This is a genomic window from Streptomyces sp. NPDC042638 (genome assembly GCF_040647235.1).
Lineage (GTDB): Bacteria > Actinomycetota > Actinomycetes > Streptomycetales > Streptomycetaceae > Streptomyces > Streptomyces rameus.
On record NZ_JBEZBT010000013.1, the window covers coordinates 95529 to 150579 of the forward strand.

Annotated in this window: 52 protein-coding genes and 2 pseudogenes (1 of these 54 running past the window's edge); 20 read left to right on the forward strand and 34 right to left on the reverse strand. The window is 74.0% G+C overall.

Features of this window, described 5'->3' with window-relative positions; genetic code table 11:
- From AB0B40_RS13860 to AB0B40_RS13905, 10 genes and pseudogenes are all read right to left on the reverse strand, one after another.
- Window positions 1-961 (reverse strand): glycosyltransferase family 9 protein (locus AB0B40_RS13860; RefSeq protein ID WP_362263979.1); only part of this gene is annotated, 961 nt, incomplete at its 3' end.
- A gap of 335 nt (window positions 962-1296) precedes the next feature.
- Window positions 1297-2718, reverse strand: a complete 1422-nt coding sequence (locus tag AB0B40_RS13865; protein WP_362263980.1) for a PfkB family carbohydrate kinase — start codon at window positions 2716-2718, stop codon at window positions 1297-1299.
- Window positions 2719-3011: 293 nt separating this feature from the next.
- Window positions 3012-3536 (reverse strand): annotated as a pseudogene (locus AB0B40_RS13870) (SIS domain-containing protein); the annotation flags it as partial.
- A gap of 119 nt (window positions 3537-3655) precedes the next feature.
- Complete coding sequence (locus tag AB0B40_RS13875) at window positions 3656-4888, reverse strand: glycosyltransferase (protein ID WP_345048755.1); 1233 nt, start codon at window positions 4886-4888, stop codon at window positions 3656-3658.
- Window positions 4885-5847 (reverse strand): glycosyltransferase, encoded by a 963-nt coding sequence (locus AB0B40_RS13880; protein ID WP_345048756.1) that lies wholly within the window; start codon window positions 5845-5847, stop codon window positions 4885-4887. The genes AB0B40_RS13875 and AB0B40_RS13880 overlap by 4 nt, the downstream gene beginning before the upstream one ends.
- Complete coding sequence (locus AB0B40_RS13885) at window positions 5844-6854, reverse strand: glycosyltransferase family 9 protein (protein WP_345048758.1); 1011 nt, start codon at window positions 6852-6854, stop codon at window positions 5844-5846. The genes AB0B40_RS13880 and AB0B40_RS13885 overlap by 4 nt, the downstream gene beginning before the upstream one ends.
- Window positions 6851-7393, reverse strand: a complete 543-nt coding sequence (locus AB0B40_RS13890; RefSeq protein WP_345048760.1) for an HAD-IIIA family hydrolase — start codon at window positions 7391-7393, stop codon at window positions 6851-6853. Before AB0B40_RS13890 ends, AB0B40_RS13885 begins: the two co-directional genes overlap by 4 nt.
- Window positions 7390-8385, reverse strand: coding sequence for a glycosyltransferase (locus tag AB0B40_RS13895; protein WP_345048762.1), 996 nt, complete (start codon window positions 8383-8385; stop codon window positions 7390-7392). Before AB0B40_RS13895 ends, AB0B40_RS13890 begins: the two co-directional genes overlap by 4 nt.
- Window positions 8382-10016, reverse strand: a complete 1635-nt coding sequence (locus AB0B40_RS13900; RefSeq protein WP_345048764.1) for a carbamoyltransferase C-terminal domain-containing protein — start codon at window positions 10014-10016, stop codon at window positions 8382-8384. Before AB0B40_RS13900 ends, AB0B40_RS13895 begins: the two co-directional genes overlap by 4 nt.
- A 33-nt stretch (window positions 10017-10049) precedes the next feature.
- A complete protein-coding gene (locus AB0B40_RS13905) occupies window positions 10050-11057 on the reverse strand; it encodes an NAD-dependent epimerase/dehydratase family protein (RefSeq protein ID WP_362263981.1) in 1008 nt (335 codons plus the stop codon).
- 472 nt (window positions 11058-11529) lie between these two features.
- Here AB0B40_RS13905 and AB0B40_RS13910 point away from each other — a divergent pair, with 472 nt between their 5' ends.
- On the forward strand, window positions 11530-12093 hold the full coding sequence (locus tag AB0B40_RS13910; protein ID WP_362263982.1) for a hemerythrin domain-containing protein: 564 nt from the start codon (window positions 11530-11532) through the stop codon (window positions 12091-12093).
- 80 nt (window positions 12094-12173) lie between these two features.
- Here the strand turns inward: AB0B40_RS13910 and AB0B40_RS13915 are convergent, their stop codons facing one another.
- Window positions 12174-12518 carry a DUF3040 domain-containing protein gene (locus AB0B40_RS13915; protein ID WP_362263983.1) on the reverse strand — a complete coding sequence of 115 codons (345 nt, stop codon included), beginning with the start codon at window positions 12516-12518 and terminating at the stop codon, window positions 12174-12176.
- Between the two features lie 344 nt (window positions 12519-12862).
- Here AB0B40_RS13915 and AB0B40_RS13920 point away from each other — a divergent pair, with 344 nt between their 5' ends.
- Entirely contained in the window at window positions 12863-13012 is a 150-nt protein-coding gene (locus AB0B40_RS13920; protein ID WP_345048771.1) for a hypothetical protein, read from the forward strand.
- 132 nt (window positions 13013-13144) lie between these two features.
- Here AB0B40_RS13920 and AB0B40_RS13925 read toward each other — a convergent pair whose 3' ends face one another.
- Window positions 13145-13990, reverse strand: a complete 846-nt coding sequence (locus AB0B40_RS13925; RefSeq protein WP_362263984.1) for a helix-turn-helix transcriptional regulator — start codon at window positions 13988-13990, stop codon at window positions 13145-13147.
- 422 nt (window positions 13991-14412) lie between these two features.
- On the opposite strand from AB0B40_RS13925, the gene AB0B40_RS13930 reads away from it, so the two are divergent.
- Entirely contained in the window at window positions 14413-14736 is a 324-nt protein-coding gene (locus AB0B40_RS13930) for a DUF2795 domain-containing protein (RefSeq protein WP_345048775.1), read from the forward strand.
- A 121-nt stretch (window positions 14737-14857) separates the two neighbouring features.
- Here the strand turns inward: AB0B40_RS13930 and AB0B40_RS13935 are convergent, their stop codons facing one another.
- The gene (locus tag AB0B40_RS13935; protein WP_345048776.1) at window positions 14858-15586 is read right to left on the reverse strand and encodes a TetR/AcrR family transcriptional regulator; all 729 of its coding nucleotides are present in this window, start codon (window positions 15584-15586) and stop codon (window positions 14858-14860) included.
- 90 nt (window positions 15587-15676) lie between these two features.
- Between AB0B40_RS13935 and AB0B40_RS13940 the strand changes: the two genes are divergently transcribed.
- The 5 genes from AB0B40_RS13940 (at window position 15677) to AB0B40_RS13960 (ending at window position 20336) form a co-directional block, all read left to right on the forward strand.
- Complete coding sequence (locus AB0B40_RS13940; RefSeq protein ID WP_362263985.1) at window positions 15677-16537, forward strand: SDR family oxidoreductase; 861 nt, start codon at window positions 15677-15679, stop codon at window positions 16535-16537.
- 465 nt (window positions 16538-17002) lie between these two features.
- Entirely contained in the window at window positions 17003-17845 is an 843-nt protein-coding gene (locus AB0B40_RS13945; protein ID WP_345048780.1) for an SDR family NAD(P)-dependent oxidoreductase, read from the forward strand.
- 420 nt (window positions 17846-18265) lie between these two features.
- Window positions 18266-19258, forward strand: coding sequence for a dihydroxyacetone kinase subunit DhaK (gene dhaK, locus AB0B40_RS13950; protein ID WP_345048782.1), 993 nt, complete (start codon window positions 18266-18268; stop codon window positions 19256-19258).
- Between the two features lie 66 nt (window positions 19259-19324).
- A complete protein-coding gene (dhaL, locus tag AB0B40_RS13955; protein ID WP_345048783.1) occupies window positions 19325-19933 on the forward strand; it encodes a dihydroxyacetone kinase subunit DhaL in 609 nt (202 codons plus the stop codon).
- The gene (locus tag AB0B40_RS13960) at window positions 19926-20336 is read left to right on the forward strand and encodes a PTS fructose transporter subunit IIA (RefSeq protein WP_345048785.1); all 411 of its coding nucleotides are present in this window, start codon (window positions 19926-19928) and stop codon (window positions 20334-20336) included. The genes dhaL and AB0B40_RS13960 overlap by 8 nt, the downstream gene beginning before the upstream one ends.
- Before the next feature lie 49 nt (window positions 20337-20385).
- Here AB0B40_RS13960 and AB0B40_RS13965 read toward each other — a convergent pair whose 3' ends face one another.
- Window positions 20386-21219 (reverse strand): glycoside hydrolase family 75 protein, encoded by an 834-nt coding sequence (locus AB0B40_RS13965; protein WP_362264002.1) that lies wholly within the window; start codon window positions 21217-21219, stop codon window positions 20386-20388.
- A gap of 446 nt (window positions 21220-21665) precedes the next feature.
- On the opposite strand from AB0B40_RS13965, the gene AB0B40_RS13970 reads away from it, so the two are divergent.
- Complete coding sequence (locus tag AB0B40_RS13970; protein ID WP_362263986.1) at window positions 21666-22637, forward strand: fibronectin type III domain-containing protein; 972 nt, start codon at window positions 21666-21668, stop codon at window positions 22635-22637.
- 260 nt (window positions 22638-22897) lie between these two features.
- Entirely contained in the window at window positions 22898-23446 is a 549-nt protein-coding gene (locus AB0B40_RS13975) for a hypothetical protein (RefSeq protein ID WP_345048789.1), read from the forward strand.
- Window positions 23447-23745: 299 nt separating this feature from the next.
- Here AB0B40_RS13975 and AB0B40_RS13980 read toward each other — a convergent pair whose 3' ends face one another.
- Both AB0B40_RS13980 and AB0B40_RS13985 read right to left on the reverse strand, forming a co-directional pair.
- Window positions 23746-24303: a PadR family transcriptional regulator gene (locus tag AB0B40_RS13980; protein ID WP_345048790.1), complete on the reverse strand. Its 558-nt coding sequence runs from the start codon at window positions 24301-24303 to the stop codon at window positions 23746-23748.
- Window positions 24304-24365: 62 nt separating this feature from the next.
- Window positions 24366-26381 carry an NADPH-dependent 2,4-dienoyl-CoA reductase gene (locus AB0B40_RS13985; protein ID WP_362263987.1) on the reverse strand — a complete coding sequence of 672 codons (2016 nt, stop codon included), beginning with the start codon at window positions 26379-26381 and terminating at the stop codon, window positions 24366-24368.
- A gap of 161 nt (window positions 26382-26542) precedes the next feature.
- Between AB0B40_RS13985 and AB0B40_RS13990 the strand changes: the two genes are divergently transcribed.
- On the forward strand, window positions 26543-26935 hold the full coding sequence (locus AB0B40_RS13990; protein ID WP_345048793.1) for a tautomerase family protein: 393 nt from the start codon (window positions 26543-26545) through the stop codon (window positions 26933-26935).
- Window positions 26936-26961: 26 nt separating this feature from the next.
- Here AB0B40_RS13990 and AB0B40_RS13995 read toward each other — a convergent pair whose 3' ends face one another.
- Together AB0B40_RS13995 and AB0B40_RS14000 are read right to left on the reverse strand one after the other, a co-directional pair.
- Window positions 26962-27333, reverse strand: a complete 372-nt coding sequence (locus AB0B40_RS13995; RefSeq protein WP_345048794.1) for a hypothetical protein — start codon at window positions 27331-27333, stop codon at window positions 26962-26964.
- A gap of 94 nt (window positions 27334-27427) precedes the next feature.
- The gene (locus AB0B40_RS14000; protein WP_345048795.1) at window positions 27428-28312 is read right to left on the reverse strand and encodes a hypothetical protein; all 885 of its coding nucleotides are present in this window, start codon (window positions 28310-28312) and stop codon (window positions 27428-27430) included.
- Window positions 28313-28628: 316 nt separating this feature from the next.
- Between AB0B40_RS14000 and AB0B40_RS14005 the strand changes: the two genes are divergently transcribed.
- On the forward strand, window positions 28629-30707 hold the full coding sequence (locus AB0B40_RS14005) for a SpoIIE family protein phosphatase (RefSeq protein WP_345048796.1): 2079 nt from the start codon (window positions 28629-28631) through the stop codon (window positions 30705-30707).
- Between the two features lie 3 nt (window positions 30708-30710).
- Entirely contained in the window at window positions 30711-30872 is a 162-nt protein-coding gene (locus AB0B40_RS14010; RefSeq protein ID WP_345048797.1) for a hypothetical protein, read from the forward strand.
- Window positions 30873-31023: 151 nt separating this feature from the next.
- Here AB0B40_RS14010 and AB0B40_RS14015 read toward each other — a convergent pair whose 3' ends face one another.
- Complete coding sequence (locus AB0B40_RS14015) at window positions 31024-31809, reverse strand: putative protein N(5)-glutamine methyltransferase (RefSeq protein ID WP_345048799.1); 786 nt, start codon at window positions 31807-31809, stop codon at window positions 31024-31026.
- A 266-nt stretch (window positions 31810-32075) separates the two neighbouring features.
- A complete protein-coding gene (locus AB0B40_RS14020; protein WP_345048800.1) occupies window positions 32076-33146 on the reverse strand; it encodes a hypothetical protein in 1071 nt (356 codons plus the stop codon).
- 85 nt (window positions 33147-33231) lie between these two features.
- Between AB0B40_RS14020 and AB0B40_RS14025 the strand changes: the two genes are divergently transcribed.
- Window positions 33232-33672 (forward strand): MarR family winged helix-turn-helix transcriptional regulator, encoded by a 441-nt coding sequence (locus AB0B40_RS14025; RefSeq protein ID WP_345048801.1) that lies wholly within the window; start codon window positions 33232-33234, stop codon window positions 33670-33672.
- 19 nt (window positions 33673-33691) lie between these two features.
- On the opposite strand, the gene AB0B40_RS14030 is transcribed toward AB0B40_RS14025, so the two are convergent.
- Window positions 33692-34462, reverse strand: coding sequence for a GNAT family N-acetyltransferase (locus AB0B40_RS14030; RefSeq protein ID WP_345048803.1), 771 nt, complete (start codon window positions 34460-34462; stop codon window positions 33692-33694).
- A gap of 763 nt (window positions 34463-35225) precedes the next feature.
- Here AB0B40_RS14030 and AB0B40_RS14035 point away from each other — a divergent pair.
- Together AB0B40_RS14035 and AB0B40_RS14040 are read left to right on the forward strand one after the other, a co-directional pair.
- Window positions 35226-35810: a hypothetical protein gene (locus tag AB0B40_RS14035; protein ID WP_345048824.1), complete on the forward strand. Its 585-nt coding sequence runs from the start codon at window positions 35226-35228 to the stop codon at window positions 35808-35810.
- Between the two features lie 139 nt (window positions 35811-35949).
- The gene (locus AB0B40_RS14040) at window positions 35950-36930 is read left to right on the forward strand and encodes an acetylxylan esterase (RefSeq protein WP_345048804.1); all 981 of its coding nucleotides are present in this window, start codon (window positions 35950-35952) and stop codon (window positions 36928-36930) included.
- Between the two features lie 20 nt (window positions 36931-36950).
- On the opposite strand, the gene AB0B40_RS14045 is transcribed toward AB0B40_RS14040, so the two are convergent.
- From AB0B40_RS14045 to AB0B40_RS14055, 3 genes are all read right to left on the reverse strand, one after another.
- On the reverse strand, window positions 36951-37154 hold the full coding sequence (locus AB0B40_RS14045; RefSeq protein WP_345048805.1) for a hypothetical protein: 204 nt from the start codon (window positions 37152-37154) through the stop codon (window positions 36951-36953).
- Between the two features lie 385 nt (window positions 37155-37539).
- The gene (locus tag AB0B40_RS14050) at window positions 37540-38967 is read right to left on the reverse strand and encodes an MFS transporter (protein ID WP_362263988.1); all 1428 of its coding nucleotides are present in this window, start codon (window positions 38965-38967) and stop codon (window positions 37540-37542) included.
- A complete protein-coding gene (locus AB0B40_RS14055; protein WP_345048808.1) occupies window positions 38964-39620 on the reverse strand; it encodes a TetR/AcrR family transcriptional regulator in 657 nt (218 codons plus the stop codon). Before AB0B40_RS14055 ends, AB0B40_RS14050 begins: the two co-directional genes overlap by 4 nt.
- Before the next feature lie 460 nt (window positions 39621-40080).
- Here AB0B40_RS14055 and AB0B40_RS14060 point away from each other — a divergent pair, with 460 nt between their 5' ends.
- Window positions 40081-40824, forward strand: a complete 744-nt coding sequence (locus tag AB0B40_RS14060) for a winged helix-turn-helix domain-containing protein (RefSeq protein ID WP_345048810.1) — start codon at window positions 40081-40083, stop codon at window positions 40822-40824.
- Here AB0B40_RS14060 and AB0B40_RS14065 read toward each other — a convergent pair.
- Window positions 40802-41566, reverse strand: coding sequence for a class I SAM-dependent methyltransferase (locus tag AB0B40_RS14065; protein ID WP_345048811.1), 765 nt, complete (start codon window positions 41564-41566; stop codon window positions 40802-40804). The two genes, AB0B40_RS14060 and AB0B40_RS14065, sit on opposite strands and share 23 nt — an antisense overlap.
- Window positions 41567-41677: 111 nt before the next feature.
- Complete coding sequence (locus AB0B40_RS14070) at window positions 41678-42142, reverse strand: hypothetical protein (RefSeq protein WP_362263989.1); 465 nt, start codon at window positions 42140-42142, stop codon at window positions 41678-41680.
- Window positions 42143-42381: 239 nt separating this feature from the next.
- Here AB0B40_RS14070 and AB0B40_RS14075 point away from each other — a divergent pair, with 239 nt between their 5' ends.
- A complete protein-coding gene (locus AB0B40_RS14075; protein WP_362263990.1) occupies window positions 42382-42780 on the forward strand; it encodes a nuclear transport factor 2 family protein in 399 nt (132 codons plus the stop codon).
- A gap of 138 nt (window positions 42781-42918) precedes the next feature.
- Here the strand turns inward: AB0B40_RS14075 and AB0B40_RS14080 are convergent, their stop codons facing one another.
- Window positions 42919-44175, reverse strand: a complete 1257-nt coding sequence (locus tag AB0B40_RS14080) for a cytochrome P450 (protein ID WP_345048022.1) — start codon at window positions 44173-44175, stop codon at window positions 42919-42921.
- A gap of 391 nt (window positions 44176-44566) precedes the next feature.
- On the opposite strand from AB0B40_RS14080, the gene rho reads away from it, so the two are divergent.
- Window positions 44567-45715 (forward strand): transcription termination factor Rho, encoded by a 1149-nt coding sequence (gene rho, locus AB0B40_RS14085; protein ID WP_362263991.1) that lies wholly within the window; start codon window positions 44567-44569, stop codon window positions 45713-45715.
- A 238-nt stretch (window positions 45716-45953) separates the two neighbouring features.
- Window positions 45954-46697, forward strand: a pseudogene (locus AB0B40_RS14090) (serine hydrolase); the annotation flags it as partial.
- Window positions 46698-46708: 11 nt separating this feature from the next.
- Here the strand turns inward: AB0B40_RS14090 and AB0B40_RS14095 are convergent.
- The 7 genes from AB0B40_RS14095 to AB0B40_RS14125 form a co-directional block, all read right to left on the reverse strand.
- Window positions 46709-48148: a glycosyltransferase 87 family protein gene (locus AB0B40_RS14095; protein ID WP_362263992.1), complete on the reverse strand. Its 1440-nt coding sequence runs from the start codon at window positions 48146-48148 to the stop codon at window positions 46709-46711.
- Window positions 48145-49536, reverse strand: coding sequence for a polyprenol phosphomannose-dependent alpha 1,6 mannosyltransferase MptB (mptB, locus tag AB0B40_RS14100; protein ID WP_345048019.1), 1392 nt, complete (start codon window positions 49534-49536; stop codon window positions 48145-48147). The genes AB0B40_RS14095 and mptB overlap by 4 nt, the downstream gene beginning before the upstream one ends.
- 154 nt (window positions 49537-49690) lie before the next feature.
- The gene (locus AB0B40_RS14105; RefSeq protein ID WP_345048018.1) at window positions 49691-50629 is read right to left on the reverse strand and encodes a glutaminase; all 939 of its coding nucleotides are present in this window, start codon (window positions 50627-50629) and stop codon (window positions 49691-49693) included.
- A gap of 50 nt (window positions 50630-50679) precedes the next feature.
- Window positions 50680-52089 (reverse strand): aspartate ammonia-lyase, encoded by a 1410-nt coding sequence (gene aspA / locus AB0B40_RS14110; RefSeq protein WP_345048017.1) that lies wholly within the window; start codon window positions 52087-52089, stop codon window positions 50680-50682.
- A gap of 286 nt (window positions 52090-52375) precedes the next feature.
- Window positions 52376-53392 carry an asparaginase gene (locus AB0B40_RS14115; RefSeq protein ID WP_362264003.1) on the reverse strand — a complete coding sequence of 339 codons (1017 nt, stop codon included), beginning with the start codon at window positions 53390-53392 and terminating at the stop codon, window positions 52376-52378.
- Window positions 53393-53583: 191 nt separating this feature from the next.
- A complete protein-coding gene (locus tag AB0B40_RS14120) occupies window positions 53584-54261 on the reverse strand; it encodes a FadR/GntR family transcriptional regulator (RefSeq protein ID WP_362264004.1) in 678 nt (225 codons plus the stop codon).
- 171 nt (window positions 54262-54432) lie between these two features.
- Window positions 54433-55051 carry the 3' portion of an undecaprenyl-diphosphate phosphatase gene (locus AB0B40_RS14125; protein WP_345048016.1) on the reverse strand. It continues 218 nt past the right edge of the window, so the window shows 619 of its 837 coding nt (coding positions 219-837); its start codon lies beyond the right edge, outside the window; its stop codon occupies window positions 54433-54435.

The following is a 55051-nucleotide window of genomic DNA, read 5'->3' on the forward strand; positions in this document are numbered from 1 at the left end:
GACGACCACGGGCACCCCGCAGCAGCGACAGACACACCGCGGCGACCTCACCTGTGCCGATGCGCAGCAGGCGGGCGTCGGGGGTGCGGCCGTGGGGGTCGCCGGGCGGGCCGGGTTTCCACAGGGCCAGGTGGTCCGGGCCCGGGGGCGGCCCCCACAGTCGCGGGGAGACGGGCCCGAACAGGGTGACGGAGCGGGTGCCGTGGGCCACCGCGAGATGGGCGAGGCCGGTGTCGCCGCTGAGCACCAGGGACGCCTCGGCGACCAGCGCGGACAGTTGCCCGAGCGGCAGGCCGCCGGTCAGTACGTCGTGGCCGGGCTGCCCGCTGCGTTCGGCGACCGAGCGGACCAGGGCGTCCTCACCGGGGCCGCCGGTGAGGACCACGTGGTGGCCGGCGGCGCGCAGGCACCGTACGACGGCGGCGAACCTTCCCCCCGGCCAGCGGCGGGAGCCCGAGGCCGCGCCGGGGTGCACCACCACCGCGCCGGGGGCCGGGGACGGCCCGGCCGGCCGGGGCAGCCGCAGGTCCCGGGGGTCGGCCGGGATGCCGTAGCCGCGCAGGAAGGCGCACCAGCGGTCCCGTTCGTTGGCGTGGCCGAGCCAGGGCGGCCCGTCCGGGCAGGCGTGGGCGAGGAGCCGGCGCGGCTGCAGCGCGGCCAGGACGTCGCGGCTCTCGGGGCCGTTGCCGTGCAGGTCGACGGCCACGTCGGGCGGCGGGCCGGGCCAGTGGCCGAGGTCCGGCACGGCGCGGCCCGGTGCCTCGGCCGCGAGGACGGCGTCGACCGCCCCGGTGGCCAGGGCGAGTTCGGTGAGCCCCGACGGCAGGGCGAGGACGATCTCGTGGCCGGGGAAGGCCCGGCGAATGCCGCGCAGCGCGGGCACGCCGGCCAGCAGGTCGCCGAGGCCCAGCGCGCGCAGGACCAGGACGCGCGGTGCGCTCGGGGGATGCTCGGTGGTCACCGACGGAGTCCTCCGGTGGTTGGGGGGCGTGGGGCGTGCCGGCGGCGGCCGGCGGGTGCCGACCGGATCGGGGCCGGTACCCGCTCGCCCGGCGGCCTGCGCGACGGGCACTCCCTGCTCCGGTCCGCTCACGCGCGGCCCGCGTGCGGAAGGCTCCGGGCCGGTACCCGCTCGCCCGAGGGCCTGCGCCAGGGGCGCCACCTGCGCCGATGCGCTCACACCCCGCCCCCGTGCGGAGGGTCCCGCGCCGGTACCCGCAAGCCCTGCGGCCTGCGCGACGGGCACTCCCTGCTCCGGTCCGCTCACGCGCGGCCCGCGTGCGAGGGGTGCGGCGGTCACCTCGTCCGTCCCGGAGCGGGTGCGGGGGCCGATGCCGCGCGGCGGGCGAGGCCGGTGGTGGAGCGGCCGTCGAGGTAGGGCAGCAGCAGGACCTGGCCGCCCCAGCTCTCCACCAGGGGTTGTTCGGGCAGCCGGGTCCGGGCGTAGTCGCCGCCCTTGGCCCAGATGTGCGGCCTCAGTTCGCCGAGGATGCGTTCGGGGGTGTCCTCGTCGAAGACGGCGACGGCGTCCACGCACTCCAGGGCGCGCAGCACCCGTACCCGGTCGACGGCCGGTACGAGGGGCCGGCCATCGCCCTTGCGGCGGCGCACTGAGTCGTCGGAGTTGACGCAGACGACGAGGCAGTCGCCGGCCCGGCGGGCGGCCTGGAGCAGGGCGACGTGCCCGGCGTGGAGCAGGTCGAAGCAGCCGCCGGCGGCGACGACGGTGCCGCCCGCGGCCCGGACCCGGGCGGCGGTGCGCACGGCGTCGGCGGTGGTGTCGCCGTCGGTGGAGGGCTCGGCGACCGTCTCGGGGTCGTCCGGGACGGCGACCGCGCGGGCGCCGCCCTCGGCGACGAAGCGGGTGGCGGCGTGCACGGCGCCTTGCACGGCGGCCTCGGTGAGGGCCCCGTCGGCGAGCAGACCGGCGGCGGCGGCGGCGAACCGGTCGCCGGCGCCGCACGGGTCGCCCGTGGCGGTGGCCGGGGTCGGCACGAGCAGCGGGGTCTCGCCGTCCGAGAGCAGGGCCCCGCGCTCGCCGAGGGTGACCGCGACGGCCCGGGCCTGCCAGGCACCGACGAGGGCTCGGGCGTCCCGGGCGGCGGTGCGCAGTCCGGGTGTGTCGCCGCTGTCCCCACCGTCCAGCCGCCGGGCGAAGGCGCGCGCCTCCTGGGCCGAGGGCGTGGCAAGGCGGACGCCGGGGACGGGGGGCCGGCCGCGTACGTGGGGGTCCCAGACGACGGGGGCCGCCGTGTGGGACAGCGCGTCGCGCAGGACGTCGGCGGTGCCGTGGCCGTAGTCGGCGACGAGGACTCCCGCGGCCGCCGCGATCGCGCAGACCGCTTGCGCGGTGGCCTCGCGGGCGCGGCCCTCGCCGTCGTCCAGGCGCAGCAGCGGGCGGTCCCCGGCCAGGACGCGGGTCTTGCTGCTCAGGGCTCCCTCCAGCGGGACCTCGATGAGGCCGACCCGGTCGGTCAGCAGCTCCCGGAGGGTGTCGCTGGCGGCGTCGCGGCCGAGGGCGGTGACCAGGGTGACCGGGCGTCCGTCGGCGGCGGCGAGGCAGGCGGCGAGGGCGGCGCCGCCGGGGCGGGAGCTGCGCCGGGCGCCGTGGACGACGGGCACGGGCGCGTCGGGGGCCAGCCGCTCGGCCCGGCCGCACAGGTCGTGGTCGAGCAGGGCGTCGCCCACGACCACCAGGGGTGTCTGGGAGGCGCTCATGCGGGTCCCTCCGTGGGCACGACCGGCCCACCGGGCCCACCGGGCCCACCGGATCGGCCGGGCCCACCGGATCGGCCGGAAGCACCGGACGTGCCGGATGCACCGGACGTGCCGGACGCACCCGACGTGCCGGGCGCGTTCCGGCCGACGCCGCGGGCGCGACCGACGAGGCGGCCCACGACACCGGGTCTGCCGTCGGTGACGGAGGTGCTGTCGGTGACGGAGGTGCCGTCGGCGTCCGCCGCGACGTGGGTCCCGGCGCGTGCGGCCCGGGGGTCGGCTTCGCCGCGCTCCACGGCCTGGTCGAAGGCCTCGCACAGCATGTGCACGGCGACCAGGTGCAGTTCCTGGACGGTGGCGGCGGCAGGGGCGTCGACGCACAGCGCCTCGTCCGCGCCGAGCTGCAAGGGGTTGGGGGAGCGCCCGGTCAGCGCCCACACGGACATGCCGATCCGGTGCGCGCGGTCGGCGGCGGCCAGCAGGTTGGCGCTGGCGCCGCTGGTGGACAGCAGCAGGAGCACGTCACCGGGGCGGCCGTGGGCGGCGGTCTGGCGGGCGAACACCTCCTGGACGCCGTAGTCGTTGGCGATCGCGGTGGTGGAGGAGGTGTCGGCGTGCAGGGCCACCGCGGAGAACGGGGGGCGGTCGTCGCGGTAGCGGCCGACGAGTTCGGCGGTGAGGTGCTGGGCCTGGGCCGCGCTGCCGCCGTTGCCCGCGACGAGCAGCCGGGCGCCCGAGCCCAGCCGCCGGGCGAGTTCGGTGCCCCAGCGCTCGATGAGCGGTCCGCGGTCGCGGAACGCCTCCAGGGCCTTCGCCAGGTCGTCGCAGTGCGTGGTGTCGGTGGCCGTGACGGTGTCGGTGACGGTGACGGCAGTTTCCTGATTCCCGTGACGGCCGCGCTTGCCGTGGTTCCCGTGGCTGGTGCCGGTGGCGGTCTTCATCGGACGACTCCCGAGAGCGAGCGGATCGAGGACACGGCGCCGTACACCCCGGTCACGCCGTCGGCCACCCGGTCCCAGGTGTAGTGGGCGAGGACCCGGCTGCGGCCGGCGGCTCCGTACCGGGCGAGCCGGCCGGGGTCGGCGAGGAGGGCCCGGAGGGCCGCGCTGAGGTCGTAGTCGTCGTCGGCCGGGACCAGCAGGCCCGTGGTGCCGTCCACGACCGTGTCGAGCTGGCCGCCGACCGCGGTGGCGACGACCGGCGTACCGCAGGCCATGGCCTCCAGCGGGACGATGCCGAAGGGCTCGTACAGCGGCAGCGACAGCACCAGGTCGGCGCTGGACATCAGCCGGGGCATCCGGGCCCGGCCGACCCCGCCGAGCAGGGTGACCCGGTCGGAGACCCCGTACTCACCGGCGAGGGCGTACAGGCGCGCGGCCTCGGGTTCGGTGCCGAGCAGATCGGTCTCCGGGCCGCCGGCGATGAGGAGTTCGGCGTCGGGGACGCCGGCCAGGGCGCGGATGGCGCGGTCGAAGCCCTTGCGGGGCACGAGCCGGCCGACCGCCAGCAGCCGTCTGCGGGCACCGGGCGGCCTGGTGCCGGCGACCGGCGCGAACTGGTCGGGGTCGACACCGCAGGGCACGACGCTGATCCGGTCCTCCGGCAGCCCCATGGCCTTCAGTTCGGCCGTCTCGTCGCTGCACGTGGCGATGATGCGGGCGCACTCGTGGCCGATGGCCTCCTCGACGGCGAGGCGCTGCGGCGGGCTGGTGTCGGCGGCGCCCTGGTAGCGCTTCTTCACCGTGCCGAGCGCGTGGTAGGTCTGCACGACGGGGAGGCCGAGGTCACGGGCGCCGGCCAGGGCGGCCAGGCCCGACATCCAGAAGTGGGCGTGCACCACGTCGGGGCGGCTCCTGGCCCACTGCCGGGCCAGGAAGTCCCCGAACTCGCCCATGTGCGGCAGGAGGTCGTCCTTGGGGACGGGCGCGGGCGGTCCGGCGGGTACGTGCACCACCTGCACGCCGTCGATGAGGGTCACCCGGTCCGGCAGGCCCGCCGAGTCCCGCCGGGTGTAGACCGTGACCCGGTACCCCTTTCTGGCGAGCTGCCGGGCGACCTGAGCGACGTACACGTTCTGGCCGCCGGCGTCCGGTCCGCCGAGCGCGGCCAGTGGGCTGGCGTGTTCGGAGACCATGGCGACGCGCCCGGCCGTGTGGGGAATGCGGCTCATCGGGTGACCTCCTTGATCAGGCGCTCCCAGTCGTCCAGGAAGCGCCGCTCTCCGTAGCGGGCCTGGGCCGCAACGCGGGCCGCCGCGCCGGTCGCGCGGGCCAGTTCGGGGTCGGCGAGGAAGGCCCGTACGGCGTCCTCGAGTACGTCCAGTCGGTTCGAGACGACGCCGGCGCCGTCGGGTACCGCCTCCCGGACCTCGGTGGTGTCCAGGGCGACCACGGGCATGCCCAGGAACATGGCCTCCAGCAGGGACAGGCCCAGCGAGGTCCAGCGCACGGGGTGCAGATAGAGGCGGCACCTGGCCATCTCCCGGTGCAGTTCGTGCTGGGGCAGGTCGCGGGCGCGGCAGCGCTCGGGCGGCAGGCCGAGGTGTGCGGCGAGCCCTTCCGTGCGCATGCCGAAGACGTCCAGGGGGGCGGACCGGGCGAACCGGGGCAGCAGGTCGGTACCGGTCGTACGCCCCCTGCGCACGGGATCGTTGACGACGACGGCCGCGCGCCGTTCGGTGCCGGTCCACAGCCGGCCGGGGTCGATGATGCCGTGCTCCACGACCTCGGTCGGGGCCCGGCCGTTGTCCCACATCAGCCGGTTGAAGTGGGTGACGTGGACGATCGGGATGCCGGGCTGGCCGGACAGCGGGTGGAGCTGGCGCTCGGGGGAGGCGTCGGGGCTGTTGTGCTCGACGTACACGACGGGCACGTCCACGCCGGGCCGGCGGCCGGTCCAGCGCAGGGCCAGGTCGAGTTCGTGCGGCCGTTGCAGCACGATCAGGTCGATGTCGCAGTCGCGCAGTTGCGCGGGGGTGCGCTCCTGTACGGAGGGCGGCCAGTCCCAGGTCACCGCCCGGCCGAGGCCGTCGGGTCCGCGGTCCCCGGTGACCGGGACCAGGTAGGTGTGCGGGCCCTGCACGAAGGCGGTGAGCCAGGATCCGTGCACGTGCCAGACGAGGATGTTCATGAGTGCCGCTCCTGGATGAGCTTGTGCACCGCGCGCACCACGTCCTGTCCGGTGACCTCGTCCAGGCAGGGGTGGCCGGGCACCGGGCAGGTGAGGGCCCGGGTGTCCGCGCACGGCGCCGACTGGTCGCCGAGCAGGATGACGGGGACGCCGTACGGCGCCCAGCGCTCCGCCGGGACCACGGGCGCGAACAGGGACACGACGGGTGTGCCGACGGCCGCGGCGAGGTGGGCGGGCCCGGTGTTGGCGCTGATCACGACGTCGGCCATGCGCAGGACTCCGGCGAGGGTGCGCGGGCCGGTCCGGCCGCCGAGGTCGACGGCGACGTCGCCGCTGACCTGCCGGGTGAGGGCCGTCTCGCCGGGGCCGCCGGTGACGACGACGCGGTGTCCGGCGTCGGCGAGCAGGCCGACCGCCTCGGCGCAGCGGTGGGGGCTCCAGGCGCGGGCGGGTGCGCTGGCGCCCGGGTGCAGGACGACGTACGGGCCGTGGCCGGTCAGGCCGCCGGTGTCCGGGGGCGGCAGGACGCGCAGGCGTCCGTCGTCGCCGGGGGGTGGCGCGAAGCCCATGGCCGCGGCGGTGTCGAGGGCCGCCTCCGCCTCGTGCCGGCCGGCCCGCCGCCGGTGGCGTACGTCGAGCAGCCGGCCGGGGTGGTCGACGCTGTCGGCGCCGATCCGGCCGACGCCGGCGAGCCGCAGCAGCAGGGCGACGGGCAGCGGGCTCTGGTGGAAGGAGGTCAGGACGAGGGCGTTGTCGTAGGCCTCGGCGCGCAGCCGCCCGACCAGGGCGTCGATGTCCGCCGGGGTGACCGGGGGCGGGTCGAAGCCCTCCCAGGGCGCCTCCCACACCGTGACCTCGTCCACGCCGGGCAGCAGCCGGGCGGCGTCCGCGCCGCGCGGTCCGCACAGCAGGGTGACGTGCGTGCTGTGGGCGGCGACGGCGCGTACGGCGGGGCCGGACAGCAGCACGTCACCGAAGCTGTCGAGCCGGACGACGAGGGTCCTCATGCCGACGCCCTCCCCGCGGTCACGCGGAGCGCGCTCCGCACGGCGGTGAGCACATCGGGGGCACTGTGACTGGAGAAACGTTTTGCCTCCGCCGGTGCCGTGGCCTCGTTCGGCACGAGCACGCCCCGGGCGCCCGCCGCGTGGGCGGCCAGCACGTCGGCGGCGATGTCACCCACCACCAGGCACTCGGCGGCCGGTACGCCCAGCCGGGCGGCGGCGGTGCGGATCAGGCCGGGCCGCGGCTTGCGGCAGGCGCAGCCGGCGTCGGGGGCGTGCGGGCAGAACACCCAGATGTCCAGCCCGCCGAGCAGTTCGTCGGCACGCGCGTTGACGTCGAGCACCTGCCCGACGGTGAGCAGGCCCCGCCCGATGCCGGACTGGTTGCTGACCACGCCGGTGGCCAGGCCCCGGGACCGGGCCAGCGCGACGGCCTCCGCGGCGCCCGGCAGCAGCCGGACCCGGTCCGGGTCGCCGTTGTACGGCACGTCCGCGACGAGAGTGCCGTCCCGGTCGAACAGGACCGCCGACACGGTGCTCATCCGGCACCTCCCAGCGGCCGGGCGTGCCGGTGCCGGAGGACCCCGCGCACCCAGTGCCGTACGGCGAGAGGGGGTATGAGCACGCTCGTGCCCAGCATCCCGGCGATCTCGCGGGCGGTGCGCGGGCCGGGCAGGATCCGGGCGAGGGCGAACTCGGCGGTGCCGAGCGTCCACAGGGCTGCGCAGGCGGTCGCTGCCCGGCGCCGCCCGGCCACGGCGCACGAGACGGCGGCGAGGGCCGCGCCGGTGACCGCCAGGTGGCGGGGCAGCCGGCCGCGGGGCGCCTGGGCGCGGTCCCACCAGTCGCGGCCGTGCAGCCGGTTCATCAGGGCGTCGTCGGCGTTGCCGCGCTGCGCGGGCATGGAGGCCCACCAGTGGGCCGGGCGTACCGGGTGCCGGGTGACCCGCGTGCCCCGGGTCAGGGACCAGCCCGCCCGCTGCACGCGCAGGGCGAGGTCGGCGTCCTCGCGGAAGGCCCGCGGGAAGCGTTCGTCGAAACCGCCGGTCCGCTTGAGCACCTGGGTGCGGTACGCCATGTCGGCGGTGGCCCAGGCGGCGTTCTCCAGGCCCTTGGTGGTGCGCTCCCAGTCGGTGGGCCGGCGGTCCGGAGGCAGGGGTACCCGCAGCTGTCCCTGGACGCCGCCGACCTCGGGCCCGGCCGCGCGCAGGTCCTCGGCGAGCCGCCGGGACCAGTCCGGCAGCACCTGGACGTCGTCGTCCAGGAACACCGTCCAGGGCGTACGGACGGTGCGCCAGCCGGCGTTCCGGGCGGCGGCCGGCCCCTTGCCGCCGGTGCCCAGGGTGCGCACGCGGTCGAGCAGCTGCCCGGCCGTCTCCAACGGCAGGCCGCCCTCCGGCGCGGGACGGTCGTCGACGACGATCACCTCGTGCGGCGGATGGCCCTCGGCCGCGGCGAGCGCGCGCAGGCACTCGGCGAGGCAGGGGCGGCCGATCGTCGGGACGACCACGGTGTAGGCGGGCGCGCCGGTCATACGAACGCCTTCCCGCGGCGGATCGCGAACGGGCCGAGCACCAGCAGGTCCACGGGTGCCGAGCCGAAGCACTCCAGGGCGTCGCGGGGGTCGTCCACCATGGGCCGCCCGGCGGTGTTCAGGCTGGTGTTCACCACCACCGGCAGTCCGGTGCGCCGTTCGAAGCCCTCGATCATGCGGGCCACCAGAGGCTCCTGGGCGCGGTCCACGGTCTGGATGCGGGCCGTGCCGTCGACGTGGACCACGGCCGGGATGCGCGCCTTCCAGTCGGCGGCCACCTCGTGCACGAACAGCATGTGCGGGCTGGGCAGCGGCCCGTCGAAGATCTCCCCCGCGCGCTCGGCGAGCACCATGGGCGCCACGGGCCGGAACTCCTCGCGCCCCTTGACCGCGTTGAGGCGCTCCAGGTTGGCGGCCCGGCCCGGGTGGGCGAGCAGCGAGCGGTGCCCGAGCGCGCGCGGCCCGTACTCGCTGCGCCCCTGGAACCAGGCCACGATCCCGTCGGCGGCCAGCGCCTCGGCGGCGGTCTCGGCGATGTCGGCGGGCTCCTCGTACGGTACGGCCGCCCGCTCCAGCCACGCGCGCAGCTCGGCGTCGCTCCAGCCGCGGCCGAGGGCGGCCGTCGGCATCGGCTCCAGGGTGTCCTTCTGGGCCGCGACGTGCGCCGCCGCGCCCAGGGCCGTTCCGGCGTCGCCGGCGGCCGGCTGCACCCAGATGTGCCGGAAGCCGCTCTCCCGCCACAACCGGGTGTTGGCGACACAGTTGAGGGCGACGCCGCCGGCCATGGTGAGCGCGTCCTCGCCGGTGCGCTCGCGCAGCCACCGGGCGAGGGCCAGCATGGCCTCCTCCAGGCAGAGTTGGGCGCTGGCGGCGAGGTCGGCGTGGTCCCTGCTCCAGGTCCCGCCGGCCGGCCGCGCCGGGACGAGGTCGGCCCAGGGCACCGGGCGGGCCCGGAAACCGCCCTCGGTGTCGGCCCGGACGTACTCCCGCAGCCGTTCGGCGAAGCGTGGGGTGCCGTAGGAGGCGAGCGCCATCACCTTGAACTCGTCGCTGCTGCGCAGGAACCCGAGGTGCTGGGTGAGGTCCTCGTAGAACAGGCCGAGGGAGTCGGGCAGCGACTGGGTGCCGAGGACGGTCAGTTCGCGGTTGGTGTAGCGGCCGGCCAGGTGGGAGCCGCACTCCCCGCGGCCGTCCAGGACGAGGACGGCGCAGTCGGGGTACGGCGAGACCGGTCCGGCGGAGGCCGCGTGCGCCACGTGGTGCGGCACGAACCTGACCTTGGCCGGGTCGAGTCCGGGCAGCGCCTCCGCGAGGAAGTCCGGCGCCTCGCGGGCGTACTGCTGGCGCAGGTGGTCCCAGGGGTCGTGCAGTCCCATCCGCTCGGCGGGAAGGGCCAGCGAAGGGTCGTAGGAGTAGGCGACGGCGTCCAGTTCGGACGGGGTCAGGCCGGCCTGCCGGAGGCACCAGCGGGCCGACTGCTCGGGCAGCTCCCAGGCGGCGAAGGGTACGGGCCGCTTGCCGTGCTTGCGGCGGGAGAACCGCTCCTCCTCCGCCGCCGCCACGACCCTGCCGTCGGTGATCAGGGCGGCGGCGGGGTCGTGGAAGAGTGCGTTGATACCGAGGACGTGCATGCGCTGTCTCCAGGGCCGGGGAAGGGCGGGGGGTCAGGACTGCGGGGCGGGGTCCTCCACGCCCGGGACCGGTTCCGGGGGCAGGGCCGCGAAGTAGGCGATGGTCTGCTTCAGGCCCTCCTCCCACGGGACCTGCGGCGACCAGCCGAGCAGCTCGCGCGCGAGGTTGGTGTCGGGGCGGCGCCGGCCGGGGTCGTCGACGGGCCGGTCTATGAACGCGATCGGAGAGCGGGAGCCGGTGAGGGCGACCACCCGGCGGGCCAGGTCGGCGACGGTGATCTCGTCGCTGCCGCCGATGTTCACCGGGCGCACGGACCTGCTGCGGGCCACCCGCAGGATGCCGTCGACGGTGTCGTCCACGTAGCACAGCGAGCGGGTCTGGCTGCCGTCACCGGTCACCGTGAGCGGCTCGCCGGCCAGGGCCTGGCAGATGAAGGTGGGCACGGCCCGGCCGTCCTGGGCCCGCATCCGCGGCCCGTAGGTGTTGAACAGCCGCACGATTCCGGCGTTCGTGCCCCTGGTGCCCATGTGCGCGGTGGCCAGGGCCTCGGCGAACCGCTTCGACTCGTCGTACACGCTGCGCGGCCCGATCGGGTTGACGTTGCCCCAGTAGCCCTCGTGCTGCGGGTGCACCTGCGGATCCCCGTACACCTCGGAGGTGGAGGCGAGCAGGAAGCGGGCGCCGTCGCGTTCGGCGATCGCCAGGGCGTTGCGGGTGCCGAGGCTGCCCACGTCGAGGGTCTCCAGGGGCATGCGCAGATAGTCGGCGGGCGAGGCCGGGCAGGCGAAGTGCAGGACCAGGTCGTACGGGCCTGCCAGCCGCTCCGGGCACTCGGCGGAGGAGACGTCGCAGTGCACGTACCGGAAGCCGGGCCGGTCCTCCAGGTGCGCGACGTTCTCGCGTCGCCCGCAGACCAGGTTGTCGGCGCAGTCGACTTCGACGCCTGAATCCAGCAGCCGCTCGCACAGATGGGAGCCGAGGAAGCCGGCGCCGCCGGTCACGAGGGCGCGCCGCCAGGGAAACGGTGTGTCACCAGTCATGGGGGCTATTCCCTTCGTCGTCCTTCGTCCGCGCCGTGCGCGCCCCGGAATGTGCCGCCCGCGCCCACCGGGAAGGTGTCGCGCGGGGGTTGGGGCGCGTGCCGCGTCACCGGGCCCGACATCGTCGGCCCGTTGGAGAGGAAGAGGGCAGGGCTCGGGTCCCACTCGTCCGGAGGACCACCCTGGGTCTGCCGCCACTGGCTGGACGGCACTGGCAGGAGAGTTCCCGTGCCAGTTGGTTTCATACGTTGGATTCTTATTGTCCGGAATGATGAGTACTCGCGCGACTCCAGCGATTCCCTATCACGGCGAAGTCCGTCGCGCACGACGACGTCTCGGCACCCGTGAGGCGCATGGGCCATACGGGCGAAGTGGGCACCGTCGGCCGTGTAGCGCGCCGTCCCCGGGGGCACTCTGCGCGGCGACGGCCGGCCGTCACGAGCCGCCGCGTGTCACGCAGGAGGTAACGACAATGGGTCACGGCGGAAACGTCATCCAGGAGCTGACCACCGACCACCGCGAGGTCGAGGAGATCTTCGGCCGCATCGAGGCGCTGCCGCCCGGCTCCAAGGAACGCAAGAACCTCTGCGACCAGGTCACCATCGAGCTGGTCCGCCACTCGGTCGCCGAGGAGGCCTATCTCTACCCGGCGGTGCGCGAGCACGTGACGGGCGGCGACGCCCTGGCCGACAAGGAGATCGAGGACCACGCCAAGGCCGAGCAGATCATGAAGGACCTGGAGGGCTGCCAGGCGGACGACCCGCGGTTCGACACGCTCATGACTCAGCTGATGAGCGAGATCCGGTCCCATGTCGCCGACGAGGAACAGAATCTCTTCCCGCAGCTGGAGGCGGTCTGTCCCCCGGACGCGCTGATGGACCTCGGCGACAAGGTCCGCCGTGCGAAGAGGATGGCCCCGACCCGTCCGCACCCGTCGGCACCGGACACTCCTCCGGCCAACAAGCTGCTGGCCCCCGGCGTCGGCCTGGTCGACCGGATGCGCGACGCGCTGTCGGGGCGGGGCAAGGAGAGCTGATCCGGCGGGACGCGCCACGGGCCCGGGCGTCGCCCCGGGCCCGTCCGTGTGTCAGCCGGAGCCGGGACCGGCAGCGGGGTTCACAGCCACGGGGTGACCTGGGCTCCGGTGCGGGGCCGGGAGCGCGGGCGGCCCGCGCGGCACAGCAGCCGGAACGCCTGGAAGAGGGTGAGCGGCCACAGCAGCGCGAAGCACCACAGCAGCGCGGGATCCGAGGTGCGGATGCCCATGACGGCGACGAACCCCGACGCGACCGCCAGCAGCAGCACCGCCGCCGGCAGCCAGACTCCGTGCCGTACCGCGCCCATGCGCCGCGCGAACCGCCGGTCCTGCCGGAGGTTCGCCTCGATCTGCAACAGCGCGAGCCGCTCGCGCGCCGACAGCCGTACCTCGTCGTGCATGTCCCACATCTCCCACTCGTCCACGGCGACGCCGCCGCCTCCTTGACGGGTCGGCGGCCCCCCGGTCCCGGCCCACCGAGTTCCCCGGACGGCCCGGCCGATGCGGTGCCGGCCACGGGACGCCGACCCGGGCCGGTTCGGGGACGTGCGGAGGACGTACGGAGGACGTATGGGAGGCCGTATCGGCGGACGTAAGGGAGGCCGTATCGGCGGACGTAAGGGAGGCCGTATCGGCGGACGTATCGGCGGACGTACCGGGTGGTGAGAACCCCACCCGAAGCCCGGTGGTCAGCGGCACTGACACACACCCGTGCGCCGTCCCACGATGGAGGTGGTCCAGCCCCGCCGTCCGCACGCGAGGAGTCATCGTGTCCGTCGTACGCCCGCGAGGAGCCATCGTGCCCAAGTCCACCGAGGTGCGGCCGCCCGAGGAACGCCCCTTGTGGCCCTGGGTGGTCACCGCCGCCGCCGCGGCCGGCGCCCTGATCCTCCTCGTCAACCTCCTTCCGACGGCCTGAGGGGCGGCGGACCGGGGAACGGACCCCGGGGCCGCGGGGAACCCGCGCGCCCGGCCTGACTCCCCCTCAGACTCAGCCGGACCGGCCCCCGTGCGGCCGACAGGCGCGGCCATGGCTCACGTGGGACGCGGCTCATGCGTCCGCCGCCGACGCACGGGGCGTCTCCATGGCCTCCGGCGAGGCGAGCGCGGCGAGCGCGCGGGCCGACTGCGAGCCCGGCTCGGCGTGATAGACGGCCAGGATCTGCCCGCCGGAGTCACTGAGCGGCAGTTTCTCCCGGCGCAGTTCGAGCAGACCGGCCCGGGGGTGACGCAGTCGCAGCGTCCCCCCGGCCAGCGCGGTGACGTCGTGCCGGGCCCACAGCCGCCGGAACGTGTCACTGGCCAGCGACAGCTCACCGACCAGCTGGATGATCCGCGGGTCGTCGACGTCACTGCCCACGGAGGCGCGGAACCCGGCGACCACACCTCGGACCGCCTGTTCCCAGTCCGGGTAGAGATCCTGCTCGGCGGGGTCCAGGAAGATCGAGCGAAGCCGGTTGACGCCGGGCCGGATGTTCGGGGACACCGCGCCGGCCAGCCGGTTCGCGGCGAGCACCTCGAACGTGCGGCTCTCCACGAACGCCGGGAGGTTGATCGCGTCGAGGAGCTGCCGGATCCCGGTCGGCACCGTCTCGCGGCGCGGGCGCCGGGATGCGGCCGGGCGGGCGGTGGTCAGGCTCAGCAGGTGCTCGGTGGCGGTCGCGTCCAGCCGGAGGACCCGCGCCAGGGCCTGGAGCACCTGGGGCGACGGGTTGCGGTCGCGGCCCTGCTCGAGACGGAGGTAGTAGTCGGCGCTGATCCCCGCCAGGGTGGCGACCTCCTCGCGGCGCAGTCCGGGGGTACGGCGTACGCCCACGACCGGCAGCCCCGCGTCCACGGGGTCGGTCAGCTCACGGCGGGCCCGAAGGTACTCCCCGAGCGCGTTCGGCCTGCTCATGCAGCCGATCCTACGAGCCCGGGCAGCGCCGCGCCTGGTCCTGTCACCCCCAGGCTCGGTTGGGGTGCCGGGCGACTGCGGTGCACGGACGTGCCGGAAGTGCAGCCACCCGAAGCGGGCGTGCCGGGCTGTACGGTCGTCGCGCCGGCGGGTACCGGCCACCCCGGTCTCGACGGCGTTGTACGGGGCGGTGGATGGCGATGTGACGGCGCGAGCCGGCGACGGCGGGGGCCGGCGCGGGCCGGCGACGGCGGGGGCCGGCGCGGGCCGGCGACGGCGGGGGGCCGGCCGTCGCACGCAGGCCCGTGGTCCGCTCATGGGCCGCGCGGCGCCGGGGTACCCGGTGGCCTCGGAACACGAGGACGTCACCGACGCGGGCGTGGACGAGGGCACCGCCGAAGACGACGAGTGAGGGAGGTTCCATGAGCACGGCACAGACCAGCGTCACGGAGGTGCTGGCAGCGCTGAAAGGCGTGGACTACCCGGCCGACAAGGACCGCCTGGTCTCGGCCGCGCGTGAGGCCGGCGCCTCGGAGGAGGTCGTCGAGGCCCTGCGCGGCATGCCCGCCGAGCAGTACGCGGGCCCTGAGGAGGTGGCCAGGTCGGTGCGGGTGGACCCGGACGCCGACCTCGGCCACACGGCCGCGCAGCGTGCGCAACAGACGCGCGCGGGAGGCAAGCCGGGAATCTCCCAGCACCTGCGGGAAGAGCCGAAGACACCGATCCAGGAGGAGTTCGACCGCTGAGCCGAGCCCGCACCGCGCAACGGCCACCGCCGCCCGCCGACGCCCCGCACATCCGCGTTCGCGCCCGGCCGACCCCGGCGGGCGGGACCGAGCGGGTCAAGGCCCGGGATCAGGCCCGGGATCAGGCCCGTGGCGGGCCGCCGTCCGCCGCCAGCCGGGTCAGCCACTCGCGCAGCAGTCGCCGCTCGGCGTCGCTCAGGACATCGGCGTCGTCGGGGAGGGCGGCGCGCAGCGCACGGGCCGCCGCAGCGGGGCCGGACTCCGCGGCGGGGAGCGTCGGTTCGGCGCGGGTGATCGCGGCGACCATGGCCTCGCGCAGGACGGTCAGCAACGCCGGATCGCGGCGTTCCGCGGGCGTGGAGTGCCAGGTGATGACCGCGCCTCGGCCGGTGGCCTGGATGATCTGGGCGGCCAGCTCCTCGTCGACCCGCAGCCACCCCCCGGCCGCCAGCCGGCGCACCCGGCCGCGGAGGATCTCCAGGCCGGCGCGGTGTGCCGCGTCCGACCCCCGGCCGGTGGCCCGGTTCATCACCGCGAACAACTCCGGGCGCGAGACCCCGAACTCCACCACCAGGTCCCAGCCGCGGCGCAGTTCCTCCACCGGGTCCTCCGGGTCGGCGTCGAGGTGCGCGCGCTTGCTCTCCAGGAACTGCGCGTAGCCGTGCTCGGCGACCGCCTCCAGCAGCCCCTCCTTGTCGCCGAAGAGGCGGTAGATCGCGGGCGGCTGCATCCCGGCCGCGGCCGCGACCGCGCGGGTGCTCACCGCGTCCGGCCCGCCGTTCTCCAGCAGCTCGACGGCCGCCGCGACGATGCGACGGCGAGAGCTCTCGGTGGTGTCGCGAAGAGGCATGGAATCAATGATACCGGAACCTTGATTCCATCGTTAGTTTCGGTGTTACCGTTGGAGTGATTCCATTGGAAACACCGTGGGGAGAACCCTGTGATCATCGTGACCGGAGCCACCGGAAAGCTCGGCCGTCGCACCGTCGAACGCCTCCTGGACCGCGTCCCCGCCGACCGCGTCGGGGTCAGCGTCCGCGACCCCCGCATGGCTCAGGACCTCGCCGACCGCGGCGTCCGTGTCCGGCAGGGCAGCTTCGACGACCCCGCCTCGCTCGTGCACGCCTTCGAGGGCGCCGAGCGACTGCTCCTCGTCTCCCTCGACCGCACGGGCGAGGAGTGCGTCGCCGGCCACCGCACCGCCATCGATGCCGCCGTCAAGGCCGGCGTCGGCCGCATCCTCTACACCAGCCAGATGGGCGCCGCCCACGACTCCCGCTTCCAGGCGTGCCGCGACCACGCCCGGACCGAGGATCTGCTGCGCGCCACCGGCCTGCCCTGGACCGCGCTGCGCAACGGCTTCTACGCGGCCAGCGCCCTGCAGTTCCTGGAGTCCGCCCGCCACACCGGCGACATCGCCCTGCCCGCCGACGGCCCCGTCGCCTGGACCGGCCACGACGACCTCGCCGAGGCCACCGCGGCGATCCTCGCCGACGAGGCCCGCTTCGAGGGGCCCACCCCACCGCTCACCGGTCCGGCGGCGCTCGACTTCAGCGCCGTCGCCGAGATCGCGTCCCAGGCCACCGGACGGCCCTTCACCCGCACCGTCGTCCCCGACGACGCCTTCCGCGAGCAAGCTCTCGCGCACGGCGCCCCGGCCCCGATCGCCGACCTGATGCTGAGCATCTTCGCGGCAGCCCGGAACGGCGAGTTCAGCGCCGTCGACTCGACGCTGGCCGAACTGATCGGCCGACAGCCCGCCCCCTTCCGCCCTCTTCTGCAGCAGGCCTGGGCCGAGTAGGCCCGGTGGGCCCGCACCCGCCGCCACGCGGGTCGTCCTCGGCGCCCGCCACCCGGCACGGGCCGGAGGCGTCATCGTGGTCGGCGCGGGAGTAGAAGATGGACACCGCCGTCAACGAGCTCTGGGCGTCCTCACCCGTGAGTACCCGGGCAGTCGGGACGTATGAGCACGATCAGATCAGGCTGTACGTCGGGCTGCCCGGCGCAGTGGCCCTGCAGGACCCGCACGATCAGGGCAGTGACGCATACGTCCCGGCCGGCACCTACTTCATGCACAAGCCGTCAGCGAGCAGGGTCATTCACTCTTCGCGGCGTGCGCGACGTCCGCGTACCGCGCACGCATCGCATCGCTCGCCGCCGGGCCCGCGGTGAAGACGAAGTCGTCGGTGTCGACGCGCCTGCCGGTCGCCCGGTAACCCCATTCTTCGTGCAGGCACGCACGCACTGACGGCAACGAGGAAACCCCATGAAGACCTGGTTCATCACCGGCGGGACGCCCGGCGGGTTCGGCATGACCTATGCGGACGCCGCCCTGGAACGGGGCGACAACGTCGTCCTCACCGCGCGCAGGCCCGAGCAGCTGCGTGAGTGGGCCGGGGCCCACGGCGACAAGGTGCTCGTACTCCCGCTGGACGTCACCGACACCCAGCAGATCCAGGACGCCGTGGCGGCGGCCGAGGCACGCTTCGGCGGCATCGACATCTTGGTCAACAACGCCGGACGTGGCTGGTACGGCTCCGTCGAGGGCATGCAGGACGACGCCGTCAGGAAGACCTTCGAGCTGAACTTCTTCGCCGTGGTGTCCGTCCTGCGTGCCGTTCTGCCTGGCATGCGAGCACGAGGCACCGGCTGGATCGTCAACATGTCGTCGGTGGCCGGTCTCCGGGGAACCGGCGGCTTCGGTTACTACAGTGCCGCCAAGTTCGCCGTCGAGGGCCTCACCCAGGTGCTGCGCGAGGAAGTGGCACCCTTCGGCATTCGCGTACTGGCCGTCGAGCCCGGCGCCTTCCGCACCCGGGCCTACGCCGGCTTCGCGGACGAGCCCGTCACAGAGACGGTCGATGCCTACCGGCCGATGCTGGAGTCCGTCCGCGACTTCATGGTGGGCCAGGACGGCAAGCAGCCCGGCGACCCCGTACGCGGCGTCCGCGCCGTCATCGACGCACTCGAAGAGGACAAGCCCCCACACCAGCTCGTCCTGGGCGGTCCAGGCTACGACGCGGTGATCGACCAACTCGACTCGATGCTCACCGACATCCGCGCGCGGGAAGAGGTCTCACGCGGCGCGGACTTTCCCACCACCGACTGATCCCGGCGGTGTGGGGGCCGCCGGGCTCGCCACTGTCCGCAGGCCGCCGGCAGCTGGTACCAGGTGCATCCCGAGGTGGCCACGAAGATGATCGCGATCGGCACCGCGCGGTCCCCTGGCCGATCGAAACCGTGTGCACTTGGGCAGACCGACCGCTACGCAGCGTGACGGAGCGCCGTCGCAGGTGACCTTCGCTGCCGCAAGGCCGATACTGCCAGTAGACGGGAAGGCGGCCGCCTCGGCCAGGTGGCCGCCAGTCCCTGACACGCCGTCACGAAAGTCGGCACCGAGTCAGCAGCAGACCCGCCACGACCCGCCTCCGACGACAACGAAGCGCCAAGATCAATAACTGCCCTCGCCGCCGGTGACCTGCCAAGACGCTGGTCCTGAGCCCTAGTGCCGAGTCACGAGGAGACACCCATGAGGATGCTGATCAACGTACCGGAGACGGTCGTGGCGGACGCGCTGCGCGGTTTGGCGGCCGCGCATCCCGACCTGAACGTGGACGTGGAGAACCGGGTGATCGTCCGCCGGGACGCCCCCGTGACCGGGCAGGTCGCGCTCGTGTCGGGAGGCGGCTCCGGGCACGAGCCGCTGCACGGCGGGTTCGTCGGCCCGGGCATGCTCACCGCGGCCTGCCCCGGAGAGGTCTTCACCTCGCCGGTGCCGGACCAGATGGCCCGTGCCGCGGCCGCCGTGGACAGCGGGGCCGGTGTCCTGTTCATCGTGAAGAACTACACCGGTGACGTGCTGAACTTCGACATGGCGGCCGAGCTGGCCGAGGACGAGGGCATCCAGATCGCCAAGGTGCTCGTGGACGACGACGTGGCGGTCACCGACAGCCTCTACACAGCCGGCCGTCGGGGAACCGGCGCGACCCTCTTCGTGGAGAAGATCGCGGGCGCCGCCGCGGCCGAGGGGCAGTCGCTGGAGCGCGTGGAGTCCATCGGCCGTCAGGTCAACGAGAGCTCGCGCAGCTTCGGCGTGGCCCTCAGCGCCTGTACGACCCCGGCCAAGGGCAGCCCGACCTTCGATCTGCCGGAGGGCGAACTGGAGTTGGGCGTCGGCATCCACGGCGAGCCGGGCCGGGAGCGGCGGCCGATGATGACCTCCGGGGAGATCGCCGACTTCGCGGTCAACGCCGTCCTCGAGGACATGCCGCCGCGCGGTCCTGTCCTGGCGCTGGTCAACGGTATGGGCGCGACCCCGCTGCTGGAGCTGTACGGGTTCAACGCCGAGGTCCACCGGGTGCTCCGCGAACGCGGTGTCCCCGTGGCCCGAACCCTCGTCGGCAACTACGTCACCTCCCTGGACATGGCGGGCGCCTCCGTCACGCTCTGCCAGGTCGACGAGGAACTGCTGCGGCTGTGGGACGCGCCGGTGAAGACCCCGGCGCTGCGCTGGGGGATGTGATCCGGCGGAGCAGACGGCCCCCGACCCGGCCGTACGGCCAACAGCCCTACCACGCAAGGAGACACAGTGCTCGACGCCGATTTCTTCCGTCGTTGGATGACGACGGCCGCCGCGTCCGTCGACCGCGAGGCGGAGCGGCTCACCACGCTCGACTCCGCCATCGGGGACGCCGACCACGGCAGCAATCTGCAGCGCGGGTTCACGGCCGTGGCAACAGCCCTGGAGAAGGAGGCGCCGGACACCCCGGGCGCCGTCCTGACCCTCGCCGGGCGACAGTTGATCTCGACGGTCGGGGGTGCGTCCGGGCCGCTGTACGGCACCCTGCTGCGCCGGACCGGCAAGGCGCTCGGGGATGCCGCCGAGGTCGACGAGGAGAAGCTGGCCGCGGCGCTGCGCGAGGGCGTGGACGGGGTGATGAAGCTCGGCGGGGCGGCGCCCGGCGACAAGACCATGATCGACGCCCTGGTGCCGGCCGTGGACGCCCTGTCGTCCGGGTTCGCCGCCGCGCGGGCCGCCGCGGAGGAGGGGGCGGAGGCCACCACGCCGCTGCAGGCCCGTAAGGGCCGGGCGAGCTATCTGGGCGAGCGCAGTATCGGCCACCAGGATCCGGGGGCGACCTCGTCGGCGCTGCTGATCGCCGCGCTGGCCGACACGGCGGAGGCGGACGGTGAGTGAGGAGAAGCTGGTCGGGATCGTGCTGGTGTCGCACAGCGCGAAGGTGGCCGCCTCGGTCGGGGAACTGGCGAAGGGCCTGGCGGGCGGGGCGACGGCGGTGCCGGTGGCACCCGCGGGCGGCACCGAGGGCGGTGGGCTCGGGACCAGCGCCGAGCTGATCTCCGCCGCGGCGGCCTCGGTGGACCGGGGGGCCGGGGTGGCGGTGCTCACCGACCTCGGCAGCGCGGTGCTCACGGTGAAGGCACTGCTCGCCGAGGGTGACGAACTGCCGGACGGCACGCGCCTGGTGGACGCGCCGTTCCTCGAGGGCGCGGTGGCGGCGGTGGTCACCGCCGCCACGGGCGCCGACCTGGACGCCGTCGAGGCCGCGGCGGCGGAGGCCTACAGCTACCGGAAGGTGTGAGGGGGCACACCTCGGGGCCGGACCGTGTCCGGTACCCCGCGCGGCTGGGTCAGTCCTTTCCCACGAAGCGTCTGGCCAGCCGCTGCCCCATCACCACCGCCGCAGCCGCACGGCCCTCGACGGGGCTGACCCGGGAGTTCCGGAAGACGATGTAGGTCACGCCGGAGGGCGCCCCGCCGGTGCGCGGGTCGGGCCGGATGCCGAGGGCGCGGGCGGTGGCGTAGGAGGCCTCACCGATGATGTCGCGCGGGCCCGTGTCACCGACGATCGCGTACCGCACGCGGTCGCGGTAGACGACGGCGGCCACGGAGCCGCCGTGTACGCCGTACCGCCGGGGGTTCCAGCGGTGACTGGGCGCCGGGACCACGATGTACGGCAGCCTCTCGGCGCTCAGGTGGCGGCCGTCGGACTGCTGGAAGGCGGTGGCGGCGGCGAACAGCGGGTCGGTGCGGCGGTTGCAGCGCGCGGTGGGCCGGCCGTCGCAGTCGACGTCAAGGTCGGCCTTCCAGAAGACGGCGTCGCGGGTGCCGCAGACGGGGACGGTCGCGGAGTTGCCCGCGTCGGTGCGGAACCGGCCCCGGGAGACCTGTTTGCACACGCGGACCCGGGCGAGGAGGTCGGCGGCGGTGACCGCGCGCCCCTCACCGGCCGCGTGCTCGCCACTGGCCGCGTGCTCGCCACCGGCTTCGCGCTCGCCACCGGCCGCGCGCTCACCATGAGCCGCGTGCTCGCCAGGGACCGCGTGCTCGCCAGGGACCGCGTGCTCGCCGCGGGCCGCGGACCGCCCGGGTGGCGGGACGGCGGTGGCCGGGGCGGGCAGCGCCGCCGGGGCGAGCAGGGCGGCGCCGGCCGCGGCCAGCGTCAGCGACGGGACACGCACGATGGGGGACCCTCTCGTAGGGGACATTTCGGACATCTAGCCCACTGTGCTGCCGGTTCGGGCGTGCGGCCACGGGGTCCGCCGTGAAGGGGCCGGATGGAGCACGCCCCTGACACTCCGTAAGGGGACAGCAAGGCAGGGAGGGACCGCTCAGCACGTGCATGCCGCGGCGGAGACGGCAGGGGAGACGACAGGGGCCGGGGGGTCCGGGCCGCGCACCGGACCGGACCCCCCGGCCACCCGCACCGGCGCGGGATCGGCGACGACAGCGTGTCCGCGCCACAGGGTGAACTGCCCGAATCTCGCGGGCAGTTCAGCCGTCGAGAGGATCAGCATACGTAATGCCGGGGGATGGTCACCAGCACGGCCCCCTTGCTGTGACCGCACCGGGCGGGCCATATTGGTCCGGACCTTTACGTGATGCCTAGGCCGTCCGGGAGGGCAGTGCCGTGCGACGCGTTCCCCTTCCGCTCGTGCTGGTCTGCGGGGCGTTGCTGCTGGTGGCGTCCTGCGGCTGGAGCCGGGCCGACGACGGCGACGGCCGGCTGCCGGGCGCCCCGGTCGGAGTCACCGCCGCCGCGGGCAGCGCCACGAGCGTGCACGTGATGTGGAACGCGGCGCCCGGCGGTTCCGGGGTCCACTCCTACGAGGTCTATCGCGGCACCACGAAGGTGGCCGAAGTACCGGGTGCGCAGCACATGGTGGACGTCACCAGGCTCAGGCCGTCCACCATGTATGCCTTCACCGTCCGCGCCCGGGGCGCCGAGGGCCGGCTGAGCCCGCCGAGCCGGGCGGTACGGGCGCGGACACCGGCCGTGTCGGCGGCCGACCGCTCGGCTCCGACCCGGCCGGACAGGACCACCGGGCGAGCCGTGGGCAGCCGCGCCGTCCAGCTGTCCTGGGGCGCGTCCCGGGACGACCGGGGCGTGGTGTCGTACGACGTCTACCAGGGTGGAGTGAAGATCCACAGCGTCGGCGGGAGCCAGACCGCCGCCGTCCTCACCGGACTGCGTCCCGGCAGCCGTTACGTCTTCACGGTGCGGGCCCGGGACGCCGCCGACAACCTCTCCCCCGCCGGCGCACCGGTCCGGCTCACCACGCCGGGCAGCGACGACGGCCGGAACACCGCGCCCACCGGGTTCACCGCCGCGACCCACCGTTCCGGCGACGCCTACTACATCGACCTCGCCTGGGACCCGCCGAGCGCGGACGGCGTGATCACCGAATACCAGATCCAGCTGGACGGCACCACGGCCACCTCGCTGGTCTGGGGCGGCACACCGCCGCGCGGCCGGGCGCACCACAGTTTCTACACGGGCACCGTGGCCGGGGAGGAGCACCGGGTACGGCTGCGGGCGCGGCTGCCCGACGGCACGTGGGGCGGCTACTCGGCGGCCCGGACGGTGACCACGGGCAGCTGACCGCCGCCCCGGTCCCGGTCGTCCTGCCTCCAGCCACCGGCCGCCCGGCCCTGAGAACCCGGTGCGGCCACGGGTCCCCGCCCCCGGACAGCCGGCGATTCTCCCTGGGCCGGACGAACGAACCCGTCACCTGACCGGGCTCCTCCCGCATGCGCGTGCGTGCGGCGCGGCGTTGGCTGCGGTGGAGGCAGCACGGACGCTTCCCGACCCTCGGCGGCGCATGGGACGTACCGCCAACCGTGCCGCCGGAGGCCAAGCCCATGCACAACTCGCGACTTCTGCTCCGCTCCGGCCTGACCCTCGCGGCCGTAGCCGCGCTCCCGGCCGCGCTCGCCGGGCCGTGCGCCGCGGCCTCGGGCATCTCCGTCAGCACCACCGGCTCCACGGTCTCGGTGGTCACCAGCGCGTGCACCCAGATCAACGGCAGCTGGGGAACCGCGGCCCTGCTCACCAGCAGCCAGGCGAACTTCTCCCAGGGCCGGCAGGCGCCACTGGCCGGCACGTCCGTCAGTCAGTCGGCGGCCTGGACCGGGGTGAGCGCGGGGACGTACACCGTGGTCGTGGTCTGCTCCAGCGGCACCACCGCGGGCAGCCAGTCGGTGATCGTCTCCGCGGCGGCGTCCAGCAGCCGTCCCACGATCTCGGCGACGTCCACCGCGGCTCCGTCCCGGGGCGTGATGGGCGGCCTCGGCGGCGCCGCCCGCGACTACGGCCCCCTGACCCTGGGCGTGGGGGCGGGCCTGGTCGGAGCCGGGGTCGTCGCCACCGGCTGGGTCCTGCGCCGCCGCTCGAAGCCGTACCGGCTCTGAACGACCGTACCGGCTCAGAGCGCCCCTACCGGCCCGAGCCACCGCACGGGCCGCCACCCATACCGGCCCAGGCCACCGATCCGGCCGAGCCGCCGTAACAGCCGCGAACGCCCATACCGACCCAAGCCACCACACCGGCCCAGCCACCGAACCGGCCGACCTGCCGCACCCCGCCCCGAACACCCGCACCGACCCGAGCCACCGCACCCGCACCGAACACCCATACCGGCCCAAGCCACCCATCCAGCCGAGCCGCCGTAGCGGGCGGGGAGCGCGCGTCGGCGTACGGCCGGTGGCCGTCAGCTCCGCTCGCGTTCCTCCTCGGGCAGTTCGCCGAACTCCGCCAGTGCGTGGGCGAGCCACTGGGTCCAGAAGGTCTCCAGGTCGATCCCCGCCCGCAGGACCAGGTGGCGCAGGCGGTCCTGCGGGGCGTCCCGGCCCGGCGGGAAGTCGCGCTCCTCGATCTGCCGGTACTCCGCCAGCTGCCGCCGGTGCAGCTCCAGATGGCGGCGCAGGTCGGCCTCCAGGCCCGCGGTGCCGACCACGGCCGCCGCGCGCAGCCGCAGCAGGAGCGGGTCGCGCATGGACCGGGGGTCCTGCGCGGCGGCGGTCCAGCGGGCCAGTTCGGCACGGCCCGCGGGCAGGACCTCGTAGCTCTTCTTCTGCCCACGGGCCGGCTGCTCGGCCGGCAGCGTGCGGATGAAGCCCTCTGCCTCCAGTTTCCCCAGTTCGCGATAGATCTGCTGGTGCGTCGCGGACCAGAAGTAGCCGATCGACTTGTCGAACCGGCGGGTCAGCTCCAGTCCCGACGACGGTTTTTCCAGCAGGGCGGTGAGGATCGCGTGCGGGAGTGACATGCGTTCATCCTAGGGACGCGTTCGTTGGGGGGAGGGGCTCGTCCCCGCTGCGGCCCCGGGGCCTACAGGGCCGCGGCCAGCTCCGTGCCCTGCTTGATGGCACGCTTGGCGTCCAGCTCGGCCGCCACGTCCGCGCCGCCGATCAGATGCGCACTGCGCCCGGCGGCGACCAGCTCCTCGTACAGGTCGCGGCGCGGCTCCTGGCCGGTGCAGAGCACCACCGTGTCGACCTCCAGGACGGTGCTCTCCTCGCCGACGGTGATGTGCAGGCCGGCGTCGTCGATCCGGTCGTAGCGCACGCCCGGCACCATGGTCACACCCCGGTGCTTCAGCTCGGCGCGGTGGATCCAGCCGGTGGTCTTGCCGAGTCCGGCGCCGACCTTGGTGGTCTTGCGCTGGAGCAGGTGGACGGTGCGCGGCGGGGCCGGCCGCCGCGGCGCGGCGAGGCCGCCCGGCGTCCGGTAGTCCATGTCGACGCCCCAGTGGCGGAAGTACGTCTCCGGGTCCTCCCCCGCCTTGTCGCCGCCGTCGGTGAGGTACTCGGCGACGTCGAAGCCGATGCCGCCGGCGCCGAGGATGGCGACGCGGTCGCCGACGGGGGCGCCGTCGCGCAGCACGTCGAGGTAGCCGAGGACGCGGGGGTGGTCGACGCCGGGGATGTCCGGGGTGCGCGGGGTGACGCCGGCGGCGACGACGACCTCGTCGAAGTCCGCCACGGTGTCGGTGGTGACCCACGTGTCCAGGCGTACGTCGACGCCGTGCGCCTGGAGCTGGTGGCGGAAGTAGCGCAGGGTCTCGTCGAACTCCTGCTTGCCCGGGACCTTGCGGGCGACGTTGAGCTGGCCGCCGATCTCGCCGGCCGCGTCGAACAGGGTGACCTCGTGGCCGCGTTCGGCGGCGGAGACCGCGCAGGCGAGGCCGGCCGGGCCGGCGCCGACGACGGCGACGCGCTTCTTCAGCCGGGTCGGGGAGAGCACCAGCTCGGTCTCGTGGCAGGCGCGCGGATTGACCAGGCAGGAGGTGATCTGCCCGCTGAAGGTGTGGTCGAGGCAGGCCTGGTTGCAGCCGATGCAGGTGTTGATGGCCTCCGGGGTGCCGGCGGCGGCCTTGGCGACGAAGTCGGGGTCGGCGAGCATCGGGCGGGCCATGGAGACCATGTCCGCGTAGCCGCCGGCGAGCAGTTCCTCGGCGAGTTCGGGTGTGTTGATGCGGTTGGTGGTCACCAGGGGCACCGAGACCGCACCCATGAGCTTCTTCGTGACCCAGGTGTAGGCGCCGCGCGGCACGGAGGTGGCGATGGTGGGGATGCGGGCCTCGTGCCAGCCGATGCCGGTGTTGATGATCGTCGCTCCGGCGGCCTCGACGGCCTTGCCGAGGGTGATCACCTCGTCCAGCGAGGAGCCGCCCGGGACCAGGTCCAGCATGGACAGCCGGTAGATGACGATGAAGTCCTCGCCGACGGCCTCGCGCACGCGCTTGACGATCTCGACGGGGAACCGCGTCCGGTTCTCGTACGAGCCGCCCCAGCGGTCGGTGCGCCGGTTGGTCTGCGCGGCGATGAACTCGTTGATCAGGTAGCCCTCGGAGCCCATGATCTCGACGCCGTCGTAGCCGGCCTGCCGGGCGAGGCGGGCGGTGCGGGCGTAGTCGTCGATCGTGCGCTCGATGTCGGCGTCGGTCAGCTCGCGCGGCGGGAAGGGGCTGATCGGCGCCTGCAGCGGGCTCGGCGCGACGAGGTCCCGGTGGTAGGCGTAGCGGCCGAAGTGCAGGATCTGCATCGCGATCCGGCCGCCCTCGCGGTGGACGGCCTCGGTGACGACGCGGTGCCGCTCGGCCTCCGCCTCGGTGGTGAGCTTTGCTCCGCCCTCGTACGGCCGTCCCTCGTCGTTGGGGGCGATGCCGCCGGTGACGATCAGGCCCACTCCCCCGCGCGCGCGGGCCGCGTAGAACGCCGCCATCCGCTCGAAGCCGCGCTCGGCCTCCTCCAGGCCGACGTGCATCGAGCCCATGAGCACTCGGTTGGGCAGGGTGGTGAAGCCCAGGTCGAGAGGGGTCATCAAGTTGGGGTAACGGCTCATCGGGTCCTCCGTGCGCGGTGTCGTCGCCTCTTGTTGTAGAAGAAGCCGACCGCTTTATGCAACTAGTTGCACAACCGGGAGGGGGTGACTCCGGCCACCTTGTACCTACTAGTATGTACATTCACGTGACACCGATCCGCCGCCCGAAAGGACGCCCCGCCATGCCCTTCGTCCGCATAGACACGCTCGGCACCGACCCCGCCCGCCTCGACGCGCTGGGCCAGGCCGTACAGGAGGCCCTGGTGGAGACGCTCCGCGTGCCGCCCGAGGACCGTTTCCAGGTGCTGACCGGCCATGACGGCGTCACCGGCACGCTGAGGTACGGCGACTACCCCGGCATCCGCCGGGACGACTCGGTGGTGTTCGTGGCGATCACCCTGCGCGCCGGGCGCGGTGCGGACCTCAAGCGGGCGCTGTACCGGCGGATCGCCGAACTGGTCCACGAGCGCGCCGGAACCGAGCCGCGCAACGTCTTCGTCACCCTGACGGAGAACGACGACGCCGACTGGTCCTTCGGCCATGGCCTGGCACAGTACGCCCCGGCCGACGGCTGAGCCGGCCGGGGCGCCGCTTCAGGGACTCAGCGGCTCTCCAGGCGCAGGTGCAGGTCCCGTTCCTGGTCACCGGAGGCCGCACAGGTCTCCTGCACGGTGAACATCGAGTCCAGTTTGGTGCGGAACCGGTTCACGGCCCAGGGGCCGCCCTGGACGTCCGCCTGGACGGAGTCGCCGAGGCGGACCGGCGGGCAGCCCTCGTCATGGGCGTCCGCGACGTCATAGGTGCCGAGCCAGACCATCGGCCTGCTCTCGTGAAACTGCTGAGGGTCCTCGTCCGCGCCCCGGTCGGTGGCGAAGCAGGACCTCAGCGCATCGAAGACGAGGCGGGCGTCCTCCTTGGAACCGCTCAGCTCCACCGTGACGGTTTCGGGGTGCGACCGCTCCGTGTCTGCCATGATCGCTCCTTTCGTGGCCGTGCTGCGGTGGAACGGGGTACCCCGTCGAACCGCTTCCACCCCCAGGAAAGCACCACGGGCCGCCGTGCACACCTCAGCTCTGGGTGAACTTGTACGTCTTGCTGTCCGTCAGCACGCAGAAGCCGGGCGAGACCACGATGACCCGCAGGACTCCGCTGCGGCGGTCGTAGTCGATGCCCTCCGCCTCGAAGGTCCCCGAGCAGGAGCTGCGCAGCGGCAGCTGGCGCAGGGCCGTGACATGGCCGGAGACGTCGGCCGTGCCGTTCGGCGCGGCCGACAGGTCGATCCGGAGCAGCGGCTTGGTGAGCCCGAAGAGGCTGCCCTCGGGGTCGTCGGAGGAGCACAGCAAGGTGGTCGGGCCGGAGAAGTCGCAGCCCTGGACGTCGCGGACGGCGTGGTCCAGGCGGACGGTCGAGACCTGCGGGAGGTTCGCCGAGGGGGAGGTGGACGGGTTGACGCCCGGGGTCGGGAAGACCAGCAGGCGGGTCATCGTGCCCCACTCGCCGGACAGCATCCACTGGCCGTCCGGCGAGACCGCGTCCCAGGAGTTGTTCAGCGCCTCGCCCGCGCCGAGGGTGTGCACGTACTCCGACCAGGCGCCGCCGGGCGCCTGCACGCGGTACATCTTCGCGTTGCCCGAGTCCCGCTGATAGGGCTCGATGTAGTAGCCGTTGTACGAGGCGTCCGGGTCGCCGACGTGATTCCAGCCGCGGCTGGAGACGCCGATCGGGATGGTGCCGATACCGGTGTACCGGTTGGGGCTGTTCGCCGGGACCTCCACCGAGGCCAGCCCCTGGCTCTCGGTGAGCGGGTCGGCGCGGTCGGAGCCGGTCTCCGTCCAGCCGTCGGCGGCGGCGCCGGCCGGCGTGGCCGCGGCGAGGGACACGACGGCGGCGGTGGCGAGGGTGACGAGTCCGGCGAGGACTGCGTGACAACGTTGCCGGGGGGACGCGGGCATGGCCGACTCCTCGGAGGGGGATGGGGAGCACTCGGTCGGCGGACAGTCTGGCGTGGCGCGCCAGTCATGTACAGGCCAAGGAAGCAACATGAGCGTGAACTCTCACGGCCCGCCGGACAGCGTTGTACGGTCTCGGCAGGAGGCCCCGCGGCGCACGCACCACGGCGCGGCGACTTCGGCGGACGTCCGGCGCCGTGTTGAGGGATGGTGGAGGTGGACGGCGAAGGCGCGGAGAGTCGGGTGTGAGCGCGGCAGGTCAAGGGGAGTCGGCACGGGGGACGGCGTGCCGTGCGGACGGGCGAAGGCGGTGCGTGGCATGAGTGCAGCCGAAGCTCCGGTGACGGAGAGCGGCGAGCCGGCGCGCGGTCCGGTGGGCCCCAGCGGTCTGCTGGACGTCCTGCGTGTGGCGTCGGTGGTGCTGGACACCGACGGCCGGATCGTCCTGTGGAGCCCACAGGCCGAGGAACTGTTCGGGTACACCGCGCAGGAGGCCCTCGGTGAGTACGCCGCCCGGCTGATGGTGCACGAACAGCACATCGAGCTGGTCGGCAAGCTCTTCGCCGACGTGCTGCGCACCGGGCAGAGCTGGGCCGGCGGCTTCCCGGTCCGGCACAAGGACGGCACCACCCGTCTGGTCGAGTTCCGCAACATGCGGTTGCTGGACGACCGCGGGGACGTCTACGCGCTCGGGCTGGCCGCCGACCAGTCGACCGTACGGCGGCTGGAGCAGGACGTGGCGCTGTCCGAGCGGATGGTGAAGCAGTCCCCGATCGGTTACGCCGTCCTCGACACCGAACTGCGGTTCGTCTCCGTGAACCCGGCCCTGGAGGCGATCAACGGCGTGCCGGCCACCGAGCACGTGGGCCGAACCCTGCCCGAGGTGCTGCCGCTGCTGGACGCCGAGGCCCTCCAGGCGGCTGCCCGGCAGGTGCTGGAGTCCGGCGCGCCGCTGATCGGAAGCACACTCGTCGGCCGCACCCCGGCCGACCCGGACGAGGACCACACCTGGTCGCACTCGCTGTACCGGCTGGAGGACATCCTCGGCAACGTGCTCGGCGTGGCCGTCTCGCTGGTCGACATCACCGCTCAGCACCGGGCCTCCGTGGAGGCGGAGGCCGCGCGCCGCAGGCTCGCGGTCATCGCCGACGCCTCGGCCCGGATCGGCACGACGCTGGAACTGGAGCGCACCGCCTGCGAGCTGGCCGAGGTCGCCGTGCCCGAGCTGGCGGACGTGGCGGCCGTGGACCTGCTGGACGCGGTGGTCGAGGGCCGGCCCAGCACACTGGGGCCGTCGGAGTCCGCGGTGATCCGGGCGCTCGGGCTGCGCCCGGAGGAGGGCTGCGACGCCGTACGGGCCGCCGACCCGCCCGGCCAGATCGCCCGGTACGCACCCGACCGTCTGGTCACCGAGTGCGTGCGCACCGGCGAGGCGGTACTGGTGCCGCAGGTGAAGGACGAGGATCTGCCGCGGATCGCCCGCTCCGCCGAGGCGGCCGTACTGCTCGGCCGGGCGGGCCTGCACTCCTACCTCGCGGTACCGCTGATCGCGCGCGGCCAGGTGCTGGGGGCGCTCGACCTCAAGCGCACCCGCAATCCGGCTCCCTTCGACGAGGACGACCTCCTGCTGGCGCGCGAGCTGGCCGCCCGCGCCGCCGTGCAGATCGACAACGCGCGCTGGTACCAGAACGCCCGCAACACCGCGCTCACCCTCCAGCGCAGCCTGCTGCCCGGTCATCCGCCGGTCACCACCGGGCTGGAGGTGGCCTCCCGCTACCAGCCGGCGGGCGCCACCAGCGAGGTCGGCGGCGACTGGTTCGACGTGATCCCGCTGGAGGGGGGCAAGACGGCGCTCGTCGTCGGTGACGTGATGGGCAGCGGCGTCAGCGCGGCGGCCACGATGGGCCGGCTGCGCACCGCGACGACCACGCTGGCCGCCCTCGACCTCGACCCGGCCCGGCTGCTGGAGCACCTGGACAAGACGACCTCGGCGCTGGACCACTCCATCGCGACCTGCGTGTACGCCGTCCACGACCCGCATACGCGACAGTGCCGGATCGCCAACGCCGGCCATCTGCCGCCGGCCCGCGTACGGCCGGGCCGTCCGCCGGAGCTGCTGGACCTGCCCACCGGTGTGCCGCTGGGCGTGGGCGGGGTCGAGTTCACCACCGTCACGGTCGACTTCGACCCCGGCGACGAGCTGGTGTTCTACACCGACGGGCTGGTGGAGACCCGCCGCCACTCGCTGGACGAGCGCCTGGCCTTCCTGCTGTCCCTGCTCGACGATCCCGCCCGTTCCCTGGAGGACACCTGCGACCTCCTCCTGCGTACGCTGCACCACCCGGACAACCACGACGACGTGGCCCTGCTCATCGCCCGGGCGCAGCCCCTGCCGTAGCCGGTGCGCACGCACCGGCCGTGGCCGGCCCGCACGCACCGGCGACGGCTCGCGTTTTTCAACGGCGCCCTTCCCGGGGGCGGCGTCCTGCTGGGCGAGAAGGTCCGGATCGTCCTGGAGATCGAGGCCACGCTGCAGCCGGAAGGGGAAGCGGCCCACGGCTGACCGGCTGACCGCGGACCGGCGGGGGGTGCGCGGTGCGCCGTGCGCCGTGCGCCGTGCGCCGTGCGCCGTGCGCGGCCAGGGTCTTCCGTTCGGATCAGGCCGGATCCGCGGGCCCGGCACGATCCGGACGGAAGGTTCCGAACGAGAGGTCTCAAGGCAGCACGCCGATCACCACGTGCGCGTACAGCTCGTCCGACACGGCCAGACGGGTCGTCAGGCCGGCGTGGGTGAAGGCCTGCACGGCGGCCCGTGCCTGGCGTTCGCTGGTCTCGGTCAGCAGGCAGCCGCCGGGGGCCAGCCACTCCGGTGCCCCGGTGGCCACCCGCCGCACCACGTCGAGGCCGTCGGCGCCGCCGTCCAGCGCGACCAGCGGCTCGTGGTCGCGGGCCTCGGCCGGGAGCAGGGCCACCTCGGCGGTGGGGACGTAGGGCACGTTGGCCGTCAGGACGCCCACCCGGCCGCGCAGGTCCCGGGGCAGGGCGTCGTACAGGTCGCCCTGGTGGGCCCGGCCGCCGAAGGCGGCGAGATTGCGCCGGGCACAGCGTACGGCGGCCGGGTCGATGTCGGCGGCGTGCACCTCGGCCCCGTCCAGGGCGTGGGCGAGGGCCGCGCCGAGCGCGCCGGAACCGCAGCACAGGTCCACGACGACGGTCGCGTCCGGCGCGGCGGCCAGCGCCTGGTCGGCGAGGAACTCGGTACGGCGGCGGGGGACGAACACGCCCGGTTCCACGAGGACGCGCAGCCCGTGGAACTCGGCCCAGCCGAGGACGTGTTCCAGCGGCAGTCCGGCGGCGCGCCGGTCCACCATCGCGGCCGCCTCCTCGGGGGTGCGGGCGGTGGCGAGGATCAACTCGGCCTCGTCCTCGGCGAAGACGCATCCGGCGGCGCGCAGTGCGCGGACGGCGGCGGACGAGGAGAGCGGTGCGGGAGTGAGCATGGAAGCCGAAGCCTTTCGGGAGCGCGAGACAATCAGGGCGCTCCCGCGGTCACCTTTACCGGTGTACCGCGCCGTCACGTGGAGGGAGCACCCCGTCCGACACAGCGGTAATGGGTCTCACCTCCTCGCCCCAGGGGCCGCGACCGTCCGCGACCGGACGGCCACCTTACCCCAGCACCCGCGCCGGGCCGCCGTCGTCCACGGGAGCCGCCGCTCGCGCGGCCGGCCGCCGGACGCCGGGGCCCTGACGGCGGCCCGAGCCCGCGTCAGACGCCGACCGCTTCCTCGAGTTCCTCCTCCGCGTCCTCCGCGTCCGCCGCCTGCTCCGCGTGTTCCGCCGGTGTCGGCTCGGTACCGGGGCGGGCGGAGTGCTCGTGGGGCCGGCGGGTGTGCTCGTGGAGGGCGGCGAGCGCGGTCACCGCGGCACCGGCCAGCAGCCAGACGGCGAGGGTCCACACGTTGCGGGCGAGGCCGTCGTCGGCGAAGTACAGCAGGCTGCGCACACCCTCGACGAAGCCCGCGCCGTTCCAGAAGGCGTGCAGGCTACCGAAGAAGCCGTTCTGCAGTTCGGGCCGGAACAGCCCGCCGGAGCTGGTGAAGTTCAGCATGACGAACAGCACCATCATGGTCAGCGTGGTCCACCGCTTGAGGAAGGTGTGCAGGCCGACGCCGATGAGGAGGATGCCCGCCGAGTACAGCCAGGCCATGCCCCACACGCCCGCGAGGTCGTGGTGGGCGAGGTGGAACACCGGCCCGGCGAGCAGTGCGCCGATGCCGCTGACCACCGCGGAGACGCCGAGGGCGAGCAGGGCGCGGATCCGCATGGCGAGGCCGGCACCGGCGGCGCCGAGCGCGGCGACGGAGGCGTAGGAGCCGATGCTGACCGCGATCAGCAGGAAGAACAGGCCCTGGCCGGTGGGGTCGTCGGCGACCGGGCGGGCCACGTCCGTGACCTTCAGCGGCGCGCCCTGCCCGGCGGCGACCGGTGTGAAGACCTTCTCCACGGCCGTGGCGCCCATGTCGGAGGCGGCGCTCGCGACCATCAGCTCGGGTGCCTCGGCGTTCGGCACATAGGCTCCGGTCACCGTACGGGACTTGAGCAGGGCGACGGCGTCGGCACGGGTGGCCACCGTGCGGACGTCGAGCTTGTCCCCCGCGCCGTCCTTGAGCGTCTGCGCGAGGACCTTGGCCTTCGGGGCGGTGCCGACGACGGCGACCGGCAGGTGGTGCGGCTCCGGGGTGACGAACGCCCCCATGTACGCGAGCCCCATGCCTATGCACATCAGCAGCGGGGTGACCAGGTGCGTGAGCACATGGCGCAGTGCCGGTGACCTCATCGAGCGCGACCCTCCAAAGGTTGGCTTATACAACTACTCGTCCAAGTTGTACTGTACAACTAGAACGCCGGAGGAGGTAATTCCCGTGAGCTCAGCGGAGTCGGCCGTCGAGACGATCCAGCGCGAGATGACCATCTTCGCCCGCCGGGCCCGCGCCTCGGCGGGCCGTATGCACCCCGAGCTGTCCCTGGTGTCGTACACCCTGCTCGGACACCTGGAGGAGCGTGACGGCTGCCGTGCGACGGACCTGGCGGCGCACTACGCCCTGGACAAGTCCACGGTGAGCCGCCAGGTGGCGGCCCTGGAGCGTTCCGGGCTGATCGAGCGCCGGCTGGACCCGGAGGACCACCGGGTCCAGGTCCTGCATCTGACGGAGGCCGGCCGGGAGATCCTCGCCCAGGTCACCCGCAGCCGCCGGGCCGCCTTCCGGGAGCGGCTCGCGGACTGGCCGGAGGACGACCTGGCACGGTTCGCGGCCTACCTGGAGCGGTACAACGCGGGGGCGGACGGCGCCGACCCGGACTAAGCCGACCCGGACTAATGGGTCACCCGGGCTGCGGCACCGGCACCGCCGCGCGGCCGTCGGCCAGCCGCTCCGGCGCCCGCACCTCGAGGAACGCCGTGCGGCGGCGCAACCGGAAGCCGAGGGACTCGTACAGCCGGATGGCTCCCGTGTTCGCGGCGCTCGCGTGCAGGAACGGCGTCTCCCCGCGTTCCCGGATGCCGTGCGCGACCGCCAGGATCAGGCGGGTGGCCAGACCCTCGCCACGGAAGGCGGGGTCGGTGCAGACGGCGCTGATCTCGGTCCAGCCCGGCGGGTGCAGCCGCTCACCGGCCATGGCGATCAGCGCTCCGCCGCGCCGGATGCCGAGGTAGGTGCCGAGTTCCACGGTGCGTGGCAGGAACGGTCCGGGCCGGGTGCGCGCCACCAGGTCGAGCATCTCGGGTACGTCCGCCGGGCCGAGCCGGACCGCCTCCGGGTCCGGCGCGGCGGCGACGCCGTCGTCCACGAGCTGCACGCCCTCGATCCGGAAGGTGACCTCCCAGTCCGGCGGGACCTCCCCGCCGAAGCCGGCCAGCGGGACACCGGTGCCCGGACCGGCCAGCGCGGCGAGGTCCGCCCAGTCCCGCGCGTCCGGTTCGTCGGGCAGCGCCAGCCACGGCGAGACGTCGACCGGGTAGCGCCGCACCCGGCCGCGCGACTCGGCGAGGTGGGCGTGCGGGCCGGTCAGGGAGGCCAGGGCCGGGTTGTCGAGGACGTGCGGGACACCGGCGGCGGTCCGGCCGGGGCCACCCGGGCCGCTCACGACGCTCATACGGCCACCTCGGTCCGGGTCCTGGGGACGTACGCCTGGGGCATCCTCGTTCCTCACTTCTCTCGTGCCGTGACCGGCGCGTCACTGGTGCCGTCGCCGGTGCGTCGCCCGTGCCTTCACCGGCGTGTCTCTCGCACCGTCGTCCGCCCACCGGCGCCGACACCGATCGCAAGGAACGGCGCCGGACCGGTATTCCCGCTCCCCGCCAGAGTTCATACGGCCGCAACGATGGGGGCGCCGACCAGGGCCGGAGCACCCGGAGCACCCTGAGCACCCTGAGCACCCGGAGCGACGGTGGACCAGGCACACGGACGACGCCGGTGCTCACCCGCGGCACTCGCCGGGTGTGGCGACGGGACGTATGGCGGCCACACATGTGGTGCCGCTCCCGGTCGTACAGCGCGCCTGTGGGTGGGCACCCCATGTGTGCGGGTGCAGCGGGTCCCGCGGCTACAGCGGGTCCCGCGGCTTCGCCGGGCATGCCTCGCGGCCGCCGGCCGCGGCACGTCGGCCGGTGGGGCCATCGGGATCGAGCGGTTCGAACCAGCGCCCGGGTCGCGTGGCGGAGCCCGGCGCGCAATCGTGGAGTGCAGGGTGTGCGCTGTGCGCCATATGGGCCGGAACTAGCGGTTCGCGGCATGCGCGAGGTGCTCCCCACGGGGTACGAGACGGGTGTGGACTCGTGTGCGTGAGCGGTGGGGGCGGTGGACCGGCGATCCGGCTCTTCCGGCTCTCCGGCTCCGGCGGCGGCGAGGAGGTGGACATGCGTACCCGCGTGCGCGGCTGGCGCTGGCGGCGCAATCCGCTACGGCGCCGGGCGGATGTCGTCGAGGCGTGGACGGTGCTGGTGGTCGCCGTCCTGCTGTTCGTGGTCGCGCCGCTGGCGGGGGTGGCCGCGGGCCTGCACGCCCACGGCCAGGCCCGGGCGCTCGCCGCGGAGCAGCGGGCCGAGCGCCACGAGGTACGTGCCGTGGTGCTCGGCGATCCGCCCGAGCGGCGGTCCGTGCTGGAGGGAGACCGCCGGCATCCGTACCGCACCCAGGTCCGGTGGACCGAGCCGGGCAAGGGAGCCCGTACGGCGTGGGCCCGGGTGCCGTCGGGGACCCGCGCCGGGCAGCCGGTCTCTGTGTGGTTCGACTCCCGGGGCCGCAGCGTGGCGCCGCCGCCGGACGGCGTGGCGGTGTGGCAGCACGCGGTGACCGTCGGCCTGTGCGCGGCGGGTGGCACGGCGACGGTGGTGCTCCTCGGCCACCTGACCGGGCGCCGGATCGCCTTGCGTCACCGGCTGGCCGAGTGGGAGCGGGAGTGGGCCCGGACGGGGCCCCGGTGGACGCAGCCACGGATGTGACAGGTGGCCGACCCGGTCACCGTGCGCGTGACCGGGCCCCCGTACTCGCCGCGCTCGCCCCTGCCACGGCGTCGGCGGACCGTCCGATCCTCCGTACCGTGGGACGTCACGGTCTCCCTTCGCGAAGGCGGTTGTGACGATGGCCCTGTTCGATCTGCCGCTCGGCGAACTGCGCACCTACCGGAGCGAGTCCCGTGAACCGGAGGACTTCGACGCCTTCTGGGACAAGACGCTGCAGCAGGCCCGCGCACACGAACTCGATGCCCGCTTCGAGCCCGTGGAGTGCGGACTCAGCACGATCGAGGTGTACGACGTCACGTTCGCCGGGTTCGGCGGTCACCCCGTCAAGGGCTGGCTGCGGCTGCCGGCCGGGACCACGCAACCGCTGCCGCTGGTCGTGGAGTTCCTCGGTTACGGCGGCGGGCGCGGTCTGCCGCACGAGAGTCTGCTGTGGGCCTCGACCGGCCGGGCGCACTTCCTGATGGACACCCGCGGGCAGGGCAGCGGCTGGGACAGAGGCTGGGGCGGCGCAGGGGCCACGGCGGATCCGGTGGGCGCGGCGCCGGCCTACCCCGGGTTCATGACCCGGGGGGTCGAAGCGCCCGAGAACTACTACTACCGCCGGGTGTTCACGGACGCCGTACGCGCGGTGGAGGCGGCCCGGTCGCATCCGCTGACGGATGCGTCGCGCACGGCCGTGACGGGTGTCAGCCAGGGCGGCGGTATCGCCATCGCCGTCGGCGCCCTGGTGCCCGGCCTGGTCGCGATCGCCCCGGACGTGCCGTTCCTGTGCGACTTCCCTCGCGCGGTGACGCTGACGGACCGGCCGCCGTACCGGGAGATCGCCCTGTTCCTCAAGACCCACCGCGGGCGTTCGCAGGAGGTGCGGCGCACGCTGTCCTACTTCGACGCGGTGCACTTCGCGGCCCGCGGCCGGGCGCCGGCCCTGTTCTCGGCGGCCCTGGAGGACCGGACGTGTCCGCCGTCGACGGTGTTCGCGGCGTTCAACGCCTGGGCGCACGAGGACAAGGCCATCCGGGTGTACGACTTCAACGACCATGAGGGCGGCGGCCCGTTCCATGAGGCGGAGAAGGTCCGCTGGCTGCGCTCGCAGCCTTGAGGCGGCCGGCCGGGCCGTGCTCAGCCCAGCAGATGGCCGATGCCCCCGTGGCCGTCGGTCCCGCTCCACACCACGGCGGCCGCCCACACCGGAAACCACAGGACCCGCTCCGGCAGGAACCGGGCCCCGGCGAACCAGAGCAGCGACGGGGCGGCGAGCAGCAGGAGGCAGCACCAGCCGGTCTGTTCACCGGTGGCCGGGCGCGGTGTCGGTTCTTCGGGCACGTGCACAGACGGTAAGGGGAGCCGGGGGGCCGCACATGAGTACCCGTACTCATCGCCGCCCCGCGACGCGACCGCGGCACGTGCCGAGAGCGCCGCCGCGGCTCACGCAGCGGCGTTCCGAGCGGCACCTGACCGGCAGCGAGCGCGAGGGGATGTCCCGCGGCATCGCGGCCGGGGAGTCTGCCTGGCAGTTGGCCAGGCGGCCAGGCGGATCCCCTTCGGCCGTCTCCGGCGAGATCGCCCGCCACGGCGGCCGGAACCTCTGCCGAGCGGCGTCCGCTGATGCGGCGCCCTACACGCGCGGGCGCTCCACCAGGGCGGTTCGCCGACACCGGAGATCGGTCTGATACATGACCGGAACTGTCTGGGTGTGTTCGGCGGTTGCTCAACTGTTTGTGTGTCGAGCGGGCGCCGCCTGTGGTGTCGGCGCTCGCGTCGGGGGTGAGGCGGTCGCGTCGTCTCCTTCCTGGCAGGCCGGGCGCCGGGACAGCCGCGACGCGGGCAGCAGGCCGAGAGCGGCGAGTGCGGCCAGGATCAGCAGAGTGGAGCTCATGGTTGAGTCAGCCGTGCCGGTTGCGCTGGCCGCGACGGCGATGCCGAAGGTCGGCCCGATGTTCATGGCGGTCTGCTTGAGCCCGCTGACGACCCCGGCGTACCCGGGCGGCGCGTCACCGACGACGGTCCCGGTGGCGGTGACCATCACGGTGGCGAACCCGGCACCGATGGCGGCGAAGGCCGCAGCCATGGCCATCCATGTGCCGGCGGGACCGAGCCGGGACAGCTCCGCGATGCCGACCACGACGAGGAACGTACCGGCGATCGCGGTGCGGCGCGCACCGTACCGGCGCAGTGCGGCGACCGCGGCGGGTGAGCCGAGGACCATGAGCACGGTCAGCGGGAGTACGCGCAGACCGCTGGCGAGTGGATCGAGTCGAAGTACGTCCTGGAGGTAGAAGGTGGCCCTGAACAGGGCGCCGAACAGGCCGGCGGTGGTGACCAGCAGGATCGCCATCGACGCCGTCACCGGTACGGACCGCGCTACGGCTGGTGGAACGACCGGGTGCGTGGTGCGGTGTTCGTGCCAGGTGAGCACCGTTGCGACGCCGGCGACGGCGAGGAATTCGAGCAGCGTCGGCGCGGCGGTCCACCCCCGCACGGATACGTTGGCCAAGGCGTGGACCAGGACTGCGAGCGCGACCGCCAGCAGGCCCGCGCTGGTGAGGTTGAGCCGTGGGGAGTTGGCACGTTGAGGTGTCGGCGTCCGTACGGCGAGGGCGAGAACGGCGATGACGAACGCGAGGGGCACGTTGACCCAGAAGACGGCGCGCCATCCCAGATGAGCCACGAGAACACCGCCCAGGAGCGGACCGGACCCTGCCGCCACCGCGATCGCACTGGTGCGGATGGCGATCGGTGTGCCGAGCCGGTCCGCGGGATACGCCAGCCGTAGCAGCGCGAGCGTCGCAGGTTGCAGGAACGCGGCGAACCCGCCCTGCACCGCGCGCAGGACAATCACCCAGCCGACGGTCGGCGCGAGCGCGATCCCGGCCGAGGCAGCCCCGAAGCCGAGGACGCCGACGAACAGCAGGCGCGGGTGCCCGTACCGGTCCCCGAGGCGCCCGGCGATCACGAGTAACGCGGCCACGGCGACCAGATAGCCGGTGCTCGTCCACTGGATCTGCGCCACGCTCACGCCGAGATCACGCTGCATGCCGGGCTGCGCCATGAGCAGGATGGTTCCGTCCAGTGCGACGATCACCGCGCCGACCACGCTGACCAGAAGTGCCATCTGCCGTTGTGCGGGTGCGGTCATGAGGTCACCGGGCCGAGATGGGCGTCCAGAACTGCCGTGATGAGCCGGTCGGGTTGGTCGTCGCCGCGATCGCCGTCCGGCGGTGGGGTGCCGAAGGCGAGTTGCAGGCTGCCCCAGGCCCACAGCTGGGCGATGCCATGCAGGTTCGCCCACAGTGCGGCTGCGGTCACCGCGGGCGGCGGTGCGGCCTCGTTCGGCCCATCTGTGCGTTGCGCGCCATCCCGCTCCGCTCGGCATCGGGCGACGAGTCCGGTGATATGCCCGAACAGCGGGAGGGTCGACTCGCGCAGCCTCGGTTGGTCCGATGCCTGCGCCGCGCTGTCGAGCAGGTCGTGCCGCCACATGAGTTCGAACATGCCGCGGCGTTCCAGTGCGTACCCGACGTACGCCCGGGCGAGGGCCTCCAGTTGGCCGCGGGGTGTGGTCGTGCCGGCGGCCGCGGCCTCGAACATGGCTGCGAGGTCCTCGAAGCCGCGGCGGGCGATAGCCGAGAGCAGCGCGTGGTGCGTGGGGAAGTACCGGCGCGGCGCCCCGTGCGACACCCCCGCTCGACGGGCTATTTCCCGCAGGCCCACGGACGCGGAGCCCTCGGTCAGTACAAGGTCGATCCCTACATCGATCAACCGCTCCCGAAGGGAGCTCTCCTCAGTCATAGACAGTGTCTACCACGCGCCGTAGACACTGTCTACCAACGTGGGCAAGTGATCGTTCTCCTCGCGGATGGCGGCTCACTCGCTCACGGCGGCACTCCGACCGGGGGACCTTGCGGCCGGTGTCTGAGCCAGGACTCCGGGCCCGGAACGGCGGGCTTTCGGCCACGGCGGGGTCGGCGGTTTCCGTCGGCTCACCGATCCGGGAGCGGGCCTCGCGCCGGGCCGCGCCGTCCGGCGGACGCGGCCCGGTGGTCAGTGATCCACGGAGGGCGGCACTGGTCAGCGGCCCTCTGCGACGCCCTGTGGGCGCCTGGCGCGGCAGTCGGTGACCGCCGGCCCGCGCGGGTTGATTTCGGTCGATCCGGAAGACAGCCCTTCCCTTGTGGTTTAGACCAATGCTAATTGTGGTCGCGCAACGAACCCGTACGACTACGTCTTGTCACCGACAGGAGGGCGCGGCATGGCCCGCACCACCCCGCACGATCACCCGCCCGGCGACGACCGGCCCCTGTACGGACAGATCGCGGCGCTGCTGCTCGACGAACTGCGCGACGGCACGATTCCGCCGGGTGAACGACTGCCCGGCGAACGGCACTTGGCCGCGCACTTCGGGGTCAGCCGGGAGACCGTCCGGCAGGCGCTGGAGGTGCTGCGGCGCAGCGGTCTGGTCACCACCGACCGGCGGGGCAGCCATGCCACGCTGCCCGGCCGGCCCGTCGAGGCGCCGGAGTCGCTCACCTTCCCGGTGGGCGCCCGGCCGGCGGACCTGTGCGCGGTGGACCGGGCCACGGTGACCTGGGCGGAACCGCCGCCGGAGCACGCGCGGGCGCTGGGCCTGGCGCCGCACCGGCCGACGCTGATGCACCGCTATCTCTCGGTGACACCGGACGGCCGGTCACTGCGGACGGCGCTGACATCGTTCTCACCGGTGGCGCTGGCCGAGGTCGCCGAGCTGGCCCGCTACCGGGACCGGGCCGACGGGGCGACGCCCGCGCAGCTGCGGCGGGCCTACGACTGGATGCGCAAGGCAGGGCTGTCCCTGCACCACCGGGACGCCATCACCCAGGTCGGCGACGCCTCCTCGGTGCGGGTGACCCGGCGCGTGCACGACCAGTACGCACGCCCGCTGGAGATCACCGATCTGGTGGTGAGCGCCGAACAGGACGCTCTCGTCTACGAGTTCACACTGCCCGCCGCGGTGTGACCTCCGGGGCCGGCCCATCCGTCCTGTGGGCCACCACCAGCCTGCCGCGCGGGCTGCCGTCGGCTCGACGGCCGAACTCGGGCAGCACGCGCAGCTCGACTGCCAGGCCCGCCCGTTCCAGCTCCCCGAGCATGGCACCGAGCCGCAGGGCCCGGTAGTACATGACGAACGGCGGGCGCCACAGCGCGTTGCGCGTCCGCATCGCCGCGTCGAAGCCGAGCAGCAGCCAGAAGGCGGGGTGCGCGGGCCGGGGCGGCGCGAACACCGGGAAGACGAAGCGGCCACCGGGGCGCAGCGCCGAGCGGACCTGGGCACAGAGCCCCGGCAGTTCCCGGGGCAGGAAGTGACCGAACGCCCCGAAGGACGCGACGAGATCGAAGGCGGCCGTGAACGGCAGAGCCCGGGCGTCGGCGCGCACCCAGCCGATCCGGGGTGCGCCGGTGGACCGTACCCGGCGCCGGGCGACGTCGAGCATGCCGGCGCTGAAGTCCACTCCGGTGACGCTGCGCCGGCACAGTCCGGCCAGCAGTCGTGTTCCGGCCCCGGTCCCACAGCACAGGTCGAGTCCGTCCGTGAACGGACCGAGCGGCGCCACCGCTTCCGCGACCGCGTCCAGCACCGCGTCGGGTGTGCGGAAAGGGGTGTGGTCGAACTTGGGCGCGAGCAGGTCGTAGCCGCGCTCGACGGAGGACAGGGCCTGCACGGCGAGTTCGCGGAGTGTGGGACCTTCTGGACCGAACATGCCATCACCCTATGACGGCGGCGCCGGGCCGGTCCCGGCTGCCGCCGCGCGCTGCGACCGCGGCGGCGCCCGGACCACCGTGGCAACGGGGCCGGGTCCGGTCCGGTCGGGTCAGCCGAAGGTGTGGTGGCAGAGCCGTGCGATCTCGGGCGCGGCCACGCCGTCCGCCTGGCGGCACAGGTCGCGCATCTGGGCGGCGCCGGGCCGGCTGACGGCGGGACGGGGCCGAGGGGCGGGGCGGCGGCGTACGGGCGGCCGTCGCTCCGGGCGCGGGCGGCGCACCGGCGGGGCGGCCGGTGCCACGGCCCGGGGAGCCGCCGCGGGCACTCGCCGGCCGCCGGGACGGGGACCCCGCTTCGGCTCGGCCGCCGAGTCCGGCCGGGGCGGCTGCCCGTGGTCGGTGCGGACGAGCGCCGTCCGGGCGGACGGCGCTCTCGGCGGGGCCGTGAGGACGGACGGTCTCGCCGCGGTCTCTCGCGGCGGGGCGGTGTCGGAAGTGGTACGGGAGCTGACGGTGGTGCAGCCGGCGACGCTCACCAGCGCCGCCACCAGCAACGGAAGAAGTCGGCGAGGCACCCGCCCACTGTGCCGCACCGCTCACCGCGACAGCCCGTGTCACGCGGCAGCACCACCCCGACGAGCTACCGGCCGGGCTGACGGGCCGCGTCACCGTCACGGGGCGGGGCCGCCCACTGCCGTGCGCGCTCCGGCACGGCAGAGGGGGGTACATGACGCGCCGGCAGTGGTTGACTGACCTCCTCCACACCTGATCAATCACGCACCCGATCAATCAGTTGACTATGCGAGGAGATCCGATGCGCGCGTTCCGCGAGGCCGTCGAAGCCGGGGACCCGGCAGCCGTCGAGGCGCTGCTGGCCGAGGATGTCGTCTTCAGCAGCCCGGTCGTCTTCAAGCCGTATCGCGGCAGGGCGATCACGGCGGCGATCCTGCGCGAGGTCGTCGAGGTCTTCGAGGACTTCCGGTACGTCCGGGAGATCGGCGAACCGGGCGGCCCGGAACAGGCGCTGGTCTTCCGGGCCCGGGTGGGGGACCGGGAGCTGACCGGTTGCGACTTCCTGCACGTGAACGAGGACGGCCTGATCGACGACTTCATGGTCATGGTCCGTCCGCTGTCGGGTGCACAGGCCCTCGCCGAGGCCATGGGCGCGCGGTTCGAGCGGATCGCGAAGGAGGCGGAGGCGCGGTCCGCGTGAGCGGCCGCGCCGTCCCCGGCAGGGGCGGACCAGTCCCGGAGCCGCTCCGGCGTCGCCCCGGTGCCGGTCGTCGACCAGCCGCCGCGGACGGCCTGCGGGGCGTACCGGGAGCCTGCGGAGAGGCCGTCCGCGGTGGCCTCAGGACACGGACGGCGCGAGCCGCACGGGCAGGCTCCGCACGCTGTTGCCCACGAATCCGGCGTGCGGTGCCAGGTCGGCCTCGGTCACGGCCGGCCGGAGCGAGGGGAAGCGGGTGAACAGCCGTTCCAGGGCGACCGCGGCCTCCAGCCGGGCCAGGGGTGCGCCGAGGCAGTAGTGGGCGCCGTGCCCGAGGGAGAGGTGGCGTACGGCGCCGGGCCGCGTGGAGCGGGTGACGTCGAAGCGGCCGGCGTCCGGGCCGTGCGCCGCCGGATCACGGCCGGCCGCGGAGTAGCCGGCGAGCACGGGGGTGCCGGCGGGGACGGGCGTGCCGGCGACCGTCAGGTCCCGCACGGGGTAGCGGAACGGGAAGTAGCTGACGGGCGCGTCCCAGCGCAGCGTCTCCTCCACCACATCCGCCCAGCTCGCCCCGCCCGCGCGGACCAGGGCGAGCTGCTCGGGGTGGGCACACAGGGCGCGTACGGCGTTGGTGATCAGGTTGAGGGTGGTCTCGTGCCCGGCGATGATCATCAGCAGCAGGGTGCCGATCAGCTCCTGCTGGCTGAGCCGGTCACCGCCCTCGTCCCTGGCGGCGATGAGTGCGCTGGTGAGGTCGTCGCCGGGCCGGGCGGCCTTCGCCGCGGCGATCTCCCCCAGCAGGGCGACGAGTTCGCGGTTGGCGGCGACGGCATCGGCGGGTGCGGTGTCGGTGGCCACGACCTGGTTGCCCAGGTGATGCAGCCGGTCGCGGAACCCGACGTCCACGCCGAGGAGTTCGCAGATCACTCCCATCGGCATGGGCAGCGCGAAGTGCCGCCGCAGATCCGCGACCCCGTCACCCGCGGCGGCGGCCCGGGCCAGGCCGTCGAGCAGCGACTCGGTCAGTTCCTCGACGCGTGGCCGTAGTTCCTCGACACGGCGGGGTGTGAAGGCCCGGGCGGCCAGGGACCGCAGCCGCCGGTGGTCGTCGCCGTCGGCGGTGGTCATGCCCGGGACGGTGGCGAACGTCAGCAACGGCCAGCCCTCGGCGACCCTTCCCTCCCGCAGGGCCGTGAAATGGCGCGGGTTCTTGGCGACTTCGGGGTGCTGGAGGAACTCCTTCAGCGCCTCGTGCCCGAGTACGGCCACACCCTCGATGCCGCCGGGCAGTTCGACCGGGGCGACGGCGCCCTGGGCCAGCAGCCGCGCGTTGACGGGGTGCGGACAGCCGCCGGCGGGATCCAGGCGGTACGGGGGGCGTGCGGGTGAGGTCTCCACCGGTTCTCCTGACGTTCCCCTGACAAGACGATCGATGGTAGGGCCGGCCGGGGATGCCCGGGAGTGTCCTGTGCGACCACCCGGGAATAGCCTGGTCCGGCGGTTTGTTGGCAGGGTCACGGACACGGAGGCCCCTCCGGTGGTACCGTTCCGTCAGCACTGTGCACGCCCCCATGGGCGCCGGTGCCAGTTCTCCCTCTCAGCTGTTCCAGTCGCCGTTCTCCCGGATCGTCCGGTTCCCGGCGCGACAGCTTCCCAGCCCCGCCTTGTGACGGGCGTTCTCCGCCCTGAGCCGAGGTGCTTCCCGCCGCCCGGAGGCAGTCGCAGCCACGCCTCCCGCTCGCGGCCTCTCCCCTTCGCTTCTCTCATCCGTCCGGAAAGGACTCCCCCCATGACCACCACTCTCGAACATCCTCCCGAGGCCCGGCAGGCACCGGCCGCTTCGCTCGTCACCGGCGTGCTGGACGTCGACACGCACGGGAAGGGGCACCTGAGGGCCGCGGGCCTGCTCCCCTCCCCCGCCGATCCACAGGTCTCCGCCGCGCTGGTCCGCCGCCACGGACTGCGCAAGGGCGACCTGGTCGAGGGCGTCCGGGGCGCGCAGCGGGCGCTGACCGAGGTCGCCCGCGTCAACGGGCGCGTCCCCGGGGAACTGCGCTCCCGCCGGCACTTCCGCGATCTCACCCCGGTCCACCCGCACCAGCGCCTGCGCCTCGAACACCCCGCCGCCGGACTGGCCGGACGGGTCACCGATCTGCTCGCTCCGGTCGGCAAGGGCCAGCGCGGCCTCATCGTGGCCCCGCCGAAGAGCGGCAAGACCGTGCTGATCCAGCAGCTCGCCGCCGCCGTGGCCGGCAACCACCCCGAGTGCCGGCTGATGGTGCTCCTGCTGGACGAGCGGCCCGAGGAGGTCACGGAGATGCGCCGCTCGGTGCGCGGTGAGGTGTACGCCTCCACCTTCGACCGGTCGCCCAAGGAGCACATCGCCCTCGCCGAGCTCGTCGTGGAGCGGGCCAAGCGCCTGGTGGAGGCCGGCGAGGACGTCGTCGTGCTGCTGGACTCGCTGACCCGGCTGTGCCGGGCCCACAACAACGCCTCCGCGGCCGGCGGCCGTACGCTGAGCGGCGGCGTCGACGCCGGTGCGCTGCTCGGCCCCAAGCGGTTCTTCGGCGCCGCGCGCCAGGCCGAGGAGGGCGGCTCGCTCACCATCCTCGCCTCCGCCCTGGTGGACACCGGCTCCCGTGCCGACGGCTACTTCTTCGAGGAGCTGAAGGGCACGGGCAACATGGAACTCCGACTGGACCGGGAACTCGCCGGCCGTCGGGTCTTCCCCGCCGTGGACATCGACGCCAGCGGCACCCGGCGCGAGGAACTCCTGCTCACTCCGGCCGAGTTGACGGCCGTGCACGGTCTGCGCCGGGCCCTGCGCTCCCGGGAGACCGGACCGGCCGCCCTGGAGACCCTCCTCGAACGGATGCGCGCCACCCCCGGCAACGCCGCGTTCCTGCGGCAGATCCGGCCCACCCTGCCGGCCGCCTGACACCCGGCCGCGGGCGGCCGGGTGCGGCATCCGGGTTGCTCGGCGACCCGAACGGCCCGGGCAGCGTGTCGCACGCGGGTCATGTTCGTACGTTGATCATATGGTCACCGGATTCTCATACCGTGCAGCTGTGTCGGTCTGCTCCCTCTGTGTGGCGGGCCTGCTGGCGCTCACGCCCACCGCTGCCGCCGCCGGACCCCGGGGCGGGGAACCCGCCCCGCCCCGTCCCCGGGCGGCGATGCCCGGGCCGTCCCTGCTCTACCACTCCGGCACGCAGGTCCGACCGCACCAGGGCGCGCCCCAGGTGCCCGAGCTCTCGGCTCTCTCCTGGCTCGTCGCCGACGCCGGCAGCGGGGAGGTGCTCGCCGCGCGCGACGCCCACCGCGAACTGCCCCCCGCGAGCACGCTCAAGACCCTGTTCGCGCTCACCGTGCTGCCGACACTGCCCAGCGGGCTCCAGCACACCGTGCGGTACGAGGAACTGGCGGACGTCGGCGAGGGCAGCAGCCTGGTCGGCGTCGAGGAAGGGCACACCTACCAGGTGGCCGACCTCTGGCGCGGGGTCTTCCTCAGCTCCGGCAACGACGCCGTGCACGTGCTCGCCCGGCTCGGCGGCGGCTGGCAGGCCACGGCCGCCCGCATGCAGGACAAGGCCCGCACACTCGGCGCCCTGGACACCCATGTGGTCTCCCCGGACGGCTACGACGCCCCCGGCCAGGTGTCCTCCGCGTTCGACCTGGCGGTGTTCGGCCGGGCGGGGCTGCGCAACCCCGACTTCGCACGGTACTGCTCCACCGCCGCGGCGAGCTTCCCCGGTGACGGCTCGCCGTACCCCATCGAGAACACCAACCGGCTGCTGACCGGCGAGGACGGCGTGGCGCCGTACCCGGGGCTGATCGGGATCAAGAACGGCTACACCAGCAACGCGGGCAACACCCTGGTGGCCGCGGCCCGCCGGGACGGGCGCACCCTCGTGGTGAGCGTGCTGAACCCTCAGGCCGAGGGCGGGTTGACCGTGTACGAGGAGGCCCGGGCGCTGCTCGACTGGGGCTTCGCCGCCGCCGGGCAGGTGGACCCGGTCGGCTCGCTGGACGGGCTGCGACCGCACTCCCCCGCCGCCGCGTCCGCCGCGCCGGTGGCGGCGGCCGCGGCACCGGCGCCGGACGGCGACTCGGGCTGGTCCGGCACCGCCGTCGTGGCGGGGCTCTCCGGGCTCGGCGCGGGAGCCGTGGCCCTGGCACTGCGCGCCAAGGGCGGCCGGTCGGCCCGCGGCTGACCCGCCGGCAGACCCACCGGCAGTCCGAGCAGCAGGCCCAGCGAGATCCACGTGTAGAGGTTGCTGCCGAGGAACCCGCCGAGGCCGGAGGCGTCGTCGAACCACAGCCACACCACGCTGGTGCACAGCACCGCGTACAGGGCGCCCGCGATCCGCAGGTGCCCGGCGCGCACCAGCACCGCGAAGGACGGCAGCAGCCAGACCAGATGGTGCACCCAGGTGATCGGGCTGACCAGACAGGCCGTGGCACCGGTCAGTGCGAACGCCGCCGTCCAGTCCCCGGCGGCGACCGCCCGCCGGCCGCGCCAGGCCCACACGCACAGGGTCAGCAGGACCGCCGTCGCCCACAGGGGGCGGCCGGACTCGCCGAGGCGGGCCAGCACACCCTGCAGCGACTGGTTCGACACGTAGTCGAGCCGGCCCACCCGGCTGGTGTCCCACAGCGCGTCGGTCCAGTAGAAGCGGGAGGCCGCCGGATCCACCCAGGCGGCCAGCGCGGTCGCGGCGGCGGCGACGGCGACGGCGGTACCGGCCGCCCGCCGGCGCCCGGCGAGCAGCAGCAGCCCGATGAACAGGGCGGGCGTGAGCTTCACCGCGGCGGCGAGCCCGATCCCGGCACCCGCCCAGCGGCCCCGGCCGGTGGCCAGCAGCGCGCAGTCGGCGAGGACGAGGGCCAGCAGCACCAGGTTCACCTGTCCGAAGCTGAAGGTGTCGCGCAGCGGCTCGAACAGGGGGAGCAGACACAGGCACAGCGCCCACCGGTACCAGCCGTGGCGCCGCCAGCGCGGACCGGCCAGGACCCGCAGGACGCCCGCGAGCGCGGCCAGGTTCACCAGCAGGGACACCACGACCGCCGTGGTCCGGCCGAGCAGGGCCAGCGGCAGCATGGCGACGGCGGCGAACGGCGGATACGTGAAGCCGTACGTCGTGCCCGGCACCCGGTAGTCGTAGATCCGGCCGTCGTGGTGCGCCCAGGTGTGCACGGCGCCGTAGTAGACGCGCAGGTCGAAGAAGCCGCGCAGCAGCGGCACGGTGGCCGTGAACACGGTCACCGCGGCCACCAGCAGCAGGACGAGCGGCAGCCTGCCCCGTCCGGTGCGCGGCCCTAGCGCCGCCAGGCGCCCGGGCAGCCCCGGCCCGCCGCCCCTTCCGGTCATGCCGTGCGTCCCGGGACCGGGGCCTGGGCCGCCTGCTGCGCCTGCCACAGGACGACCACGCCGAGCACACCGCCGGAGACCGCGAGCACCAGCTGGCCGAGGTCGGCGGGACCGCCGCTGGGCAGCACCGCCAGGGCCAGCACGCCCGCAAGGGCGGCCACCCGGTGCCGTACCGAGGTGCTGGGTGCGGCGGCGGCGATGAGGAACAGGCCCCACAGCAGGTACCAGGGCCGGATGGCCGGCCCGAAGACCGCGACCGTGAGCATGCTCAGGCCCAGCGCGTACACCGGTCGCAGGCGCAGCCGGAGCCATATCAGCAGGACGGCGACGGCGGTGACCGCGAGACCGAACAGATGCCAGGCCGGGACGGCCAGCGGGGCCAGACCGCTGCCGAGACGGGTGAGCAGGGCGCCGGTGGCCCGGCCGAGCAGGCTGGTCAGCGCCCAGTTGTGCGCGGAGACCGGAGTGTCCAGGGCGCTGATCCAGCCGTAGCCCGTGCCGGCCACGGCGGTGGCGGCAACCGTGGTCGCCGCGGAGGCCGCGGCCGTGGTCAGCACGGCCGGCAGCGGCGGGCGGCCGGAGCGGACCCGCAGGGCCACGACCGCCAGCAGGCCGAGCGCGGCCGGTGCCTTGACCAGGGCGGCGAGGGTGACGAGGACGGCGCCGACGGCGGGCCGGCGGCGGGCGGCGACCAGGCCGAGTCCGAGCAGACCGAGCATCAGGGCGTCGTTGTGGGCGCCGGCGACCAGGTGCAGCAGCACCAGCGGGTTGAGGGCGCCGAGCCACAGCGCCGCGGCCGGGTCGGCACCGCTGTGCCGGGCGAGGCGGGGCAGCGCCGCCGCCATGAGGGCCACGCCGAGCAGGGCGACCAGGCGCATGCCGAGCAGGCCCGCGGGCAGTTCGCCGCGGGTCAGCCCCGACAGCACGGAGGCCAGGGCGAGGAAAGCGGGGCCGTAAGGGGCGCCGGTGTGCCGCCACATCGGGGCGACCTCGTCGGAGAGCGGACCGCCGAGCCGGTCCGGACCGTTGGCGTAGACGTCCATGTGGGCGTCGACCATGGCGCCCTGCGCGAGGTAGCTGTACACGTCCCGGCTGAACAGCGGCGGGGCGAGCAGCAGCGGCGCCGCCCAGACGGCCAGTACGAGCAGCAGGGCGCGCGGGGTGGGCGGCTGGGGGCCGCGCACCAGGCGGCCGAGGAGCACCCAGGCCGCGATGAGCAGGACGACGCCGAAGTACACCCCGACCAGGCCGAGCGCCGCCTGCGCCGAGGCGGGCGCCAGGAGGTCCTGGACGGGCAGGGCGCCGGCCGTCTCCCCGCCGAGTGCGAGGAAGGCGGTACCGGCCAGACCCAGTACCTGACAGCTGCGGAGATCGACGGGGAATGCCATGGCCAACACTGGCTCAGCGTGTCAACGCCGAGTGGCCGGAAGGCGACAGTCCCTTCACCGGCGGGCGGCCCGCACGTGTCCGGCGTGTGAGGAGCGACGCCTTCCGGGGGTCCGGGGGCCACCGGGACACCGCGCGCCCGGTGTGGAGCGGGGCTCAGAACACGGACAGACCGGTGAGCGTGGTGAACCGGTCCAGGGCCGCGACCCCGGCCACCGAGTTGCCGCGTTCGTCCAGGCCCGGGCTCCACACGCACAGCGTGCACCGGCCCGGCACGACCGCGATGATCCCGCCGCCGACCCCGCTCTTGCCGGGCAGGCCCACCCGGTAGGCGAAGTCGCCGGCCGCGTCGTAGGTGCCGCAGGTCAGCATGACCGCGTTGACCTGTTTGGCCTGGCTGCGGCTGAGCAGCCGGCTGCCGTCGGCACGGATGCCGTGCCGGGCGAGGAAGCCGGTGGCCAGGGCCAGGTCGGCGCAGGACGCGGCGATGGAGCACTGCCGGAAGTACTGGTCCAGCAGGACCGGTACGTCGTTGTCGATGTTGTCGTAGGACGCCATGAAGTGGGCGAGGGCGGCGTTGCGGTCGCCGTGGGCGGTCTCGGAGGCGGCGACCTCCTGGTCGAAGCCGAGGCCGGGGTTGCCGCTCTCGGTGCGCAGGAAGGACAGCAGTTCACCGGCCGCGTCCCCGGTACGGGTCTGGAGGCGGTCGGTGACGACGAGGGCGCCCGCGTTGATGAAAGGATTCCGCGGGATGCCGTTCTCGTACTCCAGCTGGATCAGGGAGTTGAACGGGTTGCCGGAGGGCTCGCGGCCCACGTGCTCCCAGAGTTCGTCGCCCTCGCGGGCCAGGTCCAGGGCGAGCGTGAAGACCTTGGTGATCGACTGCGTGGAGAACGGCTGGCGCCAGTCCCCCACCCCGTACACGGTGCCGTCCGGCTCGGCGACGGCCATGCCGAAGCTGCGCGGATCACAGGCCGCGAGGGCGGGGATGTAGTCGGCGGGCCGGCCGCGCCCGGGGGTGCGGCTGATCTCCTCGGCAATGCGCTCCAGGACCGGCAGGAAGGTGAACGCCGACGTCGTCGTCATGATCGCCATTGTGCCTCCCGGCCCGTCCCGGAGCGTAATCGTGGCCGCGTGGCCGCAGGTCAGGCGACCGGGGCGCCGCTGCCCGCGACGACCTCGGGGCGCAGCAGGTCCGCCAGCCGCTCGGCCGGCAGCAGACCCTTCTCCAGCACCAGTTCGGCGACGCCGCGGCCGGTGGCGAGGGCCTCCTTGGCGATGTCGGTCGCGGCCGTGTAGCCGATGTGCGGGTTGAGCGCGGTGACCAGGCCGATGGAGTTCTCCACGGTGGCGCGCAGCTGCTCGGTGTTGGCGGTGATGCCGGACACGCAGCGTTCGGCCAGCGTGCGGCAGGCGCTCCGCAGATGGGTGATCGACTCCGACAGGGAGTGCAGGATGATCGGTTCGAAGGCGTTGAGCTGGAGCTGTCCGGCTTCGGCGGCCATGGTGATGGCGACGTCGTTGCCGATCACCTCGAAGGCGACCTGGTTGACCACCTCGGGGATGACCGGGTTGACCTTGCCCGGCATGATCGACGACCCGGCCTGCACCGGCGGCAGGTTGATCTCGCCGAGGCCCGCGCGGGGGCCGGAGGACAGCAGGCGCAGGTCGTTGCAGCTCTTGGAGAGCTTGACCGCGATCCGCTTGAGGACGCCGGACATCTGGACGAAGGCACCGCAGTCCTGGGTGGCCTCGACCAGGTTGGCGGCCGTGACCAGGGGCAGCCCGGTGAGGGCGGACAGGTGCTTGCGGACGGCCTCGGCGTAGCCGGCGGGGGCGTTGAGTCCGGTGCCTATCGCGGTGGCGCCGAGGTTGATCTCATGGATCAGCTCGACGGCCTCGGCGAGACGGCTGCGGTCCTCCTCGATCATGACGGCGAAGGCGGAGAACTCCTGCCCGAGCGTCATCGGGACCGCGTCCTGCAACTGTGTACGGCCCATCTTGAGCACGTCACGGAACTCGACGGCCTTACGGGCGAAGGCGTCCTGCAGTACAGCCATCGCCTTGAGCAGTCCATGTACCGCGAAGATCGTCGCTGTCTTGACGGCGGTCGGGTAGACGTCATTGGTTGACTGGCCCAGGTTGACGTCCTCGTTGGGGTGCAGATGCGTGTACTGCCCCTTGGCGTGGCCGAGCAGTTCCAGGGCGCGGTTCGCCACCACCTCGTTGGCGTTCATGTTGGTGGAGGTGCCGGCCCCGCCCTGGATGACGTCCACGACGAACTGGTCGTGCAGCTCGCCGGCCCGGATCTCCCGGCAGGCGGCGACGATCGCGGCGGCCTTCCTCGGCTCCAGCAGACCCAGTTCCTCGTTGGCGAGGGCCGCGGCCTCCTTCACGGCGGCGAGGGCGTCGATCAGGTGCGGGTAGGCGGAGATCGGGGTGCCGGTGATGGGGAAGTTCTCCGTCGCGCGCAGGGTGTGGATGCCCCAGTAGGCGTCGGCGGGGACGTCGCGGTCGCCGAGCAGATCGTGCTCGCGGCGGGTGGCGGCGGTCATGAGGGTACGGGCCTCTTTCTGAGGTACGGAGGTGAAGGCGCCCCGCGAGGCGGCGGGGCGTTGCCGGCATACGGCCGCCGGCCGGCGCCCCGCGAGGAACGGACGTTGTCGGCATGCGGCTGCCGACCGGCGCCCTCACGAGGGGGCGAGCTACTGCCGACCTGTGCCCCCGCGAAGGACAGGGCACTGCCGGCCTGCGGCTACCGCCGCGCGGCGCGGTCGGCCAAGAGCGGCCACCGGACCGTGGACCGAGGACGGCCCGCGGCCCCGATGGGGATTCGGCCGACTACGCGCAGACGGTGAGCGACTCGGGGTCCAGCGCGCGCACGGGCCGCACACTCCCCACCGGCTCTCCCCCGCCGAGCAGCGGCTCCCCCGCGAACTCGGTCAGCAGCCCGGGGTCCACGCCCGCGCGCGCGAGAGCGGCCGCGGCGACCGGTATGCGGGCACGGTTCGCCCCGTCGGCTATCTTCACGGCGACTGCGGTGCCGTCGGGCAGCGCGGCGACCTGCACGCCCTCGAAGCCGTCCTTGGCGAGCAGCCCGGGCACGGCCCGCATCAGCGCGGCGACGTCCCGGCGGGTGCCGGAGGCCATCTCGGCGTGCTCGCGCATCGCGTCGGCCACCCTGGCCTCGGGAGTGCCGGGCGCGGCGGAGGTGATCCGGGCCAGCGCACGGGCGAGGCCGTGCAGGGAGACGGAGAACAGCGGGGCACCGCAGCCGTCCACGGTGACCCGTGCGACGCGCTGGCCGGTCAGCTCCTCGACGGTCGCGGCCACGGCCTGCTGGAGCGGGTGTGCCGGATCGAGGTAGTCGTCCAGCGACCAGCCGTTGAGACGGGCGGTCCACAGCATGGCGGCGTGCTTGCCGGAGCAGTTCTGGGCGAGGCGGGAGGGCAGCCGGTCCGCGCGGACCCAGGCGTCGCGGACGACCGGGTCGTACGGCATGTCGGGCACGTTGCGCAGGTCGTCCTCGGCGAGGCCGGCGAGGCCGAGGATGCGCCGGGTGCCGGCGAGGTGGCGCTCCTCGCCCGAGTGGCTCGCGGCGGCCAGCGACAGCAGTTCGCCGTCGAGCGGCAGCCCGGCCCGCAGCATGGCCACGGCCTGGAGGGGCTTGAGGGCCGAGCGCGGGTAGAAGGCGGCTTCGATGTCGCCGAGCTGGAACCGCACCGTGCCGTCGGCGCTGAGGACGACGACGGAGCCGTAGTGGATGCCCTCGACGACGCCGCCGCGGATGAGGTGGGCGACGGGGGCGTGGAGGGGTTCGCGGACGACGGGTGCGTCGGCGGGAGAACTGTGGGACATCACTGCCTGCATCAGGGGGTCGGGGTCGGCCGGGCCGCGGGTCGCGCGCCGGCTCCGGATCAGGGGGTCGGGGTCGGCCGGGTCCGCGGGTCGCGCGCCGGCTCCGGTGGGTGTGCTGTTCAAGGGGGCGCGGACGCAGGCGTCGGCACGGCCGGACGAGGGCCGCGTCGGGTCCGCGAGGTGCTGCTCGCTCATGCCTCGGGTGCGCCCGGCGTCGGTGCGTGCGTCCGCTGGGGACGCACGATGTCGGTGAGGGTCGTCTCGACGCGGTCCAGGTGGTGGCTCATGGCCTCCACCGCGTCGTGTTCACAGCCGTCGACCAGCGCCTCGACGATCGCCCGGTGCTCGCGGTCGGACTGCTCGCGGCGCCCGCCCAGCTCGTTGAGGAAGGCCGACTGGCGCGCCAGTGCGTCGCGGATCTCCTCGATGACCCGGCGGAAGACCGGGTTCTGGGCCGCCTCGGCCACGGCGAGGTGGAAGAGGGTGTCCATCGCCACCCAGGCGATGGTGTCCGTCTCCCGTTCCATCCGGTCGAGCAGGTGGGCCAGGTGGTCCAGGTTCTCCGGGGTGCGGCGCAGGGCCGCGTAGCCGGCGACCGGGATCTCGATGTGGCGGCGCACCTCCAGCAGGTCGCTGGCCGCGTAGTCCCCGAAGGTGGGGTCCTCGACGGCGTTCGCGATGACGAAGGTGCCCTTTCCGGTCCGGGAGACCGTGAGGCCCATCGTCTGCAGCGCGCGCAGCGCCTCGCGCAGCACGGGCCGGGACACCTCCAGGGTGCGGCACAGCTCGGCCTCGGAGGGCAGCTTGTCGCCGATGGCGTACCGGCCGTTTTCGATGGCGCCGCGGAGGTGGTCGAGCACCGCTTCCATGGCGCTGACGCGCCGGGGGACGAGACCACCTGTCTGGCTGTCTGACAGGTTCACGGAGCGATCCTGCGGTCCGCGGGCGGAGCCTGTCAAGCGGCGGGTGCGGCGAGACGCGAACGGGGTGCGTCGCCTGAAGACAGGCGTCCGCACCCCGTGGGTGGTCGACGTGCCGGCTCAGCTGCTAAGCGTGCCGGTGCCGAGCAGACCGAGCAGGATCACGCCGATGACGATCCGGTAGATCACGAAGGCGTTGAAGGAGTGCTTGGCGACGAACTTCAGCAGCCAGGCGATGGAGGCGTAGGCCACCACGAACGACACGATCGTGCCGACGGCCAGCGGAGCGGCGCCGACACCCGCACCGAGGGCGTCCTTCAGCTCGTACAGGCCCGCGCCGGTCAGGGCCGGGATGCCGAGGAAGAAGGAGAGCCGGGTGGCGGCGACACGGTCCAGGTCCAGGATGAGCGCGGTGGACATGGTGGCGCCGGAGCGCGAGAAGCCGGGGAAGAGCAGGGCGAGGATCTGGGAACAGCCGACCCACATCGCGTCCCTGAAGGACGTGTCGTCCTCACCGCGCTTGTGCCGGCCCATCTGGTCGGCGGCCCACATCACGGCGGAGCCGAGGATCAGCGATCCGGCGACCACCCACAGCGAGGCCAGCGGGCCCTCGATCAGCGGCTTGGCGGCCAGGCCCACCACCACGATCGGGATGGTGGCGGCGATCACCCACCACGCGAACTTGTAGTCGTGGTGGTAGCGCTCCTCACGGTTGGTCAGACCGCGAAACCAGGCGGTG

Coding starts and splice junctions, on each gene's coding strand:
- AB0B40_RS13985 (WP_362263987.1), bottom strand. CDS start 26,381: ATGAGCCGTTACCCCAACTTGATGACCCCTCTCGACCTGGGCTTCACC.
- AB0B40_RS13980 (WP_345048790.1), bottom strand. CDS start 24,303: ATGTCACTCCCGCACGCGATCCTCACCGCCCTGCTGGAAAAACCGTCG.
- AB0B40_RS14035 (WP_345048824.1), top strand. CDS start 35,226: ATGCGTACCCGCGTGCGCGGCTGGCGCTGGCGGCGCAATCCGCTACGG.
- AB0B40_RS13885 (WP_345048758.1), bottom strand. CDS start 6,854: ATGAGGACCCTCGTCGTCCGGCTCGACAGCTTCGGTGACGTGCTGCTG.
- AB0B40_RS14065 (WP_345048811.1), bottom strand. CDS start 41,566: ATGTTCGGTCCAGAAGGTCCCACACTCCGCGAACTCGCCGTGCAGGCC.
- AB0B40_RS13905 (WP_362263981.1), bottom strand. CDS start 11,057: ATGACTGGTGACACACCGTTTCCCTGGCGGCGCGCCCTCGTGACCGGC.
- AB0B40_RS14060 (WP_345048810.1), top strand. CDS start 40,081: ATGGCCCGCACCACCCCGCACGATCACCCGCCCGGCGACGACCGGCCC.
- AB0B40_RS13910 (WP_362263982.1), top strand. CDS start 11,530: ATGGGTCACGGCGGAAACGTCATCCAGGAGCTGACCACCGACCACCGC.
- AB0B40_RS13875 (WP_345048755.1), bottom strand. CDS start 4,888: ATGAGCCGCATTCCCCACACGGCCGGGCGCGTCGCCATGGTCTCCGAA.
- AB0B40_RS14005 (WP_345048796.1), top strand. CDS start 28,629: ATGAGTGCAGCCGAAGCTCCGGTGACGGAGAGCGGCGAGCCGGCGCGC.
- AB0B40_RS13930 (WP_345048775.1), top strand. CDS start 14,413: ATGAGCACGGCACAGACCAGCGTCACGGAGGTGCTGGCAGCGCTGAAA.
- AB0B40_RS13895 (WP_345048762.1), bottom strand. CDS start 8,385: ATGACCGGCGCGCCCGCCTACACCGTGGTCGTCCCGACGATCGGCCGC.
- AB0B40_RS14095 (WP_362263992.1), bottom strand. CDS start 48,148: ATGACCGGAAGGGGCGGCGGGCCGGGGCTGCCCGGGCGCCTGGCGGCG.
- rho (WP_362263991.1), top strand. CDS start 44,567: ATGACCACCACTCTCGAACATCCTCCCGAGGCCCGGCAGGCACCGGCC.
- AB0B40_RS14030 (WP_345048803.1), bottom strand. CDS start 34,462: ATGAGCGTCGTGAGCGGCCCGGGTGGCCCCGGCCGGACCGCCGCCGGT.
- AB0B40_RS13890 (WP_345048760.1), bottom strand. CDS start 7,393: ATGAGCACCGTGTCGGCGGTCCTGTTCGACCGGGACGGCACTCTCGTC.
- AB0B40_RS14040 (WP_345048804.1), top strand. CDS start 35,950: ATGGCCCTGTTCGATCTGCCGCTCGGCGAACTGCGCACCTACCGGAGC.
- dhaK (WP_345048782.1), top strand. CDS start 18,266: ATGAGGATGCTGATCAACGTACCGGAGACGGTCGTGGCGGACGCGCTG.
- AB0B40_RS14020 (WP_345048800.1), bottom strand. CDS start 33,146: ATGAGGTCACCGGCACTGCGCCATGTGCTCACGCACCTGGTCACCCCG.
- AB0B40_RS14120 (WP_362264004.1), bottom strand. CDS start 54,261: ATGGAAGCGGTGCTCGACCACCTCCGCGGCGCCATCGAAAACGGCCGG.
- AB0B40_RS14000 (WP_345048795.1), bottom strand. CDS start 28,312: ATGCCCGCGTCCCCCCGGCAACGTTGTCACGCAGTCCTCGCCGGACTC.
- AB0B40_RS14105 (WP_345048018.1), bottom strand. CDS start 50,629: ATGGCGATCATGACGACGACGTCGGCGTTCACCTTCCTGCCGGTCCTG.
- AB0B40_RS13995 (WP_345048794.1), bottom strand. CDS start 27,333: ATGGCAGACACGGAGCGGTCGCACCCCGAAACCGTCACGGTGGAGCTG.
- AB0B40_RS14115 (WP_362264003.1), bottom strand. CDS start 53,392: ATGTCCCACAGTTCTCCCGCCGACGCACCCGTCGTCCGCGAACCCCTC.
- AB0B40_RS14015 (WP_345048799.1), bottom strand. CDS start 31,809: ATGCTCACTCCCGCACCGCTCTCCTCGTCCGCCGCCGTCCGCGCACTG.
- AB0B40_RS13900 (WP_345048764.1), bottom strand. CDS start 10,016: ATGCACGTCCTCGGTATCAACGCACTCTTCCACGACCCCGCCGCCGCC.
- AB0B40_RS14055 (WP_345048808.1), bottom strand. CDS start 39,620: ATGACTGAGGAGAGCTCCCTTCGGGAGCGGTTGATCGATGTAGGGATC.
- aspA (WP_345048017.1), bottom strand. CDS start 52,089: ATGACCGCCGCCACCCGCCGCGAGCACGATCTGCTCGGCGACCGCGAC.
- AB0B40_RS13935 (WP_345048776.1), bottom strand. CDS start 15,586: ATGCCTCTTCGCGACACCACCGAGAGCTCTCGCCGTCGCATCGTCGCG.
- AB0B40_RS13925 (WP_362263984.1), bottom strand. CDS start 13,990: ATGAGCAGGCCGAACGCGCTCGGGGAGTACCTTCGGGCCCGCCGTGAG.
- AB0B40_RS13990 (WP_345048793.1), top strand. CDS start 26,543: ATGCCCTTCGTCCGCATAGACACGCTCGGCACCGACCCCGCCCGCCTC.
- AB0B40_RS13865 (WP_362263980.1), bottom strand. CDS start 2,718: ATGAGCGCCTCCCAGACACCCCTGGTGGTCGTGGGCGACGCCCTGCTC.
- AB0B40_RS14050 (WP_362263988.1), bottom strand. CDS start 38,967: ATGACCGCACCCGCACAACGGCAGATGGCACTTCTGGTCAGCGTGGTC.
- mptB (WP_345048019.1), bottom strand. CDS start 49,536: ATGGCATTCCCCGTCGATCTCCGCAGCTGTCAGGTACTGGGTCTGGCC.
- AB0B40_RS13975 (WP_345048789.1), top strand. CDS start 22,898: ATGCACAACTCGCGACTTCTGCTCCGCTCCGGCCTGACCCTCGCGGCC.
- AB0B40_RS13945 (WP_345048780.1), top strand. CDS start 17,003: ATGAAGACCTGGTTCATCACCGGCGGGACGCCCGGCGGGTTCGGCATG.
- AB0B40_RS13880 (WP_345048756.1), bottom strand. CDS start 5,847: ATGAACATCCTCGTCTGGCACGTGCACGGATCCTGGCTCACCGCCTTC.
- AB0B40_RS14075 (WP_362263990.1), top strand. CDS start 42,382: ATGCGCGCGTTCCGCGAGGCCGTCGAAGCCGGGGACCCGGCAGCCGTC.